Source organism: Streptomyces avidinii, assembly GCF_014650695.1.
Lineage (GTDB): Bacteria > Actinomycetota > Actinomycetes > Streptomycetales > Streptomycetaceae > Streptomyces > Streptomyces avidinii.
Map to the genome: position 1 here is coordinate 755,648 of NZ_BMVL01000002.1, position 56,153 is coordinate 811,800.

Genomic DNA, 56,153 nt, shown 5'->3' on the forward strand with positions numbered 1-56,153 from the left:
AGAAGGAAGTGATGCAGCTCCGCTCGGTGGCGGAGACCGCCCAGGAAGTGGTCCTGCGGCCGCTGCCCGACCGGATCGGGCCGCTGAGCGTCGCCTCCGTGTACCTGGCCGCCGCGGCCGAGGCCCAGATCGGCGGCGACCTGTACGCCGCCGCCCGTACGGCGACGGGCAAGGGCACGAGGCTGATCATCGGCGATGTCCGGGGCAAGGGGCTGGAGGCGGTCGGGGACGCGGCGCTCGTACTGGGCGCGTTCCGGGCCTCCGCGCACCAGGAGGCCGGACTGCCGGACCTGGTGAACTACCTGGAGGCGGCGGTCACCACGGACCTGGACGGTGCCGGGAACCGGGGCGAGAGCTTCGTGACCGCGGCCGTCCTGGAGATCCCCGATGCCGAACCGGTGCTGCACCTCGTCAGCTGCGGCCATCCACCGCCGCTGCTCGTGCTGCGCGCGGGCGGCGCCGTCCAGCTGGAGGTGTCCCGGCCGGCGCCGCCGCTGGGGCTCGCCGCGCTCGTGGCCTCGGCCGTCACCGCGCAGACCTTCGCGTTCGCCGAGGGTGACCTCCTGCTGCTCTACACGGACGGCGTCCTGGAGGCACGCGACGGTGCGGGCACCTTCTACCCGCTGGCGGAGCGGGTGACCGCGTGGTCGGGCCTGCCTCCGCAGGGGCTGCTGGACCGGGTGTGCGCGGACCTGCTCGCGCACGCGGCCGGCAACACCCTGGACGACGACGCGGCGATGGTGGCGATCGGGCGACCCGTGACTTCGTAGGTGCGACGGGAACCGGGTTTGCCAGAATCGGATCATGTTGACCATTGGAACGATCGTCATGGGCGCCGCGGACGTACGGCGGGCCGCGGACTTCTGGAGCCGGGCGCTCGGCTACGTACCCCGCGACGGGGAGGTGGACGAGGGCTGGACGGTCCTGGTCCCGGCGGACGGGAGCGGCCCGGGGCTGGCGCTCGGCCGCAGTGTCACGCCCGTACAGGAGCGCCCGCGCGTCCACCTCGACCTGTACGCGGCGGACGCGGCCGAGCAGGAGGCGGAGGTGACGCGGCTGGTGTCACTGGGGGCGCGGCACGTCGATTGGGACTCCTACCCGGAGGACCCCGACTTCGTGGTGCTGGCCGACCCCGAGGGCAACCGCTTCTGCGTCATCGACGCCACGCACGGCTGAAACGCCCGACGCCGGGTTCGGCGGGGTCGCGGTACCCAGCAGGCAGACGCTGCGCGCCGGCCACCGGCGCAGGCCCACGGAAGGCCGAACGGCGCCCTGAGCGAAGCAAGTTGATGCGTAGTCAGGCATGATCGGATTCGAGCTGGAGTGGGCATTTCAAGCCAACACATTTCCCTGGGGGATCCTTGCGCCTCAAGAGCAGCCTCGTCGCCACCGCCGCGGCTCTGGCCACCGTCGTCACTCCGCTCATCGCCAGCCCCGCGGCCGCGGCGTCCGGCACCGAGGCAACGGTCTCGACCAACTCGTACTACGGGCGGATGGCCATCGGCTGGCGGCTCAACCCCTACCGTCTCGACCCGATCCAGATCACCGCCCAGGACCGCGCGACCGACGGCTACGTCGTCGGCATCCGCCTCATCACCAACGGCGAGAACGGCCACAAGGTCTGGTCGATGCGGACCGTGCCCAGCGGCCGGACGAGCGCCTCGTGGAGCACACACTTGCAGGCCGGCTGGATCGACAACGCCTACTTCGAGGTCTGCAAGATCGGCGCCGGCAGCGGCGTGATCGCGAGCTGCGAGTCCTCGGCCGTGACGCACAACCCGTTCGACGACTCCTCCATGTAGGACGCACGACGGGGGGGGTGTCACCCGCATGCGGGTGACACCCCCTTTCGCCTGTCTCCGACCGTCGGGACGTGGACCAGGCCGCTGCCGACCTCGATGTCCGGGTAGCAGAACGTGCTCCGCGTCAGCATCTGGGCCGTCAGCCGGAGGTGGGCCGAGCCGAACCGCGGTGCCCCGCGGACCGGCTTGCGGCGGCCGCGCTTGCTCTGGATGCCCTCCGGAGTGGTGCCACCTACAGCGTGGGAGACGCAGCGCATCCCGCAGGGCAGCATGCCGGGGTCTTCGGGCACCGGCTTCGGCGCATGCGGATGTACGGAGTCGAACCCGGGACGCAGGGGCTGCGCGACGCCGCTTCCTGATCCCCCGCTTTCCCCTGCCTTAAGTGGAACCTAAGAGTCATGGGGGCCGCACCGAAACGAACGAATGTCCGTTTCGGTGCGGCTAGCGTGCTGCTGGATCCCCAACTCCCCAGTAACACAGAGGCAGGCACGCGATGGGCAGCACAGTCGGGCACCGGCGCAGGACGAGTCGTACGGCGAAGGTCACGGGCGCGATCGTCGCCGCGGCGGTGATCGGTGGGGCGGCCTTCGCCTTCACCGGGATCGCTCAGGCGACCTCCGTCGGCGCCGTCTATACGAAGTCCAGCTCCTGGAGCGGCGGTTACACCGGCCAGTACGTGATCACCAACAGCACGGGGCAGACGCAGTCGGACTGGACCCTCCAGTTCGACCTACCGGCCGGCACGAAGATCGACTCGCTCTGGAACGGCACGCACACCGTTTCCGGTCGCCGCGTCACCGTGAAGCCCGCAGCCTGGAACGCGCAGTTGGCCGCCGGTGCCTCCGTCACCGTCGGTTTCGTCGCGAGTGGTACCGGCACCCTCGGCGACCCCACGGCGTGCCTGATCAACGGGGTGAAGTGCTCGGTCGACCAGGGTGCCACCGCGCAGCCCAGCGGGCGCCCCACTGCTCGGCCCACCGTCACCGCGAGCCCGGCACCCACCGCGCCCGTCACGTCCGCCGCACCGACCGGGACCAAGTCGCCCTCCCCCACGGCGACCGTTCCCACCCCCACCGCCACCCCCGCGCCCGGGGGTGGCGGCGCGCGCTTCGCGCCGTACGTGGACACCTCGCTGTACCCCGCGTACGACCTGCTCGACACCGCGACGAAGACCGGCGTGAAGGAGTTCCACCTCGCCTTCATCACCTCCGGCGGCAGCTGCGCGCCGCTGTGGGGCGGCGTGACGGACCTCGCGAGCGACAAGGTCGCCGCCCAGATCGGTGCGCTGCGTGCCAAGGGCGGCGATGTCCGGGTGTCGTTCGGCGGGGCCGCCGGACACGAACTGGCCCTGAACTGCTCCACCGTGGACGAGCTGACCGCCGCGTACGGGAAGGTCGTCGACCAGTACCGGCTCACCAAGGTCGACTTCGACATCGAGGGCGCCGCCCTGCCGGACACGGCGGCCAACGCCCGCCGCGCGCAGGCCATCGCCCGGCTGCAGAAGTCCCACCCGGGCCTGGACGTCGCCTTCACCCTGCCCGTGATGCCGGAGGGCCTGACCCAGCCGGGCGTGGCACTGCTGGCCGACGCCAAGAAGAACGGTGTACGGGTCGACGCCGTCAACATCATGGCGATGGACTACGGCCCGGCGTACAGCGGGGACATGGGCCAGTACGCCATCCAGGCCGCGACGGCCACGCAGGCACAGATCAAGGGCGTGCTCGGGCTCTCCGACGCGGCGGCGTGGAAGGCCGTGGCCGTCACGCCGATGATCGGCGTGAACGATGTCACGAGCGAGATCTTCACGGTGGCGGACGCGAACCAGCTCGTGGAGTTCGCGGCATCGAAGGGAATCGGCCGACTGGCCATGTGGTCCTCCACGCGCGACAAGCAGTGCGCGGCCGGGGCCGTCAACCACGCCGACGCGACGTGCAGTTCGATCCTCCAGCAGCCGCTGGCCTTCACCAAGGCCTTCTCGGCGCTCAAGTAGCCGCGCGACCGGCCGGTACGGGACGGGGCGGGGCGGGGCGGGGCAGGAGCGGGGGCGGGGGCGGGGGGGGCGGCGAGGGCGTCGTCCCCGCCGTTCCGCGTCCCACAGCCGACGCCGAACGTACAGGTGGGGCCGGACGCAATTGCGGTGGTGCAACGAGAGGTACTGGGGCAGGCTGAGCTGCATGGTTTCGGTAGTGCAGAACGTGGCGATCGACTGTTCGGATGCCTATGAGCTGGCCCGGTTCTGGAGCGAAGTGACCGGTGGTGCGATGCATCCCCAGGACGGACCGGGCGACCGGGAGACTCAGGTGACACTTCCGGACGGCCCGCTGCTGTATTTCAACCAGGTGCCCGAACCGAAGACAGTCAAGAACCGGATCCACTTGTGCCTGCGTCCGACGACCTCGCGCGAGGAGGAGGTCGAGCGGCTGCTGAGTCTCGGAGCCACCCTGGTCGCCGATCGGCGGGAGCCCGGCGGCGCGGGCTGGGCCGTCCTCGCCGATCCTGAAGGCAATGAGTTCTGCGTCCTGCGTAGCGAATCCGATCGCGCTGAGATGTCTCCCCAGGGCTCGGAATCCTAGGGCGTCTATCGAAAGTGCCTGGTGGAGAGCCCATTTGTGATCCAGAATGATTGGATGGTCACGCTTGAGACTCCCCGTTTGATCCTTCGGCGCTGGCGCGAGGAAGACGTCGCGCCCATGGCTGCCATCAATGCCGACCCCGAGGTCATGCGGTGGATCCGTGACGGCAGCGTCCGTGACGAACAGCAGACTCGCGGCGGGGTCCAGGCATGGGAGAGCGAGTGGGAGTCACAGGGCTTCGGCCTGTTCGCCGTGGAGATCCGGTCCACTGGCGAGCTGGCCGGGTTCACCGGGCTTTCGGTGCCCGAATTCTTGCCGGAGATACTGCCGGCGGTTGAGGTCGGCTGGCGGCTCGGACGTTCCCACTGGAGGCAGGGCTTGGCCACCGAGGCCGCCGCGGCCGCTGTACGGTTCGGGTTCGAAGAGCGAGGGCTGGAGCGGATCGTCAGCATCACTCAAGTGGGCAACGACGCCTCCGAACGGATCATGACCAAACTGGGGATGCATCCGGTGCGTGAGACCGTCAATCCCACCGGCGGTCGGCGAGTAAGGGTGTTCGAGTTGTCGTCGGACCAGTACGTCACAACCATTCGTTGATGGCGGCAACGCGGACGGTGGCCTCGTAGCGGACCGCGAGTTTGTCGTACCGGGTGGCCACGGCTCGATGTCTCTTGAGGCGATTGATGCTTCGATACACGACCTGGAGCGCCGACCGGCCTCTCCCGCAGCCATCGCACGTGACCGCACGCCCCCTCCGCGCAACCACTGCTGCCCCGCCCGCACTTGTCCGACGGACCGGGCGGGAGCAGAGTGAGGGCGGCGCGAACGGGGGCGGGCGGCGCTGCTCGGCCCCTGTGCGTCGTGCACGACGCACCGCATCCGAGGAAAAGGAGCGTAGGGGCATGCCCATCCAGCAGACGATCGACCACCCCACCAACTGGATCATCCAGGTGGACATCGAGGACGTGAGCGCGCTCGCCCTGCACGGCGCACCCGCCGGTGAGCGGCTCGTGGTGTTCGTGACGGAGACCCACCACAACACGCGCTACGACAGCGACCGGCGCGATGAGATCATCCGGCGGCTGTCCTCGCACCCCAAGGTCACGCTCGTCCTCGAACGGGACATCAGCCCCATCCCGCCGGCGCCCAACATGGTGGTGGAATCCACCCCGGGCCTCGCCTCCGGCGACTCCAAGCGCGACGACACGGTGATCGCGCAGCTCGTCGAGCACCTGAACCGGCTGCCTGCCGGTCAGAAAGGGCGGGCGATCGTGTTCCTCTTCGGGGGCGACCATTTCGACAAGCTCCGCACCCGTCTCGATGCTGCTCTGCCGGAACCGGTGACGCTCCGCCACTTCCGCTCGATCCGGGACCAGCTGGACGCCCTGCGGGTCGCGGCCCCGCAGCCCGGTCCGGCGGACCGGCCCATCGGCTGGGTCCGCACGAGCCAGTTCGCGGCGAACGAAGGCCAGGAAGCCCTCAACTGCGACCTCCTCCGCCGCGGCCTCGCGCCCGTCCCGTACCAGGTGCACGTCCACTCGGCGGCCGTCTTCGCGTGGGGGAAGCTGGGCTTCCATCTCCACACCTCGAACCAGTCGATCATCGATCGCGCCACCTCCCTCGCCGACGACGGCACCCTCCCCCTCATGATCCGCGACCCGCAGGAGATCACGGGCCGTGAAGGCCGGGTGGGCTGACACCGGCCTGGTTCGGGGGTTCGGGAGGGTCACCGGGGCCGTCGCCGTCCGGCCCCGCCCGCGAGCACTCCGAACGGCGCCTCGTCACCCTGCGCGGCGGCCCGCACATCCAGGAGCGGGCGGACGAGTTCTTCGGTCCGCTCGCCGGGCGCCTCGATGCCGCGATGTCCCCCTACCCGCCACAGCTCCTGGAGCAGTTCGAGCAGTTCATGGCCGATCTGAACGCCACCACGGACGCCCACCTCGTCGAGCGGAGCCCGGTGACATCGGGCCCCGGCGGCGTCCTCCGGGACCGCCGGCGCTAGAGGTCGCCCCGGTTGGGGTGGGGCAGTGCCGGGTTGTGGAGGCGGAGCAATGCCGGGCATGGCGTGGTGGACACCGGTTCCGCGCAGGCGGCAGTCGCGGAGGATCTTCCAGTTCTTCACGCGGGAGAAGGCGTGCTCGACGCGGACTCGTGCCCGTCGGTGGACGGCGTTGCCGGCTTCCTGTTGAGGCGTCGGGCGTTCCCGGCCCGGGCGTCGGCGGTGCGGCATGAGAGCCCCTGCGCCTTGGTAGCTGCCGTCGGCCGGTACCGGAGCGTCGCGGCAGGCCCGGTCGACGCCGGACTCGGTCAAGGCCCGGTAGTCGTTACGGTTGCCGGGCAGAGGCAGGCCGACGGCGACGAGCCTGCTCTTGGCGTCGATCACCACCCATGACGGGGTCCCCGCAAGGGGAATGGTTGGATACAGGCATGGACAACGGCAGCCACCAGGAGTCAGGTCTTTCCAAGAGCGTGTGGAGCGACGCCGACTTCACGGAGATGGGCTGGCACGACGCCACCATCCACGGCCTGTCCGTACAGCCGACCGAGGACATCCTGCCGCGCCTTCTCCTCGATCTCGACTACATCGTCCGTTGGGTCCACCCGGTCCCGCCGGCAACACACTTTTCCTTCTGGATGGCCCCGGCGACACTCGTCTTCGAAGACGTCTGGGACCTTGAAGGTGACCTCGGCTTCAAGGGCACGATCCCAGACCTGGAGATCGACGGCCTGCACCGACTGGTGCCGGACGACGGGCGGCGAGACCTCCCGCTCTGGCACATCGAAGGCCATGCGTTCGACTTGAAGTTCCGTGCCTCCGGCTACCGCCAGTACTTCCGGCAGGCTCCGACGCTCGTATCTCGGCAGGCGTTGACTCACGCAGAGCGGGGCGGGTGCGCATTCACCGAGGTCGGCTTCCACTGACACACGAGCTCCTCGACCGTTTCGGTGAGCTGTAGTCCCGGCAACACGGCATTGATCGGCTCTCCAACGCGGTGTCCGAGGCCGAGCGCGATGAGCTGGAAGAGGCGCGTCAGGCTTTGCGCTTCTGCCATCGGGGGTACCCGATCCGACCCGAACCTGCTCGACCGAGCCGCAAGCCGCAGCTCCGGGCGCAACGCCCCGGCGGGCAGTGGGCCCTGATCATTGGGCTTTGCGTGCGAGCAGGTGAACCTCCTGGAACTGCCGTCGGTCGGTGGGCTGCGGCTCGCGAACCATCCGGGCCACCTCCGCCAGTCCGGACCCGCGCAGCAACGCGGCGAAGTGATCGGGCGACCACCGATAGGCCGGCGCGACCGTGTGATCGAATGCCTGCGTCGGGTGGGACGGGCCATCGCTCGCCGAGAAGCCGACCAGAAGGTGTCCGCCAGGTGCCAGCACACGATGGAACTCCGCCAGGATGTCGGGGAGTTCCTGCGGCGGAGTGTGGATGACGGACCACCGTGAGAGGATGCCGCCCAGCTCGGCGTCCGCGATGTCCAGCGTGGCCATGGAGCCCACGTCGAAGCGCAGGCCCGGATAGGCCTGCCGGGCCAACTCGATCATCGTGGGCGAGACGTCGACACCGTACGGCGTCAGCCCCAACTCATCGAGATGGGCGGTGACATGGCCGGGCCCGCACCCCAGATCCGCGACCCGGCCGTTGCCACTCGAACGAACGGCTTCGCCGAAGACGCCCAACATCGCACGGTCCAGGGGACTGTCGCGCAGGGTGTCGCGGAAGAGCTGCGCATAGGTGGGCGCAGCGGCGTCGTAGGCCTCGCGGGTGGCACTGAGGGCATCGTGTTCGAGCATGTCCGCGAGAATAGTTCCCGGAGCCGCGGTACAGGAGCCGCTCGACCGAATGGCCGACCTCCGCGATGCACGACGGACCGTGACGTGCTCTCAGATTCTCAGAACTCCGGGCGGAGAACGCGTTTACGGGAGGGCATCCGGGTCACACGCGTGGATACGGAAGCGAACACCTCGCGGTGGAGTGCTTCCGGAGCGGGTCCCGCCGCATGCCGCCCTTCCCCCAGGCGTCATGCGGCAGGCTCGCCCGCACGACGGGCTGCCGCCCGGATCCGTACGGCACCCCGGCACCCCGCGTCCCGGCCCCCTCCCCGGCCGGGGACCGGGGGACGCCGGGCAGGCCCTCGGCGCCGGCGCTCGTACCGCCGTCCCCGGGCAACGGGTCCCGACGGCAGCAGCCCGGCGTGGTCCCTACGCGAGGATGCCCGCGCGCGTGGCGAAGTCGATGGCCGCGTCGAGGCGCGGGGCCGGCCGGCCTTCGGTGTGGGCCGCCGCCAGCAGGGCCGCCACGGCGGCCGCGTCGGCCTTGCGTTCCCGCGCGAGCGCCCCGAACCGGGCGATGGCCTCGGTCAGGCCGCGTTCCATCGCGCTCGGAACGTCGAACGAGGACACGGTCAGTCCGAGGTACTCCGCCTCGTCGGCGCCGACCCAGGCCGCGGCGCCCTCCAGTCCGTCCTCCCGCACCTGGTCCGGGTAGGGGATCCGGTGCCAGGCGCCGTCCTCCCACCAGTAGACGAAGCCGAAGAGGTTGCCGGCGGCATCGTCCCGCAGGAGTTCCCAGGGCAGCCAGTCGGGGCCGCCCGCGAGGAAGTCGATCTGCTCGCCGCCGACGTGGGTGTGGCTGCCGTCGGGGTCCTGCCCGCAGAACACCGCGCGTCCCCCGTCGAGTACGGTCAGGCGCCACCAGCCGCCGGCGCCGGTGGTGTGGCACCACACGCCGTCGCCGTCGAGGGCGAACTCGGTATTGGTCGAACACGCGGTGTCCACCATGGCCATGGTCACCGCCCTGGCCCACAGCAGTTCGGGGTGTTCGAGGTCTTCGGGCCGGCTCGGCGTGTGCATCGTGTGGTCTCCTCCCGGGTACGGGGTCAGCCTCGCACGCGGGTCGGGTTCAGCCGAAATGCCGATGGCCGTACGGGTCCGGCAGCGGGGAGGCTGTTGTACGGCCCTTCGACTGCTCGTGATGTGCCGCCCGCCACACGGAGGGCGCCTGACTGTTGCGGATGTCCTGCCGACAGGAGGGCCTCGTGGTGGAGGTCGGCGTGGCTCCGCGAGAGATGACGCGTACGGCCTTCTACGTACTGACTGCGCTGGCCGACGGCCCGCGGCACGGCTACGGCATCGTCCGGGAGACCGCGGCCCTGTCGGAGGGGCAGGTGCAGCTGCGCATCGGGACGCTCTACGGGGTGCTGGAGCGGCTGGCGGCCGAGGGAATCATCGAGCGGGACCGCGAGGAGGCCCACCAGGGCCGGCTCCGCCGCTACTACCGCCTGACCGACGACGGCGAGGCGGCGCTCGGCGCGGAGGCCGCGCGCATGGCATCGGGCGCACGGGTCGCGACCCGAAGGCTCGCCGCCCGGCAGCCGGCCCACAGCACCGCACCAGCGGCCGAGCAGGACCCGGACGTGTTCGCCGCCGACCACGAACTGCACGGCACCCCGCCCTGAGGGCGGTGACGCGTGCGGGCTCGTCCCGGTCGAGCTTCCGGCCGGGACGAGCCGCTGTTCACGAGTCTCAGACGTTGATGCAGGTGTTGCCGGCGGCCGGGTTGAGCGCGCCGATCACGTTGATGCTGTTGCCACACACGTTGATCGGAACGTGAATCGGGATCTGGATCAGGTTGCCCGAAAGCACACCGGGCGAGCCGGCCGCGATGCCCTCCGCGGTGGCGTCCGCCGACGCCGACGACGCACCGCCGATGACCGCCAGGCCCAGCACCAGAGCGAGACCCGCACTCTTCAGAACACGCGACACGTGACTTCTCCTTGTAACCGCACAGCGATGCCGGAGCACCGCACGGCCCCGAGCGGGGCCGTCGCCCTTTCCTTCGGCAGCTGACGGCCTCTCGGCCTGGGTCGGACCGCCCGGTTCCCTCGAAGAGGTGGCCCCGCGCCCTCCGTTTGGACGTATCGGCCGCCGGCGTGCAACGCGTGGCGAGCCCCGATCGCTTCCCCGGTCCGCGGCGTTCCCCCGCCCCGGATTCCCCGGTCGACGGGGCGCGTTCCCGCATCGATCGGGAACGGCGGAGATCCAGCCTCGCTCCTGCCCGTCCGTGAGTCGGATCTCTGCGTTCAGGCGGTCCGGTCGAGGTCCTCGCGGTGCACCGGATGGGCGAACGGCAGGCCCGCGGCGTAGCGGGCGATCTCCTGGATCGCGGAGTCGGCCAAGCGGTGGAGTTCGTTGCCGAGGGAGCCCGCGACGTGCGGGGTGAGCAGTACGTTCGGCAGGTCGTACAGCGGGGACTCGGCGGGCAGGACCTCCGGCTCGGTGACGTCGATGACGGCGTGCAGCCGGCCGGAGGCCAACTCGTCGGTGAGCGCCTCCGTATCCACGAGGGAGCCGCGGGCCGTGTTGATCAGCGTCGCACCCTCGCGCATCAGGCCCAGCCGCCTGCGGTCGATCATCGCCCGGGTCCGGGGCAGTTCCGGCGCGTGCAGGCTGACGATGTCGGACACCCGGCAGAGCTCGTCGAGCCCGACGGGGCGGACTCCGAGGCGCGCCGCCTCCTCCGCGCTCGTGTACGGGTCGTACAGGACGAGTTCGAGGTCGTACGGGCGCAGGAGCTCGATCACCCGGCGGCCGATCCGGGAGGCGCCGACGACACCCACGGTGCGGCGGTAGTTCCCTGCGTGGGCGTAGCGCTGGTGCCAGTCGTGCCGACGGCCGCGCACGCTGCGGTACTCCTCGCGCAACTGCATCACGCGCTTGTTGGAGAGCAGGACCATGGCCACGGTGTACTCGGCCACCGGCGCGGAGTTGGCCGCCGCGGCGCAGGAGACGGCGATGCCGCGGTCCCAACAGGCGGCGGTGACGAGCTGCTTGACGGAGCCTGCCGCGTGTACGACGGCCCGCAGTCGGGGCGCGGCGGCGAGCACCCGGGCGTCGACGGCCGGTGCGCCCCAGCAGGTGAGCAGGATCTCCGCCTCCGCCAGGGCGGCTGCCGCCGCGCCCGGCCGTCCGAAGTCGTCGACCACCGAATCCGTTTCGATCAGCGCTACTTCGCGCAGCCGGCGGTCGGCGGCCGCGTCCAGCAGACGGGGCCGCAGCTCGGGGGACATCGCGAGCAGGGTCCGCGGGCGGCGAAGGGACATCCGGGTGCTCCTCATTGCGGCGGCGGCGGTGGCGGTGGCGGCGGCGGCGGCGGCGGGTGACGACGGCGGGCAGCTGCGTGAGGTCGCGCCGACCCTACGAAGCCGCATCCCGGCCGTCAAGGTCGCGAAAGGTGCGCTCATTTGGGCATGCATACCCGTGATGTACCCATACGCAGGACGCGACGAGGGGGAGCCTGCCCATGTCCACCACTTCCGCCGAACCGAACGGCACGGCCGCACTGCTGGTCAACCCGCGCGGCCAGTACCTGCTGCACCTGCGCGACGCCAACAAGCCGGAGATCTGCGACCCCGGGACGTGGAGCATCCCGGGCGGCGGGCGCGAGGGGGGCGAGACGGCGCACGAGGCGATCGTGCGGGAACTGAAGGAGGAGACGGGCCTGACGGTGCCGCTGGAGCCGTTCACCGTGGTCGACTGCACCAGCCCCGACGGCCTCGACAAGGGGCAGATCCAGGTCTACCTGGGCGCCTGGGACGGCGACGCCGACGGCCTCCCGCTCGGCGAAGGGATCATGCTCCGCTGGTTCGACGCGGCGACGACCGCGTACCTGACGATGTGTCCGTGGACACAGCAGGTCATCGACCTGCACCGGGCCGGGACGGCGGCGCCCGCCGCGGTCGCCGGCGGCCGGGCCTGCCCCAACGTCATCGGGGTCCACCTCTACCTGGAACGCGAGGGCCGGGTCCTGCTCGGGCTGCGGCATCCCGACTCGCCCTTCGGCGCCTCGCACCACCACTTCCTCGCCGGCCACTGCGAGCGTGAGTCCGCGATCGACTGCCTGATCCGCGAAGCCAGGGAGGAGGCCGGCCTGCGGATCGGGGCGGCGGACCTCGAACTCGTGCACACCGTGCACGTGGTGGACCCGCCGGGCTCCCGGCCGCGCATGCAACTGGTCTTCCGCGCACACCGATGGGAGGGAACGGAGGAGGTCCGCGAGCCGGACAAGTGCATCGGCTGGGACTGGTGGCCGACGGACGCACTGCCGCGGCCGATCGTGCCGTACGCCAAGGTGGCGATCGAGGGCATCCGAGCCGGCCGCCGCTACACGGAGCTGGGTTGGTCCTGACCCCGGGACCGGGGTCACCTGACGTCGGTAGCCTGAACGGGTGACCCCCTCGAACGCCCTGTCCCGGGCCCTGCGCGCTCCCGGCGATCCACCCCTGCGGCCGCTCCCGCCCCCGGTGGCGGATCTCCTCGGTTCCCTCGATGCACCGCCGCGACTGGCCGCCCACCTGCGGGCCGTCCACGACGTGGCGGTGCAACTGGTCGAGTGGATGGAGCAGCGGCACCCGGCGATCGCGGTCGACCGTGCGGCCGTGCTCTTCGGTGCGGCGACCCACGACATCGGCAAGACCGTGCACAAGGCCGAACTGTCCGGGCCCGGTTCCCTGCACGAGGAAGCGGGCCGGGAGCTGCTGCTGGCCCACGGGTTCGAGCCGGACCTGGCCCGCTTCGCCGGGACCCACGGCTCGTGGACGGGGCCCGGTGCGACGCTCGAAGACCTGCTGGTGAGCACGGCCGACAAGGTCTGGAAGAACAAACGCGTCCCGGAGCTGGAGGACCTGGTGGTCTCGCGCCTGGCGCGGGCCACGGGCGCAGAGCGCTGGGAGGCGTACCTCGCGCTCGACGACCTGCTCACGCGGATCGGCGGCGGGGCCGACGGCCGGCTCGCCTACCAGGCGTCCTTCCCGGTGCACGGGTAGGGCCGGGGCGCGGCGGGGGTACGGCAGGGGTGTGGCAGGATGCCCAGGTGATCATTTCCGCACCCATACCGCCCGTCGTTCCCGCCGGCCGCATGGCCGAGGCGGAACAGCCCGTACTCACGCTGCCCGGCGGGTGGGAGCTGCGCCCCTGGCAGCCCGGTGACGCCGGCGCCCTGCTGGCCGCGAGCCAGGACCCGGCGATCCGCCTGTGGAACCGTCTGGTGGTGAACTCCGCGGCCGAAGCGGTCGAGCGGATCGAGCGCATGCACCAGCGGTGGCAGGCCGAGCTCAGCGCGATATGGGCGATCGCCCGGCCGGGCGGCGAGGCGGCGGGCCTGATCGGCTGGGGCGACATCGATCTGGCGGGAGGCAGCGCCGAGCTCTTCTACTGGCTGCTGCCGGCGGCCCGCGGCGCAGGCGTTGCCGTCGAGGCGACCGAGCGGGTCAGCCGCTGGGCCCTCGACGAACTCGGCCTGCACCGGCTGCGGTTGTGCCACTCGGTGACCAACACGGCCTCCTGCCGCGTCGCGGACCGGGCCGGATACACCCTGGAAGGCACGATGCGCAGTGCCCTGCTGCACGCCGACGGATGGCACGACCAGCACCTGCACGCCCTGATCCAGACCCGGGCCGTCCCGTCCGGATCCTGCCGGGTGGCGGAGGGCTTGCCCGGGTGCTGATCGTGGTGTTGGCTGCTGGAGCCGTTCCCCGGCGCCGACCAGGAGTCGCCCGGTGAACTCCCGTTCGCCCAGGCGGCCTTGCGGGGTCCGCCGTGACCTTGAAGCCGAGGCCGCGCATGACCGTGCCGACGTCGCCCTCCCCTGCCGCGAACGCGCTGGCCACCCGCCACCGCCTGGGCAACCTGGAGCACACCTTCCGGCCCGAGAGCGAGGTCGGGGTCCAGGAGAAGTACCGGATCTGGTTCATCGTCGGCTCCCTGGTCGGCATAGCCGCACTGCTGGTCAGTGGCGTCCTGTTATGGGTGAAGGTGCACTGGGGGGTCGCGATATTCCCCCTGTGGATCGGCGTGCTGGCCGCCTGGGCGGTGAGCCAGAGCCCGCTGTTCCGCAGCCGCCTGGCGGCCAGGCGGCTGCACCTGTACGAACACGGGCTGGTCGTGAACACGAGCGGCAGCGGACTGTTCGCGGCGCGCTGGGAGCGGGTGGTGCTCTACCAGGAGACCGTCCAGGAGGTGATCGACTACAAGGGCACGCGGACGCCGGTCAGGAGCGCGCACGTCTCCCGGCTCGTCGCACCGGGCGGGTCGAAGGCCCGGATCACGGACGTCTACGCGGGCTCGCACACCTGGGGTCCGCTGATCGCGGAGGCCGTCGCCCGCGCCCAGGTGGAGAAGGTGTGGAAGCTGGTCCGGGAGGGCGGGACGGTCGGCTTCGGCCCGTACAAGCTGTCCGGCCCCGGCGTCACGAACGCCTCCGGTGAGGTGCTGCCGTGGCGGGACGTGAGCGAAGTGGCCGTGCGCGGAGGCATGGTCTGTGTCTGGCGGTCCGGCCGGACGAAGGCCTGGGCGGCGCCCAAGGCCGAGCAGGTGCCGAACGTGCTCGTGTTCCTGACCATCGCGGACAACCTCCGCCGCCGGTAGGCCGGGCCGGTTCCGCCATCCGGTCGCCGTCCGAGCGCATCCGACGGCCACTCACCGTGATGCCCGCCCGCACGGCACATGCCGCGGCACCCGACCCGTTGCCGGATCGGGTGCCGCGGCTGCCCTCTCGTCATTCGGTGGAGTGCGTCCAGCTCGTGCACAGCGCCCAGATGATGAAGACGTCGATCGCGATGATGATGATCGACCACCAGGGCTGGTACGGCAGCCACATGAAGTTGAGGATCACGCTGATCCCGGCGAGTGCGATACCCGCGCCCCGCGCCAGGTTCGATCCGGCGAACAGGCCCACTCCGGTGAGGACGACGATGATTCCGACGATGAGATGGATCCATCCCCACGCCGTCAGGTCGAACTCGAAGACGTAGCTTCCGATCCGGGCGTAGACGTCGTCCTTGGCGATGGCCGCGATGCCCTGGAAGATCGAGAGGCAACCGACCACCAGGAGGAGGACCGCGGCGAACATCGTGCCCACGTTCCCCGTGCCCTGGCTGTCGTCACCCGAGAACGTCGGAGTGTTGCCCGGCGCAGGGCCGGTGTTCCAGTTTCCCCCGGTCGGTGTCGGCTGGCCCATGGAATTCACCTCACAGTTGGCGATACAGCGCAGGACCGTCCTGCTCCGGCTCGTCGGTCACAGGCTTCGGCGCCCACATCGCAGTGTCGTCGGGCGGCCCGGTCCCTGTGATCACCCGAAGCGGGTGGTCTTCACCGGTCTCCCGGTCCGGGTCCGGCTCCGGCTCCGGCTCCGGCTCCAGCCCCGGCTCCCGCTCCCGCTCCCGCTCCCGCGCCGGCCTCATGCGGGCAGCCGGCGCATTTCGAGCACCCGCAGGCCGAGGGACTGGAAGCGGGTGAGGAGCCCGTACAGGTGCGCCTCGTCGGCCACGCTGCCGAACAGGAGCGTCTGCTCCGGTACCGGGATCCGGTCGAGCTCGGGAAAGCCGGCGGCGAGTGTGTCCGGCACGACCCCCGAGATGCGGAATTCGTAGCGCATGAGAGCCCTCACTCCTCTCGGAACGAAGGCGTCGGGTGCTGGGGCTGCGGAGGGGACCCGGCCCGCTCCCGGCCTTCACCCGCCATCGTCGGTGCGCGCCGGACGCCCGGCATCGCCCGGTACGGGCGAAAGAGCGGTCACCCCGCCCGCCCTTGCACCCGGCTCAGAGCATCCCGAGGTCCTGCGCCCGGTGGACGGCGTCGCTGCGCCGAGTGACGCAGAGCTTGCGGTAGATGCTCTTCAGGTGGGTCTTGACCGTGTTGGCCGACAGGAACAGCTCGGCCGCGATCTCCTCGGTGGACAGCATTTCCGCGGCCTTGCACAGCACCTCGACCTCGCGCGCGGTCAACGGCTCCACCACCGGTGGCTGCCCGTCGGCCCGCGGGGCACTCGCCGTACGGTCCGGGGCGGCAGGGGTCAGCCACGCGTTCAGGCGGGCCGACTGCGGATCCCGGTCCAGGATCCGGCGCACCCAGGGACCGCTCTCGACGAACATCCGGCGCAGCTCCTCGGGGCGGGCGAGCGCCAGCGCCTCGGCCAGCCGCCGCCGCGCCTGCGCGAGGTCGCCGTCCGCCTCGGCGAGCTGCGCCCGGAGCAGACTCGCGTGGGCCCGTACCGGCGCGGCGACGCCGTCCTCCCCCGCCTCCGGTACGCCCGCCAGCGCCTGCGCCGCGGCCGGTCCCCGGCCCAGTGCCAGCAGGGCGCGGGCGCGGGCCACCGCGAGCTCCGGCCCGTCGGCGGCCGGAGCGTCCAGGAGCCGGAGGGCCGCCTCGGCATCGCCGCGTGCCAGGTGCACGGCCGACTCGGCCACGGCCAGCTCGGCCACCGCCCGGTCGGACAGTCGCTCCGGGGCCACCGCGCGCAGCGCGGCGAGCGCCGCGTCCCCGTCGCCCTCCGCCAACGCGGTCCGGGCGCCGATGACGGCGGCCCGGGCGGTGGTCGCGGGATCCGGGCGCAGTCCCGTCGCCGCGGCCGCCAGGTCGAGGTGACAGCGCGCGGCCGCCAGGTCGTCCTGCTCGACGGCCACGCCCGCCAGGACGAGGTGGTCGACACCGGCCCTCCGACCGGGCGGAAGGGCGGACCGCTCGGCCACGGCGAGGCTGGCGCGGGCGTGGTCGGTCGCCCGCCGCAACCGGCCCTGCAGCAGTGCGACCAGGGCCAGCGAGCCGAGTGCGTCGCAGAGCGGGTATTCCGTTCCGTCGTGCTGCGTTCCGGCGTCCTGCGTTCCGGGGTGTTCCGCGCCCGGCGGCCCGCAGGCGGCCACGGCCACCGTCAGCGTGGTCTCGGCCCGGTCCAGGTGTCCGGCACCGAGCTCGGCGGCGCCGAGATGCGCCGCCAGCAGTGCCCGGAGCTCGGGGCGCTCGGCGAGCAGGGGCGGCGGCAGCTCCCCCAGCAGCCGGTCGGCGTCGCCGGCCGCCCGTTCGGTGGCCGTCAGGTCGCCGGCCGCGCGCCCGGCGAGTACGCCGAGGAAGGCGCGGCCGAGGTGCGCCGCCGGACCGCAGGAGTCCGTCAGGGCGGCGTCCGCCCGCCGCAGCGCGGCCTCGCACCCGGAAAGGTCCTGTGCGGCCAGTCGGCAGGCCCCCGCGACCAGGGCGGGCGCCGCCCCTGCCGTCCCCGGCGGCATCCCGGCGAACGCCCGGCCCAGCTGGTCCGCCTCCAGGCCGGTGAGGAGGCGGCCGAGGGCCAGGTTGTCGACCAGTTGCGCGGCCGCGAACGGCCAGTCCCCGGCGGCCGCGCCCTGCAGCACGGCCTCCGTCAGCCGCCCGGTGCGGGCGAGCCAGCGCGCCGCCCGCCCGTGCAGCCGGGGTTCGAGACCGGGGCAGCGCTGCCGCAGGTGCGCGCGCAGGACCTCGGCGAACAGCGGGTGCAGCCGGTACCAGGCCGAGGCGTCGATCTGTTCGAGGAACGCGTTGTCGCGCGCCAGCCCGGCCAGGGTCCGTGCGCCGTCCTCCCGGCCGGTCAGCGCGTCCGCGAGGTCGGGGTGGACGCGGTCGGTCACGCAGACCCTCAGCAGCAGGTCCTGGGTGGGCGGCGGCTGGGCGTCGAGCACCTCGGTCAGGAGATATCCGGCGATCGTGGTGCGGTCGGCCGCGAACTGGCGGAGGAACGTTTCCGGGTCGGCGCTGCGCTGCATCGCCAGCGCGCACAGGCGCACCCCTGCCGCCCATCCCTCGGTCCGCTCCATCAGTCGTCGGATTCCGGCCTGTGAGATGTCGAGTCGGTGCTCGCCCAGCAGGGCCTCGGCGTCCTCGTGGGTGAATCTGAGGTCGGCGTGCCGGATCTCCACGATCTCGCCCGCAGCGCGGTAGCGGTGCAGGGGCAGCAGGGGGTCCGATCTGCTGGTGAGCACGATGCGCAGGCCCCCGGCCGCGTGCCGGAGGACAAAGTCCAGCGCCTCGGCCGTCGCGGGTGGCTGGGCGGTGTCGAACTGGTCGAGCACGAGAACCGCGGGCTGCGGGGAGCCGGCCAGCCCGTCCGCCAGGCGCACCAGGAACGACCGGGTGACCCCTTCGGCCCGGGTGGGCCTGCCCACCTCGGAGGGCAGCGTCACCCCGCCGCGGTGCAGGGCCTCCAGGACGTACGCCCAGAAGGCTCCGGGGGCGTCGTCGGGCTCGACGGTGAGCCACATCGGGGGACGCTGCGCGCGGCGGTCGGCCGCCCAGTGGGCGGTGAGGACCGTCTTGCCCGATCCGGCCGGTCCGTTGATGAGGGTGAGCGGTCCGCCCGCCCCGGCCGCCAGGCGCCCCAGCAGCTCGGACCGGTGGACCAGCAGCTCGGGCACGGCGGGGGGCGTGAACCTGGCCGTGAGCAGGGGGTCACCGGTGGGGGCCCGGTGGTCCATGGAGGTCACCGGGGTTCACGCGGGAGTACGGACTGCGATGATCGGTCCACGCTCCCCACTGAACCGGTGATCGGTGGTGATCACCACTCGTGTCACCCGGTCCGGGGGAGGTGCGGGGGCCCGGCGGATGCTCGGCCGTCCAGCGCGAGGCCGATGCGGCGGCGCCGGAGGCCCATGTCGAGGAGGGTGGCGCGTGCCTCGACCCACCCGCTCCCGATCCCGGTCGACGTCGAGCACCTCGGCGCGGATCCGCCGGCCGATCGGGGCCACCTCGTCCAGGTCCTCGAAGTACTCCCAGGACGTCTCGGGGACGCGCAGGAAGCCCAGGGACCCCCCGCGCCCCTGGTCGGGATCCAGGTCCAGGTCCACGCAGACGCCGACGTCGTGCAGCCCGCTCGCGACCGTGCCGGTCACCACGTCCCCGATCCGCGGCGAGCCGAGCAGGGTCCGCCGCTCGTCGGCCGGGGTGCGGTCGGTGCGCCGGCGCGCCCGTACGATGCCGTCGGCGTCCGGCAGTACGCCTGCGAGCAGGGGGCGACGATCGGCCGGTGCCGGCGGGACCAGTCCGGCTCGGCGGCCCGCCCCGGCCCTGATCATCGGGTAGGCGTGATCGGTGCGGCCCATCCACGGCTCGGCGATGCGCGCCCCGGGGATGCTCCCGTCGGGCTGCTGCTGGACCAGCAGCGCGAGCCGTTCCGCGCGCAGGACGGCGGCGCGGACCGCCTCGATGTCCTCGGTCGGGTCCGGCCACACCGCCGGTACGGAACGGCCCCGGCCGGGGTGAGCCGGTAGGTGAAGGGTGCCATGTCAGCGGCCCCGGCGGCTCGAAGTCGCCCTGGGGGCGGGTCGTGTGCGGACGGGGGTAGGGGTCATGCGGCCCGGCGTAGGGTACCGGGATGATCGGGACACCAGAGGCTTTCACTCGGAGCACCGTCGAGCGCGAGGGAGCGGCCGGAGCCGCGTGGATCGCCGAACTGCCGCGGATCGTCGAGGAGTTGCTGACGCGCTGGGAGTGCGTACCGGACGGCGAGGTCATGCACGGCGGGGTCGGGATCATCGTTCCGGTGATGCGGCCGGCCAAAGGCTCCGCGGTGCTGAAGGTGTCCTTCCCGCATCCTGGCAACGTCCACGAACCGGACGCCTTCGAGGCGTGGGGCGGGCGCGGGGCCGTCCTGCTGCACGAGCGCGACGACGAGCGCTTCGCGATGCTGCTGGAGCGGGTCCGTACGTCGACGCTGGCGGAGGTCGAGGACGGTGACGAGGTGGTGCGGGTGGCGGGGCGGCTCAGCCGGCGGCTGGCGGTACCCGCGCCCGCGGGTCTGCCCCGGCTGCAGGAGCAGGCCGACGCCTGGGAGGCGCACCTGGAGCGCGACGCCGCGGAGTTGACGCACGCGCTGCCCCGGTACGTGGTGGACGCGGCGGTGGCGACCGTACGCGAGCTGGGCCGCACCCAACCGGACGTCCTGATCCATGGTGACCTCCACGCCCGGAACATCCTGCGGGCGGACCGCGAACCGTGGCTCGCGGTCGACCCCAAGGGCCACGTGGGCGACCCCGCCTACGACGGCGGCACCCTGCTCAAGTCGCGTGCGCTGTCCCTCCTTGCGGCCGAGGACCTGGGCAGGGCGGTCGACCGCACGTTGGACGTCTTCGTCGAGGCTGCGGAACTCGATCGCGAACGCGTCCGGCGCTGGGCCCAACTGCACGCCGTGCAGGCCGCGTTCTGGGGCCGTCGGCATGGATTCCGCGTCGCCCGCAGCGGCCCGCTGCTCGATGCGGTCACGCAGTTCGCCGACCGTCTCGCGCAGGTTCTGACGCGGCCGGCCTGAGCGCGGCCCGCGGCGGGAGTGCACAGGGCCCGGCAGCGCCCGCGGGCCGGCCGGTGGACGAGGTACGGCGGGCCGATGACCGCCGCCATGAGGTGATCGAACGCGGGAGCGGGAACCGGTCGAGGTCGCACTTCGGGCACATCCCTGTGGCCCGGCACGCCGTCGGCGCATTGTTCGGGTCGTGTACGGATGGCGGCGCGCCCGCCGGAAGGGCCGCGCGGCGCGGTTAGCATCGGTGCTGCCAACCGCGCGTGAGAGGCAGTGATGACGCAGTCCAAGGGCCTCGTGCTGATCGTCGAGGACGAGCGCCACATCTCCGACGTGCAGCGGCTCTATCTGTCGCGGGACGGCTTCGGTGTCCACGTCGAGGCCGACGGGAGCGCGGGGCTCGCAGCTGCGCGGCGCATGCACCCGGTGGCGATCGTCCTGGACATCGGCCTGCCCGGCCTGGACGGCATCGCCTTCTGCCGGGCCCTGCGGGACGCCGGCGACTGGACACCCGTCCTGCTGGTCACCGCGCGGGGCGAGGAGGCCGACCGGATCCTCGGCCTCGAACTCGGCGCGGACGACTACCTGACCAAGCCCTTCTCGCCGCGCGAGCTGGTCGCCCGGGTCAAGACCGTACTGCGCCGGGCGGCCGGCCCGCCCGGTCCGCCGCCGCCCGGGTCCGCCGGCCGGCTCAGCGTGGACCCCGTCAGCCGCACCGTGCGCCGCGACGGCGAGCCGGTCGAGCTCACCGCCACCGAGTTCAACCTGCTCGCCCACCTCCTGCGGCACGCGGGGCAGGTCTTCACCCGCGAGCGGCTGCTCGCCCAGGTGTGGGGGTACGCCGGCTACCGCGACACCCGCATGGTCGACGTCTTCGTCTCGCAGGTGCGCGCCAAGCTCGGCGACGCGAGCCCGATCCGTACGGTCCGCGGCGTCGGGTACAGCGCGACGGCCCCCGGCCCGTGAACGCACTGCGGCCCGTGAACGGCGCCCGGCGCGGCTCCCTCGCGCGCAAGATCGTGGTGCTGACCACGGTGGTCGCGGCGCTCGCGGTGGCGCTCACCGGGCTGATCGCCTGGCAGACCGCCGCGCACGGCGCGGAGCAGCGCGAGCGCGACCGACTGACGCGGCAGGCAACCGTCCTCAGCCGCCTGCCGGTCCTGTCCGAGGCGCTCTTCAACGGCGCCCAGGTCCTGGGGGGTCCGGACGGGGTGCAGCTCGCGGTCATCGCCGCCGACGGCACGGTGAGCGGAACCGCGAGCCCCGCCGTCGACCGGACGTCCACATCCGCCCTGCTGGCGGGGAGGCCGGTCTCCACCACCGGCATCCTGGGCGGCCGGGACGTCCTGCTGGTCGGGCAGCCCGGTGTACGGGGCGGCGCGGTCGTCCTGACCGAGCCGAAAACGGTGGTCACCGAGAACACGAACCAGATCCGCCTCAACGTGATCGCGCCACTGGTCTTCGGCATGCTCGGCGCTGCCCTGGCCGGCGCGCTCCTCGCCCGCCGCATCGCCCGTCCGCTCGTGACGGCCGCGCAGATCGCACACCGGCTCGCCGACGGCGAACGCGGCGTACCGGCCCCGGTCGACGGCCCCCGGGAGACCGCGGACATCGGGCGCGCCCTCAATGTGCTGGACGAGGCGCTGGCCCGCAGCGAGAACCGGCAGAGGGAGTTCCTGCTGTCCGTCTCCCACGACCTGCGCACCCCGCTGACCGCGCTCCAGGGTTACGCAGAGGCACTCGCGGACGGGCTGATCGAGCCGGACAGGGTAGCCGAGGTCGGCGGCATCCTGGCCGACGAGTCCCGTCGACTGGACCGCTTCCTGGGGGATCTGCTGGACCTCGCGCGGCTGGAGGCCGACGACTTCCGCCTCGACGTGGCCCCGGCCGACCTGTGCGCGGTGCTCTCCGAGGCCGCGGCGTTCTGGACCGGTCTGTGCGCCCGCCACGGCGTCGATCTCCGGCTGGAGCGGCCCGCCGGGCCGGTGGTCGTCGCCACCGATGCCTTCCGGGTCCGGCAGCTGATCGACGGCCTGGTGCAGAACGCGCTACGGGTCACGCCCGAGGGCGCGCCCCTGGTCCTCGCCGTCCGCGCGGCCGCCACGGGCGGCGGGGCCGAGCTGCAGGTCCGCGACGGTGGGCCCGGCCTCACCGACGACGACGTACGGATCGCCTTCGACCACGGCGCCCTGCACGAGCGCTACCGGGGCAGCCGCCCGGTCGGCAGCGGCCTGGGGCTGGCCATCGCGCACCGGCTGGCCCTTCGGCTCGGCGCCGCCATCGGCGTCGAGGGGCACGGCCCCGAGGGCGGCGCGAGCTTCACCGTCGCCCTCCCGTCGGCGGCCGCTGCCCGGGCCCGGTGAGCGCGCCGATTCCGGTGCGGCCGCTCCCGTACATTCCCCGAACCATGCGCCCACGGCCCCCTTACACACACCGGCCACAGTGGCCCCATGAACACTGAATCGGCCGAGGGGCCGGGGCTCCTCCACCGGAGCGGGCGCCGGTGCGCCCGGCACGCCTGGCGGGTCGTCGCGCTGTGGGTGCTGGCACTGGTCGGCCTGGGGCTGGCCAACCACACCTGGGGCGGCACCTTCGCGGACAGCTTCTCCCTGCCCGGTACCAGTACCCAGACCGGTGCCGACCTGCTGGCGGCCCACACCACCGGCTCGGGCGGCACGGCCTCCGCCATCGTGATCAGGTCCGGCGAGGGCGCGGTCACCGATCACCGGGCGGCCGTCGACGCGACCGTCGCCGGCCTGGGCGGGCTGACCGATGTCCTGTCGGTCGCCGACCCGTTCACCACACCCGGGGCGCTCTCCGCGGACGGACGGACCGCCCAGGTGACCGTCCGCTTCGACGGCAATCCGGCGAGCTTCGACCCCTCCTACCTCACCGGGGTCGACACCGCCGTCGAGCCGCTGCGCGCCGACGACCTCACCGTCGAGTACGGGGCCCCGCTCGGGCAGCTGGCCACGCCCAAGTCCGCCGACCGCGCCTCGGAGGCCATCGGGCTCGCCGTCGCCGTACTCGTGCTGCTGATCGGCTTCGGCAGCGTCGCCGCCACCGGTCTGCCGCTGCTGACCGCGGTGATCGGCCTGTCCGTCAGCCTCGCCGGACTCGGGCTGCTCGCCGGGCACTTCGACTTCGCGCAGGCCGCCCCCACCCTGGCCACCATGATGGGCCTCGGTGTCGGCATCGACTACGCCCTCTTCCTGGCCACGCGCTACCGGGCCCTGCTGCACGCAGGATCCGAACCCGCCGAGGCGGTCGGGCGTACCGTCGCCACCAGCGGCCGCTCCGTGCTGGTCGCCGCCGCCACCGTGGCCATGGCCCTGGGCGGGCTCTGCGCCTCCGGCGTGGGCTTCATCGGTGCCCTCGGGGTCGCCGCCGGGATCGGTGTCCTGGTGGCCGCCGCCGCGTCCGTGACGCTGACGCCCGCCCTGCTGGGTCTGCTCGGCCACCGGATCGACCGCCTCCACGTACGCCGGCCGGTCGCCGAGCCCACCGGCGAGGCGGACGTCTGGCACCGCTGGGCCGTCCGGGTCAGCCGGCGCCCATGGCTCTTCCTGGTCAGCGGTCTTCTGGTGCTCGGAGTCCTCGCCGTCCCGGTCGCGTCGATGCAGCTCGGCCACGTCGATGCCGGAGCCCAGTCCACCGGCAGGACCGACCGCCGCGCGTACGACCTGGTCACCGAAGGTTTCGGCCCCGGCGCCAACGGCCCGCTCACCGTCGTCACCCATCTCGACAGCAGCCGGGTCGCGAGCGAGAGCCTGCGCCAGGACCTCGCCGGCTCGCTCCGGCAGGAACTGGCCGCCGTACCGGGCGTCGCCTCCGTCACTCCCCCGGTCTCCAGCCCGGACCACGCCCTGCTCGTGACCACGGTCATACCCGCCACCGGCCCGCAGGAGCGGGCCACCGCCGACCTGATCCACACCCTGCAGGACAAGACGCTGCCGCAGGCTCTGTCGGGTACCGGAGCCACCGGCTACCTCACCGGAACGACCGCCGCCGCGCAGACCTTCACCGACACCCTGGCGGCCGAACTGCCCCTGATCATCGCCGTGGTGGTGGCCGCCGCCTTCCTGCTGCTGCTCACCGTCTTCCGCAGCCTGCTGGTGGCGCTCAAGGCCGCCGTGCTCAACCTCTTCTCCATCGCCGCCGCCTACGGCGTGGTCGTCGCCGTCTTCCAATGGGGCTGGGGCGGCGCGCTGTTCGGCGTCACCGAGAAGGTGCCCGTCGAGTCCTACGTACCGATGATGATGTTCGCGATCGTCTTCGGACTCTCCATGGACTACGAGGTCTTCCTGCTCTCCCGGATCCGCGAGACCTGGCTGCAGTACGAGGACAACCACCTGGCCGTCGCCACCGGCCTCGCCGCCACCGCCCGCGTCATCACCTGCGCGGCGCTGATCATGACCAGCGTCTTCCTGGCCTTCCTGCTGTCCACGAACGTCGCCGTGAAAATGCTCGCGCTGGGCCTCGGCGTCAGCGTCGTCATCGACGCCACCGTGGTCCGCCTGCTGCTCGTACCGGCTTCCATGTACCTCTTCGGGCGCGCCAATTGGTGGCTCCCCGGCCGGCTCGACCGACTGCTTCCGCACCTCGACGCGGAAGGACCCGCCGCCGGGCCGGACGCCCCTGCCGCACCGGCCCCCGCATCGGATCTCGCCCCCGCACAGGCCCGAGGAGAACGTCGATGAAGGGCAACCCGCCGAAGAGCCGGGTGGCCGCCCTGCGCCGGCATCCGGTCCTCACGGTCGCGGCCGCCGTGCTCCTGCCGGCCCTCTCCGCCACCGGCGTGGCCGAATACACGGTCCGCGGCATCATCCGCAACCGCGTCGAGCAAGCGGCTCCGGGCCTCGGCGACGACGTGGCGGTCGGTGTCGCCGGCGGCTCGGCCCTGTGGGACCTCGCGCACGAGAACATCCACCGACTGGACATCAGCAGCGACGAGGCACGGGTCGGCCGGCTCTCCCATGTCCGCGTCCGGGCCCGGCTGGACGACGTCCGTCTCGGCGACACGACGACCGTCGGCGGCTCCGAGGTCCGGGTGACCGTCCCGGCGCAGTCCCTCTCCGCCGCGATCCGCGACGCCGTGCCGTCCGTGGCGGTGGGCCCGGTCACCACCGACCCGGCGAAGGGCACGGTCCTCGCGGAGGTCGGCCCCGGCGGCGTCGGCCGCCTCGCGCTGCGCCCCGTACTCGCCGACGGCAGGGTCACCCTCGCCGTCGACGGACTCACCCTGTTCGGCCGCTCCGTCCCCACCGACCGTCTCGGAATCGGCGAGGGCGGCCTCGGACCGCGCTCGGGCGCACCGGAGGAGTACCCGCTCGGGCTGGCCGCCACCTCTGCGGAGGTCCGGCCGGACGGGCTGCACATCGCCCTGGCGGGCGGTCCCAGCACGCTGTCCGACACCTGACGCCGCCCGGTCGACCGCATTCGCCCGGAACGTTCCGTACCCGCCCGGTGGCCGGATCCCTGCGCATGGCCAGGGGGTTCCGGCGTCCGCACACACGGCCCCGGTTGCCGGCGGGTACGGTTCCCGCATGGACGTTTCCGCAATCAGTTCGAACGACGACGAGGACATCACGCCCGCGGTGGTGATCAAGGACATCGCGCGTCACCAGCTGGTGAAGCTGGGCGCCTCGGGGCTCTCCCTGGAGGCCGTGTCCCGTGACAGCGGTATCCCCGTCGCCGATGTCGAAGCCGTCTTCCCCCACCGCGACGATCTGCTGACCGCCCTGGTCATCGACGCCTACGACGCGTCGGCCGAGGCGATGGAGCAGGCCGACGCGGCCGCCGTCGGGGCGGGCGCGTCCGGCGGTGCCCGGCTCCTCGCGGTCACCCGCGCACTGCGGCAGTGGTCCTTCGACAACACCGCCGAGTTCACCCTGATCTACGGTTCGCCCGTGCCGGACTACCACGCCCCCCAGGACACGGTGCCGTCCGCCTCGCGCACCCCCGCGGTCCTCGCCGGCATCGTGCGCGCGGCGCTGGAGGCCGGCGAACTCGCCCCGCCGCGGCGGGCGGTGCCCGGTCCGCCGCTGCTCCTGCCGGAAGCCACGCTCCTGTTCGGCGGCGTGCCCGAGGCTCCGTTCTCGGACATCATCGAGCGCGGCATCGTGCTGTGGAGCAACCTGATCGGCCTGCTGGTCTTCCAGGTCTTCAGCCGTACCCACGACAGCGTCCGCGACGAGGTCGCGTTCTTCGACTACGCCATCGCCGTGGCGGCCGAGAGCATCGGGCTCGAGGTCCCCCTCGCCGAGAAGACCGACTGAACCGTCCGCCCCCACGCGGCACCGGCAGGAATCCAGGACGTGAACACCACCAGAACCCTCTGCTTCGTCATCGCGGCGCTCTCCTCGTACGCGGCGCTCGTCTACCGGCTGTGCCAGGCGCGGCGCAGCTGGAAGGACGGCGCGTACCGCACGCTGATAGCCACCCTGTTGCTCCAGTGCCTCACCTTCACCATGGGTGCCCTGGCCATGGGCGGCGGGCCCCTGCTGGGAGTCGGCAACCTCGCCGTCCTCCTCATGCACCTGTCGGCGGTCGCCTTCTGCGTCAGCGCGCAGATCATCCTGCTGCGATGGGCCGCGGCGGACGAGGTGGCCGTACGCAAGACGCGCTACTGGCTGATCACCGGCATCGCCCTCGACGTGCTGCTGGCGGCCCTCTTCTTCCTCGCCGACGGCACCGCCCGGCCGGCCTCGGACTTCGACGGCACCAGCGAGCCGCTGCTCCTCACCTATCTCCTGGCCTTCATCGTCTCCCAGGCGATTCCGTGCGTCACCATCTACCTCCAGTGCGGGCCGTACGCGCGGATGACCGACAACGCCTCGCTGCGCCAGGCCCTGCGGCTGCTCTCGGTGACCGCGGTGGTCCTCTTCCTCTACTGCCTGGCCAGGACGGTCAACATCCTCACGGCGGCGGGCGGGGTGGACATCGGAGCCTGGAAGGTCGCCGCCTCGGTCTTCAGCGCCGCGGGGATCGTCATGCTCTCGCTGAGCCTGACCAACTCCTCGTGGGGCCCCGGGGCGACCCGGCTCCTGGAGTGGGCGCGCACGTACCGGTCGTACCGGGCGCTCTACCCGCTCTGGCGGGACCTGTACGAATCCTCCCCGGACATCGCCCTGGAGCCGCCCGGCGCGTCGGTCTCCGACCTCGACTACCGGCTGCACCGCCGGGTCGTCGAAATACGGGACGGATGGCGGGACTTGCGTCCGTACATCGACCGCACCACCAACGGGGGGTGCGATCCGGACAAGGAGGCGAGCGCGGAACTGCGGCAGGCGTTCACCGAAGCGGCACAGATCAAGCAGGCCTTGCAGGCAAAACTGACCGACACCGTCCCCCAGGACAACAAGGACGCCGGCGATTTCGACGACCGCGACACGAACAACTTCGCGGCAGAGCTCGCATGGCTCACCAAAGTGGCAGCCGCCTACAGTAAGCTCGGCAAGGCGAGTTGAGAACTCCCGCCCGGTTTGCATCCCCCGTCAAACCGGGCGGGTATCCCCGTTTCCCCCGTTGTTGCTTGCGGCCGGACGGGTGGCTCCCGCCCGGACTGGCCCGGCCCATCCCCCGAGGGCCGGGCCAGTCCGATGTCACCGGCAACCAACTTGGCGTCCCCCGTGAGCCAAGTTAGCTGCCAGCTATCGGCCGGACCCCACGGTGGCCGAGTCCTGGTCAATTGTCAACTGGCCGCTAATCTGTGAAACTGGCGTATAGCTGAGAGCTAAACCGAGGAGGGGACGGGAGGAAGGTTCACCATGACCGGGACCGACAAGGGCACCGAGAGCGGGAGTGACGAACGTCCCCTGCTCGCGAAGCGCCTCGACGACCTGTTCAAGACGGTCCGCCCCAAGGGCAAGCACTGGACCAACGCCGAGGTCGCCGACGAGCTGAAGCGCGCCAACCCCGAGCTCAAGGTCGGGGGCGTGTACCTGTCGCAGTTGCGCACGGGGAAGCGCGCCAACCCGTCACCGGACCTGCTCTCCGCCCTGGCCCGCTTCTTCGGCGTCTCGGTCGCCTACTTCTTCGACGACAAGGTCGCCGAGTCCGTGCTCGGGGAGCTCGCCGCCATCGAGGCGTTGCGGCAGTCCGGGGTCCGCGCCGTCGCGATGCGGGCGGCCGGGATGAAGAAGGAGAACCTCCAGGCCATCACGGCCATCATGGACCAGTACCGGCAGATGCAGGGCCTGCCGCCCGTCGCCGACCCCTCCGAGTCGGGATGAGGGGCGCCCGGAAGGAACGGTCGGCCGACCACGACCGCCGCAGCCGGCTCAAGAAGCTCCGCAAGGCCGGCGCGCAGCGGATCGCCGAGCTCGGCCTGCCGCAGGTGACCGACGTGGCCGAGCTGTGCCGCCACCTCGGTGAGGCGCGCGACCGTCCGATCACGCTGGTCCCGATGCAGATGCCCTCGTCCCATCCGTGCGGCATGTGGGTCGCCGCACGCGACGAGGACCTCATCTTCTACGACGCCAACACCACCGGCGCGCATCAGGAGCACATCATCTTGCACGAGCTGGGCCACATCATCTGCTGCCACCGCGGCGCAGGCGGGCTGGACGAGGCGGCCGCGCGCCTGCTCTTCCCCAACCTCGACCCCGAACTCGTACGCGACATGCTCCTGCGCGCGACCTACGACGACGTCCAGGAGCAGGAGGCGGAGATCATCGCCTATCTCCTGTCCCAGCGGATGGGAGACGCCGAGCAGCGGCACCCCGCGGAGACGGCCGCGGAGCCCGGCGAGGACGGCAATCCCGCCCGGAGCGCCACGCTGAGCCGCATCGAACGGACCCTGATCTGACGTGGACGTGGACCTCTTAGGAGGCGGACACCTCCTCGGCCAGGATCGACACGGCCCGTCGGAGGTCGTCCTCGCAGTGCTCGCTGGTGACGAAGAAGCGCAGCCGTGTCAGCCCCTCCGCCACCGCGGGGTGGAAGATGGGGTCGGCAATCACTCCCCGCGCGAACAGCGCGTCCGCGACCCGCAGGGTCCTCGCCGAGTCGCCGAGGATGCAGGGCACGATCGGGGTGTCGGCGCTGGCGCCCGTCGCGAGACCGGCTTCGGCGGCGAGGCCGAGGAAGAGCTCGGAGTTGCGCCTGAGCGCGCGCACCCGCTGCGGCTCCGCGGTGAGCAGCTCGGTGGCGGCCAGCGCCGCGGCCGCGTTGGCCGGGGTCAGACCGACGCTGTAGACGAAGCCGGGCAGGGTGTGCCGCAGCCAGCGCACCATCCGCGCCGAGCCACCGAGGTAGCCGCCGCAGCTGGCGAAGGCCTTGGAGAGGGTGCCCATCCACAGGTCCACGTCGGACCGCTCGACGCCGAAGAACTCACCGACGCCCCGCCCGCGTTCGCCCACGGTGCCGATGCTGTGCGCCTCGTCGACCAGCAGCAGGGCGCCGTAGCGCTTCTTCAGCTCGATCACGGCGGGCAGCTCGACGAGGTCGCCGTCCATGCTGTAGGCGCCCTCGACGGCGATCAGTACCCGCCGGAACCGGGACCTGTTGATCCGCAGCATGTGCTCAAGCTGCCCCATGTCGTTGTGGGCGAAGGGGCGTCGGGCCGCACCGGACAGGGCGCAGCCCTGGAGGATGCTGTCGTGGGCCAGGGAGTCGTGCAGGACGAGGTCGCCCGCGCCGACGAGGTGTCCGATCGCGGTGACGTTGGTGGCATGGCCGCTCACCAGGGTCAGGCAGTCCCCCACGCCGAGGAACTGCGCCAGTGCCCGCTCAAGTTCGACGGTGAGCTCCCGTTCGCCGGAGAGGACCCGGCTCGCCGAGACCGAGGTTCCGTATCGGTCCACCGCTCTGTGGACGGCTTCGTTGACCGCCGGATGGCCCGAGAGCCCGAGGTAGTTGTAGCTGCCGAAGGACAGGCAGGCGCGGCCGCCGATGACGGTCGTGTCGCGGATGTTGCCCTCGTGGACCCGGAAGTACGGGTTCTGCGCGCCGCTGTCGGTGATCCAGCCCAGGCGCTGCTCCAGCTCGCCCACCTCGGGAAACGCGTCGACACTGGCCGTCCCCGCGTCCCATTCGGCGATCGGCGGGCGGACGGCCGGTTCGGTGGGGGCCACTGTCCGCGGCCGGTCCGGATCGAGCGCTTCGATCAGCCGGCCGACGGTGAGTTCGCGGGAGAACAGTTCCCCGGCCCGGGCGCCGGGTATCCGCTTGCCGATGTTGACCTCGAGCTCCTGGAGCATCAGGGAGTCGAAGCCGAGGTCGTCCACCAGGAGCATCTGCTCGCTCAGCTCGGAGAGCGGGAAGACACCGGTCCGGGAGACCTCTTCGAGCACGACGGGGGCTACGGATACGGCGGGTGCGGACGCGCCGTCGGGCCGCGGCACGGCGGGTGCCGCAACGGCCTCGTGGGCGGGGAGGTCGCGCGCCGAGTCGTCGACGACCCAGTGGCGGCGCGGTGCGAGCGGACTCGGCGGCAGGGTGCACGGGGGCGTCCGCAGCGTCGCGGGCCGGGGCACCGGGCCGGTGCCGGGATGCGCCGCGAGCCCTTCGGTACGGCCCGCCGCGGTCAGCCGGGCGATGGCGTCGGCCGTGTCCCGCGCCACGACGCGGAGGTGTTCCGTGAGGGGCGCGCGGCGGGCGAGCGTATCGGCCACCGCGGCCAGCCGGGGCCGGTCCGCGGCGAGGGTCTCCGCCAACTCCCGTGCGTAGCGGGCCAGTCCGGTCCGGTCGCGCGCGCTGAGGAGGAGTACCTGCGGCCCGTCCTCGGGTGCGGCGGGGGCCGCCGGGGCCGTGGTGCACTCCTCGACCACCAGGTGGACACCGGTGCCACCGAAGCCGAAGGCGCTCACGCCGGCGCGGCGGGGCCCTCCGCGCTCCGGCCACGGGGTCGGCGCCGTCGGGACGGTCAGGCGGGCGGCGTCGAGCGCGGAGCGGTCGGACAGACCGCCCTCGCTCTGCGGCTGCGGGGGTATCACGCCCCGTTGCACGGCCAGGACCGATTTGATGAGCCCGGCGATCCCCGCGGAGTTCAGCGAGTGCCCGACCACCGCCTTCACGGCGCCGAGGTAGGCGGGTTCGGCCGCCTCACCGCGCAGTTCGCGCAGGACCCCGAGCTCGACGGGGTCGCCGACCGTGGTCCCGGTGCCGTGCGCCTCCAGGTAGCCCACCGCGTCCGGGGCCAGGCCCGCGTCGCGGTAGGCCCGGCGCAGCGTACGGAGCTGGCCGGCCGCCTGGGGGTGCATCCCGCCCTGCACGGTCCCGTCGTTGGCCGTTCCGACGCCCCGGATCACCGCGTAGACCCGGTCGCCGGCCGCCAGCGCGTCGGCCAGGGGCCGCAGCACCAGGACCCCGGCGCCCTCGCCGAGGACGAAGCCGTCGGCCTCCGCACCGAAGGGCAGGCAGCGGCCGCTGCGCGAGATGGCGCCGATCCGGCAGAGCCCCACCAGCAGGTCGGGGGTGAGGACCAGTTGGGCACCGCCGGCGAGGGCGATGCGGGAGCGGCCCGCACGCAGTGCGTGCACGGCGTTCGCCACGGCCATGAGTCCGCCCGAGCAGGCGGAGTCCAGCGCGTAGCTCTCGCCGTGCAGGTCGAAGACCGAGCTGATCGTGTTCGGCCCCATGTTGAGCAGCAGCCCGGCCACCGAGGTGCCGTTGAGCCCGTCGACCCCCCGGACCGTCTCCAGCAGGCGGGGGTGGGCGGCCCGCGCCCCGAACTCGCCCCCGGCCAGCTGGCGCATCCGGATCTGCATGGTGCTGAGTTCGCGGTAGCCGCCCTCGGTGAGCGCCGTGATCACCGAGGTCTCCTCGCGGTCGAAGCCGTCGGCTTCCCACCCCGCGTCCTGGATCGCCTCACGGGCGAGGTCGATCAGCAGCCGGGCCTGCGGGTCCATCGCCCGGGCCCGGCGCGGCGGGATGCCGTAGTGCGCCGCGTCGAAGTGGCCCACGTCCGGCAGCAGCGCCATGGTGTCCGTGTACGCCGAGGAAGTGTCACGGAAGTCGTCGCTGAGGAAGGACGCGGTGCGCCACCGCGAGTCCGGGATCCTCGAGAACTGCGCCTGCGGGGCCGTCAGGAGCCGCCAGTACTGATTCACATCGCGCGCCCCCGGGAACCGGCACGCCATCCCCACGACGGCGATGTCCGCGCGCCGCGTTCCCGTCGGGTCCTCTATGTGGTCCATCCCTGTCCTGTCGCCCAAGGTCATGCGTCGGTCGTCAGTCGCTCGCGCCACCAGTCCACGGTCGCCTCGACCTGTTCGTCGACGGGGGTGGGCCGCGCCGCGAAGGCAGTCTCGTAGGCACTCGAATCGACGACGAACGGTCGGTCGAACTGGTAGCGGACTTCCTTCAGTTCGCGGATCAGCGGAGAGAAGAGGGCGGCCACGCCGACCACGCCCGACGGGAGCCTGCGCACGGCGACCGGTCCCGTTCCCGCCTCGGCGGCCAGCCGGTCGACCATCTCCCTGACGGACAGCGCTCCTTGCGTCGGTACGTGCCAGGCCCGCCCCCAGGCCCGCTCGTCGCCCGCGGCCTCGGCCAGCGTCCGGGCCACATCGGGAAGGTACGTCCAGCTGTGCGGCGCGTCCGGATCCCCCAGCGTGGTGACCTGCTTGCCGCGCAGCAGCGGCGGCAGGACCCGGCCGGCCAGGTGGCCGCCGTCGGTGACGCCGGGTCCGAAGAAGTCCGAGGCGCGCACCTCGACGGCTCGGATCCGGCCCTGCGCGTGCAGGCTCCGGGCCTGCTCCCAGACCGCGGCGCGCACCTGGCCCTTGGGACCGGTCGCGGCGAGCGGCAGCTCCTCGGTCAGCGGGCCGTCCACCGGGCCGTAGCCGTAGAGGTTGCCGAGCATGACCAGTACTGCCCCGGTCGCCTCCGCCGCGGCGCAGAGCGATGCTGCCAGCGGCGGCCATTCGCTCGTCCAGCGGTGGTAGGGCGGTGCGGCGCAGCCGTGCAGGGCGGCCGCGCCCTGGACGACCGCCGTCAGCCGCTCCGCGTCCGTCGCGTCCAGCGCGACGTGTTCGATTCCGGGTTCCGGGCTTCGGCCCGATCTGGTGATGACCTTTACGGTATGGCCCTGTTCGGCGAGGAGCCGGGCAGTGGCGGCGCCCGCGGGTCCAAATCCTATGACGACTTGAAAGCTCACGGACGCACACTAGCGCGAGCGTCCGGCGCTCCAGGTCCGGGTGATCGCCTACCGGCCAGCGCGGAGACGCGATCGGCCGGACACTGGCCCCATGGGCATCCACGCCACCGGCGCTCCCGGCAACGGGCCCGCCGTCTCCCGCCGGGAGTTCGACGCGCTGTTCGAGTCGGTCCGTACGTGGGGCCGGTGGGCCGCGGCCGACCGGGGCGCCTGGAACCGGGTGACGGCGGACCATGTCCGCAGGGCCACCGCCACGGTGCGCTCGGGGACGACCGTACCGATGGCGCGGCCCTGGGACACCCGCCCCGGCCCGGACAACGCCAGACCGGCGCTGCATTTCATGTCCGACCTCGGCGACGTGGAGGCTGCGGAACCGTCCGTGCACAAGGACTTCCTCGGCGCGGACTACCACGGCAAGGCAGTGACCCATCTCGACGCGCTGTCACACGTGGCCTACGGAGGGCAACTGTACGACGGTCGGGCGGCGCGTGAGACGGTCGGTGCGGCAGGGGCCCGGTTCGGCTCCGTGTCGGCGCTCGGCCCCCTGGTCACCCGGGGCGTACTGATCGACCTGCCCGCCGTCCTCGGCGTCGAATGGCTCGAACCGGGCCGTGCGGTGCACGCATGGGACCTGCTCGCCGCAGAGGAGGCGCTCGGTGTGACGGTGGGGGACGGGGACGCGGTGCTGCTGCGTTCCGGGGCCTTGCGCCGGCGCCGGGAACGGGGACCCTGGAGCCCCGACGAGGCGAGTGCGGGCTGGCACGTGGACGCCCTGCCGCTGCTGGCCGAGCGCGCCGTCGCGCTGCTCGGCGGCGACGGGGACAGCGACGTGCGGCCTTCGCCGGTCGAGGGGGTGCACTCCCCCGTCCACACCCTCGCGGTGACGGCGATGGGAGTGCCGCTGCTGGACAACCTCGACCTCGAACCGCTGTCCGCGGTCTGCGCCGAAGCGGGCCGGTACGCGTTCCTGCTCGTCGTGGCACCGCTGAACGTTCCCGGCGGCACGGGCTCGCCCGTCAATCCCGTCGCGGTCCTGTGACGGCCGGGCCCGCCGGCCGGGTTCCCTCCTGCTCACCCGCTCATCGCCGAAATGTGAGGAATATACTCAATCTGGCGACCGAGGGTGCTCCGGCGAGGGGAAGTGATGCACATGGGGGTCGTCGGAGACCGCATCGGCCCCGTGCGTTCCCGTGACCGATTCCTGCAGGGTGAATCAGTCGAGGGGAGCGTGCGGAGTCCGATCCTGAGCTCCTGGCAGCGCAGCCGCCTGCTGGGACTGTCGCCGGACCAGTCCGAGCTCCCCTTCAAGGAGGACGTCGACCCGGACGCCGCACTGCTGCGCGCCGCCGGGCCGGTGCTCGACCGCCTTCAGGTCATCTTCGCGGGCAGCCGGACCAACATCTCCCTCGCCGACGGTCACGGCGTGGTGCTCGCGCGCCGCTTCGGCGAGAAGTCCATGGTCGGACAGCTCCCTCCGATCCAGATCGTCCCCGGGTTCGTCTTCGCCGAGCAGTTCGCCGGGACGAACGGCATCGGCCTCACCCTCGCGGAGCGACGCCTGTGCCAGGTCTACGGCGCCGAGCACTTCGCCGAGCGGTCCCAGGCGAGCGCCTGCACCGCGATCCCCCTGCGCGACCAGCTCAGCGGGCACATCGAGGGCGTCCTGTGCCTCGGGTATCCGTACACCGAGGCGGACCCGGCACTGATCCCCGTGGTGCGCAAGGCGGCCGAAGCCATCGAACGGCGGCTGATGGACCAGAGTTCGGCGCGCGAGCGCGGTCTACTGCAGGCCTACCTCGACGCCGCGAGCCTGGCCCGGACCAGCGGGTACGGCTTCGACGGGCACCCCGTCGGCATGGCCGAGTTCCTCCAGAGCGAGCTGGAGCAGAGCGATCAGACGACCCTCAAGGAGAGGGCCACCGAACTGATGTCCGCGGACCGCCGGGCCGTCGCCGAGGTGCCCCTGTCCCGCGGCAGGTGGGTCACGCTCGTCAGCCGCCCCGTGACGAGCGCCTCCGGGGTGGAGGGCGTCGTGGTCGAGGCGCTGCTCCCCGAGGACGCGGAACGGCACGCCCCCGCGCCGACCCACCACCCGGCCGCCGCGCCGCCCGCCACGCCGCCCGGACTCCGTACCCGCGCCGCCCCCGCGCCGGCCGGTGATCAGGGCGCCCGCGGCGGGGTCAGGGGGCTGGTGCTGGTGGGCGAGCCCGAAGTGGGCAAGTACGCGGTCGCGGCGCGGCGCCGACTGGAGCTGCTGGCCGAGGCCAGCAACTGTATCGGCACCACCCTGGACGTGAGCCGTACCGCATGGGAGCTCGCCGAGACGGCCGTCCCGAGACTGGCCGATTTCGTCACCATCGACCTGCCCGAGGCCGTGCTGCGGGGCGAGGAGTCCCCCCACCCCACCACCGAGATGCACCGAACGGTGGTCCACGGCATCCGCGAGGACTGCCCCTTCTATCCGGTGGGCGAGCAGGTCAGCCTGCGGCCCACCACGCCCCACATGCGCTGCATCGCCACCCGGCAGCCGGTGCTGGAACCGGATCTCAAGGCCGCCTTCGGCTGGCTCGCTCAGGATCCCGACCACGCCGAGCTGCTGCTCGCGCACAACATCCACTCCCTCATCACCGTCCCCCTGCTCGCCCGCGGCGCCATCCTGGGCGTGGCGAGCTTCTACCGATCGCAGGACCCCGCCCCGTACGGCGACGACGACCGCTCGCTGGCCCAGGAGCTCGCCGCCCGCGCCTCCCTCTGCATCGACAACGCCCGCCGCTACACCCGCGAACACACCCTCGCCCTGTCCCTGCAGCGCAGCCTGCTCCCGCGCGGCCTCCCCGAGCAGAGCGCCGTCGAAGTGGCCCACCGCTATCTGCCCGCCGAGTCGGGAGTGGGCGGCGACTGGTTCGACGTCATCCCGCTGTCCGGCACCCGGGTCGCCCTCCTCGTCGGCGACGTCGTCGGCCATGGGCTGCACGCCGCCGCAACCATGGGCCGACTGCGCACCGCCGCCCGCAACTTCGCCGAGCTCGAACTCGCCCCCGACGAGCTCCTGACCCATCTCGACAACCTGATGGTGCGCCTCGACCGGGAGGAGGGCGGCGACGGCCCCGACTCCGCCAGCACCGGCATCGTCGGCGCCACCTGCCTGTACGCCGTCTACGACCCCACCTCCCAGCAGTGCACCATGGCGCGCGCCGGCCACCCTCCGCCCGCACTGGTCCGGCCCGACGGCAGCGTGTCCCTGCTGGACCTGCCCGCCGGTCCCCCGCTCGGCCTCGGCGGTCTGCCCTTCGAGTCGGTCGAGATCCGGCTGCCCGAGCACAGCCAGCTCGTCCTCTACACCGACGGGCTGATCGAGGACCGCCATCGCGACATCGACGTGGCCCTCGATGCCCTGAACCGGGCCCTGGCCCACCCGGACCGCGCCCCCGAGGAGACCTGCCGGGCGGTTATCGACGCCGTGGCGCCGGAGCACCCCGCCGACGACATCGCACTCCTCGTCGCCCGCACCAACGCCCTGCCCGCGGACCGGATCGCCACCTGGGACATGGCCGCGGATCCGGCCCTCGTCTCCGAGATCCGCGGGGCCTGCGTCAGCCAGTTGAGCCGGTGGGGGCTGGAGGAGTCCGCCTTCGCCACGGAACTGCTGCTCAGCGAGCTGGTCACGAACGCGGTCCGGTACGGGACGGCGCCCATCCGGGTCCGCCTCATCCACGACCGCAATCTGATCTGCGAGGTGCACGACGCCAGCAGCAGCGCCCCGCGCATGCGGCAGTCGGCCACCACCGACGAGGGCGGGCGCGGCCTGTTCCTCGTCGCGCAGCTCGCCCAGGCGTGGGGCACCCGCTACACCGCCGACGGCAAGGTCATCTGGGCCGAGTGCTCCCTGGCGGCGGCATGATCCCCGGCCGCTGCGCCATTGGGGTCACAGGGTGCGGCGCCATGCCGGGGACGGACCGTCAGGTCCCCGTAGAGTGCCCCGTACCGTCGGGAAGAACTCGGAGGCCGACCCCCGGAGAAGTCTGTGCATGACGCTCCCGACACCTGGGCGGGCCCACCCCCGCGCTCCGGTGCCGCACCACTCGTCCGGATGCGCGGCCTGAGCAAGCGGTTCGGCGGCACGCTCGCGCTGGCCTCGGTCGACCTCGACATCCACCGCGGCAGTGTCCTCGCCCTGCTCGGCCCCAACGGGGCCGGGAAGTCCACCCTCATCAAAGTGCTCGCCGGGGTCCACCACGCCGACGAGGGCCAGGTCACGGTGGCCGGGCACCCGCTCGGCAGCCACGCCGCGACCCGGAGCATGTCCTTCATCCACCAGGACCTCGGTCTCGTCCCGTGGATGACGGTGGCCGAGAACATCGCCCTGGGCACCGGCTACCCCCGCCGCAGCGGACTGATCTCCTGGCGGCGGACCCGGCAGCGCTGCGACGAGGCCCTTCGCATCGTCGCCGGCCATCTGGACCCCGACGCCCGGATCTCCGGCCTCGGACCCGCCGAACGCTCGCTCGTCGCCATCGCCCGCGCCCTCGCCACCCGGGCCGGGCTCATCGTGCTCGACGAGCCGACCGCCACCCTCCCCGCCGCCGACTGCGCGCGGCTCTTCGACGTCCTGCACGCCCTGCGCGACCGCGGGCACGGCATCCTCTACGTCAGCCACCGGCTCGACGAGGTGTACGAGGTCGCCGACACCTTTGCCGTGCTGCGCGACGGCCGGCTGGTCGACCGGGGTCCGCTCGCCGGTCACAGCCCGGAACGTCTGGTGCGGGCGATCGTGGGCCACGTACCCGCCGGGCCCGCACCGGTCGGCCGGGTGCCCGGCGCACCACCCGTCGCCGGCACGCCCCTGCTGCGCCTCGACGGGGTGCGGACCGCGTCCACCGGGCGGGTCGGCCTGGACCTGCGGGCCGGTGAGATCCTCGGCATGGTGGGCCTGACCGGCGCCGGGCACATGGAGCTGGGCCGCGCCCTGGCCGGCGCCCGGCCGATCCTGGAAGGGCGGGTGCTGTTGGACGGGCGCCCGTATCACCCGCGTTCGGTCCACGCCGCTCTCGACGCCGGTGTCGGCTTCGTGGCGGCCAACCGTCAGGAGGAGGGCTGCGCCGCCGAACTGACCGTGCGGGAGAACTTCCTGGCGAACCCCCGGGCGTCCGGCACGCCGACCGCGCACTGGATCAACCCCCGTCGTGAGCGCGCCGAGGCCCTCGCCCTCATCGACCGGTTCTCGGTCCACCCCCGCAGGAGCGAGGTGCCGATCGCCACCCTGTCCGGCGGGAACCAGCAGAAGGTGATGGTGGGCCGGTGGCTCCGGGGGCACCTGCGCCTGATCGTCCTCGAGGAGCCGACCGCCGGGGTGGACGTCGGTGCCAAGGCCACCATCCACCGGCTGCTCGACGACGCGCTCGGCTCCGGCCTGGGCGTCCTGCTCATCTCCACCGACTTCGAGGAGGTCGCGGACGTGTGCCATCGCGCGCTGGTGTTCGTCCGCGGGAGCGTGAGCGCCGAGCTGAGCGGTGCGTCCCTCACCGTTGCCGAACTCACCCGCACCGCCTCGGCGATGCCCGCGATCACCGGGACCACGACGGACCGATGACGACCTCGCCCCCGCCTCCGCCCTCGCCCTCGTCTTCACCGCGGTCCCTACTGGACCACCTGCGTGGCCACCACATCGGCACCTACGGCCTGCTGATCCTCGCCGTCCTGCTGTTCCTGGTCTTCTCCGTCGTCCTTCCGGACACGTTCCCCACCCGGGACAACGTCTCCTCGATCCTCTCCAACCAGTCCATCCCCGCCATCCTCGCGCTCGGCGCGACGATCCCCATCGCCACCGGCAAGTTCGACCTGTCCATGGGCTACGGCCTGGGCCTGGCCCACGTGATGGTGCTCCAGCTGATCGTCAACACGGGCTGGCCCTGGCCGGCGGCCTGCCTCACCGTCGTACTCGGCGGGGCACTGGTCGGCGTCCTCAACGGCGTCATCGTCGAGTACGTGCGGATCGACTCCTTCATCGCCACGCTCGGCACCGGCAGCATGATGTACGCCGCCACCGGCTGGATCACCGACGGTTCCCGGATCGTCCCCGGCCCGGACGGCCTGCCCGCCTCCTTCACCGGCCTCTACGACTCCCGGTTCCTCGGCCTGCCCCTCCCCGCCTACTACGTCATCGCCCTGGCGGCCGGGCTCTGGGTGGTCCTGGAGCGGCTGCCGCTCGGCCGCTACCTGTACGTCATCGGCTCCAGCCGGCGCACCGCCGACATCATCGGCATCCCCAGCCACCGGTACTCCGTCTACGCCTTCGCCGGATCGGGCCTGGTCACCGGCCTCGCCGGGGTCCTCCTCGCCGCCCAGCAGCAGACCGGCAACCCGAGCGTGGGGCTGGACTACCTGCTGCCCGCCTTCGTCGGCGCCCTCCTCGGGTCCACCACGATCAAACCCGGCCGCGTCAACGCCCTCGGCACCGTCGTGGCCGTCGCCGTCCTCGCCATCGGTCTGGCCGGCATCGGCCAGCTCGGCGCCGACTTCTGGGCCACACCACTGTTCAACGGCGCCACCCTGCTCATCGCCGTCGGCCTGGCCGGCTACTCCGCCCGCCGCCGGCTGCGCACCCCCTAGAAAAGTCCGTACGCGCACCGCGTCAGGAGCACCGTGTACCCCAAGGACCCGCACCGCAGGACCATCCTCCGGACCGCCGCCCTGCTGACCGCGGCCGCCGCCCTCGTCGCCGGCTGCGGGGGCGGCGGCCCGTCCACCGGCGCCGCGCCCCCGAAGGCGGGCTGCCCCGGCGTCCTCGCCGCCGCCGGCGCGGCCGTGGCGCAGGCCGAGAAGGCCGACACCTCCTGGCACGGCCCGACCACCGGCCCCGCGGCGGTGCCCGGCAAGTCGATCGTCTACGTCGCGCAGACCATGACCAACCCCGGCGTCGCGGGCGTCGCGAAGGGCATCCAGGAGGCCGCAAAGGCCATCGGCTGGCGGGTCCGGGTGATCGACGGGGACGGCACCCCCGCCGGGATCCAGGCGGCGCTCAGCCAGGCCATCACCCTGGCGCCCTCGGGCATCGTCATCGGCGGCTTCGATCCCCAGCTGACCTCGCAGCAGATGGCCCGGGCCGAGGCGGCGCGGATTCCGGTCATCGGCTGGCACGCGGTGGGCTCCCCCGGCCCGAGCGAGCACCCCAGGCTGTTCACCAACGTCACCACGAAGGTGGAGGACGTGGCGAGGATCAGCGCGGACTGGATCATCGCCCGGTCGAAGGGCGGAGCCGGTGTCGTCCTCTTCACCGACGACTCGATCCCGTTCGCCCGGAACAAGTCGGAGCTCATTCGCAAGGAGCTCGCCACCTGCCCCGGCGTACGGCTGCTCTCGTACGAGAACATCCCCATCCCGGACGCCGCGAGCCGCACCCCGCAGGCGGTCTCCTCGCTGCTCTCGCGCTTCCAGGACGAGTGGACGTACTCGGTCGCCATCAACGACCTCTACTTCGCCGACGCGGCCCCGGCCCTGCGGGCGGCCGGCGAACCGGGTGCGGGGCCGCCCTTCAACATCGGCGCGGGGGACGGCGACCCCTCCGCCTTCCAGCGGATCAACAGCAAGCAGTTCCAGGCCGCCACCGTTCCCGAGCCGCTCAACCAGCAGGGCTGGCAGATCATCGACGAGTTCAACCGCGCCTTCGCCGGGCAGCCCGCCAGCGGTTACGTGGCCCCCGTGCACATCGCCACCTCCGAGAACAGCGACGGCGCCACGTCCTGGGACCCGTCCGGTTACCGCGAGGCGTACCGCAGGATCTGGGCCGGCTGACGGCACGGCAGACCGGGCCCCGGCCCCGCGCGGTGCGGGGCCGGGGCCGGGTCGTGGCTGCTGTTACAGGTAGGGGTCGAAGGGGATGCCCGCCGGCTTGGCCTCCGCCAGGTGGGAGGCGAAGGAGCCGTCCTTCAGGCCGAAGTGCGCGCTGCCGAAATCGGCCTGGGTCAGCTTGTCCCGCAGGGTCGCCGGATAGCCCGACCACCCGACGAGCGTGGGGAACTGCCAGGTGCCGCGGTGGTTCTCGGGCGGCTCGTCATTCGTGTTCGCCGCGCGGAAGCAGTGCGTGCCGATGCCGTCCTTGTGGTAGACGATCTTGGGGTGGTTGCCGTCCCAGCGGATCTGGTCGCGCGAGTGGATGTTGAAGTCCCCGTGGGCGGAGGTCGCCACGTACTTGGCCTCGTTGCCCTGGATCCACACGACCACGTGCTCCCAGTCGTGGCGGTGGCCGCCGAGCTCGATGCCGGGCAGGGCCTGGTCCTTCTCGAAGTACAGCGCGTAGACGACGGCGCACCAGCCGTTGTTGCAGGTCCAGCGGGAGTAGCCGTTGGTGTTGGCGAGGTCCGAGGCGTCCCGGCAGTTGCCGTTGAGGGCACCGGTGGGCTTGAGTCCGCCGTTCAGCACTCCGGTCGGCCCTATGGCGGGTGTCGGATAGCAGCCGTCGGTGTCGTAGTCGTAGGCCGGCTGGTAGGTCAGCTCGATGGCTTCGGCCTTGCCGGGGAGCGCCGGGGGCGGCGCCGCGAAGGCCACCTGGGGGACGGCGACGACCACCGTGAGGGCGGCGCCGAGAACCACTAATGATCTCCGTATGTGACGGTTCGTCCGCAAAACGGGCCTCCTGGCCGACCGGGTGCGAGGGGTGGCGGACGCATCGCGACGGAACGCCGTCGACCGACACGCCGGGAGCATCATTCGCGAACCGGTGTGGCGCGGCAAGAGGCCGGGCAGACTTGGTCCCTTGCGCGACCGAAGGCCGGAAATACCTTGTACGCAAGGGAAATTGACAGAATGTCAGATATGAGCGAGCAGCTCGGGCAGGCGTACGGGCGAACGCCGCCGCCGCCCCGGGCGCAACCGGGAGCGGCGGCGGGGCGTCACACGGTCATCACCAGAGGACGTTCATCAGGATGATGGCCATGAGGTCGAGGAGGATGACGGCGACGACGGCGCCGATCATGGTCCAGGCCTTGCGCGATTCGTCCATGCGTACGAGTCACCTCCCGGCTCGGGCGGACCCGGGCCCGCCGTGCGGTCCCGGTCCGGGGCCGCACGGGGAACTCGTCCGCCTCCGGCCATGATGACCCGGTTCCGCACGCGGCACAGGTCGGCGGGGCGGCCCCCTCAGGCGACCCAGGTCGCGGTCATGCCCACGACCGCCGAGCCGTCCTGGTCGACCAGCTTGTTCCCGGTGAAATCACGGGCCCACTCGGAGGTCTGGATGCGGAACGCGGGCCGCTCGGCCGTCAGCGCCTCCATGACGGACTCGGCCGCGCCGGCCGGGGTCTGCGCACCGTTCAGGAACTGGCCGACCGTGCGCTCGACGTAGTGGCGCAGCGCGTCGGAGTAGGGACCGGCCGCGGCGATGCGGGCTTCGAGGTCGAGGTCGATGTTGTTCACGAACTCGGTCGCCACGGCGCCCGGCTCGATCACGGTGACGCCCACCCCGACGGCACCCGCGACGGGGGCCAGGCTCTCCATGTACCCCTCGACGGCGAACTTGGCGGCGCAGTAGGCCTCATTGAAGGGCTGGCCCACGACGCCGCCGACGCTGGTGACCGTGATCAGACGGCCGCCGGTGGCCCGCAGGTGCGGCAGGGCGGCCTTGGAGACGTTCAGCACGCCGAAGAAGTTGACCTCCATGACCTCACGGACGTCGGCGACGGTTTCGAGCTCCAGGGTGCCCACGTGCCCGGCGCCGGCGTTGTTCACGACGGCGTCCAGTCGGCCGTAGTCGGCGATCACGCCTTCCACGGCGGCGGCGACGGAGGCCTCGTCGACGACGTCGAGCTGCCGGATGTCGAGTGCGACGCCCGCGTCGACGGCGGCCTTGCGCAGGGCGTCGGCGCGGCCGGTGTCACGCAGGGTGGCGACCGTCCTCCAGCCGGCCCGGGCGGCGGCGATCGCGGCGGCCAGGCCGATGCCGGAGGAGGTGCCGGTGATCAGGACGGTGCGGGTGGAGGTGCCGGGGGTGGCGGGGAGGGTCGACATGACGGGGCCTTTCACTACGGGTGATTTATGTGCGTGCACACACACCATAAAATTATGTGCGTGCGCACGCAAGCTCTAGACTGCCGACATGCCGAAGAAGCTCACCGAAGCCGAGATGCCGACGGCCGACTACGCCTTCTACGGGCTGGTGTGGGCCGGCACCGTGATGACCGATCGCGTCGACCGGGCCCTGGTGAAGGCCCACGACCTTCCCGTGTCCTGGTTCGAGGTCATGCTGTGGCTGGCCTCCAGCCCCGAGCCGGTGCCCGCTTCCGTCCTCGGCAACAGCACCCTGCTCAGCCGCAGCCAGGTCTCCCGCGTCGTGGACGCCCTGCAGACCCGCGGCCTGGTCACCCGCACACCCTCGGCGCGCGACGCACGATCGGTGGAGGTCTCGCTCACGGAGGCGGGACGTACGGTGTTCGCCGAGGCCGACACCACTCGGCGGGAGGCCCTCGCCCCGGTCTTCACCGAGCTCCTCGACGAGCAGGACCTGGAGGCGCTGGGCACCGTGTGGCGCAAGCTCAAGGCCGCGAAGGCCGCCCAGGCCGAGCAGGAGCGCACCCGGTAGACCCCGTCCGCCCGCCACGGGCCCCCGTCAGGCGGATCGACCCTCGGGGGTGAGGGTGGCGGCTGCCGCGAAGAGACGGGCGCAGCGCTGCGTCATGGCCTCCGGCGTCTGCTCCGGGTGCTTGACCCACCAGCGGACGAGGGTGGCGACCAGGTCCCGCCAGACGTACTTGAGCGCGTCCGCGTCCAGCGGATCGGTGGAGCCGGCCGCGCTCAGCAGTTCCGCCGTGCCGCCCGCGGCCAGCCGGTCGATGGCTGCCCAGTACTCCGAGGCCCTGCGGGCCGCCTCACCACCGGGCGGCAGGGTGGTGTCGTAGAGCACGAACCACGCCTCCCGCCGGCCCTCCAGCGCGGTGAAGATGCCGTGGAGGACGCGCAGCGGCGTGTGCGGCGCGGTCCCGCCCTCACCCATCGCCTCGCGGACGGCGCCCAGCAGCCGGTCCCCCACCGGGACCAGGCAGGCGACGTACAGGTCCTCCTTGCTGCCGAGGTACTGGTGCAGCAGCGTTTTGGTGACGCCCACGCGTGCGGCGATCGCGGGGAGCGAGGCGGCGGCGTAGCCATGCCTGCCGAACTCCTCCGTGGCCGCCTCCAGCATCTGCCGGCGACGGCGCTCCCGCGGGACTCCCTTGGTGCCGGCTTTCGAGGAAGGGGTTGCCATGGGCCAATATTATCAGTAGGTAATTTACCGCTAGGTAAATTACCTCGACCCCTGGAGCGCCGCCATGGCCGGCACCACCTCGCAGCCCACGTCCCGCACCCGCTCCTGGTGGGGCTGGGGCTGGACGGACGCCCATCCCGACGACGCGGAATGCACCGCGATGGGCGCCCTGCTCCCCGGCACCCTCGGCCGCCCGCTCCCCGTGCCCCGCGTGAGCGACCTGGAGATCGCCGGTCCCGCCGTCGAACCCCCGCCCAGCCTCGCCCACCTGGTGAGCACCGATCGCGAGGACCGCGCCGCCCACTCCATGGGCAAGGCGTACCGGGACGTGGCGCGCGCCCTGCGCGGCCGCCCCGGCCGTGTCCCCGACCTCGTCGCCCGCCCCACGGACGACCGGGACGTGGCCGATCTGCTGGACTGGGCCGGTGAACGGCAGGTCGCCGTCGTCCCGTACGGCGGCGGGTCCTCGGTCACCGGGGGCGTCGAGTACCGCGGCGACGCCCACCGGGCCGTGATGTCCCTCGACCTGACGGCCATGGGCCGCGTCCTGGAGGTCGACACCGAGGGCCGGGCGGCCCGCATCCAGGCCGGCACCCTCGGGCCGAGCCTGGAGGACCAGCTGCGACCGCACGGCCTCACCCTGCGGCACTTCCCGCAGAGCTTCGAGTTCTCCACCCTCGGCGGCTGGCTCGCCACCCGGGCCGGCGGTCACTACGCCACCGGCCGGACCCACATCGACGACTTCGTACAGTCGCTGCGCGTCGTCACCCCGGCCGGCACCAGCAGCTCGTGGCGGCTGCCCGCCTCCGGGGCCGGCCCCTCCCCCGACCGCCTGTTCCTGGGCTCCGAAGGAGCCCTCGGCGTCATCACCGAAGCCTGGGTCCGGCTGCAGGAACGCCCGCGCCACAAGGCCTCCGCCGCGGTCGCCTTCGCGGACTTCCAGGGCGCGCTCCGGGCGGTGCGCGCCCTTGCGCAGTCCGACCTCTCCCCCGCCAACTGCCGTCTGCTGGACTCCGGTGAAGCCGCGCTCTCGGGTGCGGCGCACGACGGCAGCTCCGTACTGGTGCTCGGGTTCGAGTCGGCCGACGAACCGGTGGCCGCCCGGCTCGAACGGGCCGTCGCGCTGGCCCGCTCGCACGGCGGCCGGTACGGCGGAGCGGACGGAGCCGTCGGCGACCGGGACGGGGCCCCGGACGGCGAGGGGGCCGTGAGCGCGTGGCGCTCGGCCTTCCTGCGGATGCCCTACCTCCGCGACGGTCTGGCCAGGATGGGCGCGGTGGTGGAGACCTTCGAGACGGCGGCCACCTGGGACCGGATCCCCGGGCTGATCGACGAGGTACGCAGGGAGGTCGGTGCGGCGGCGGTCAAGGCAACCGGACATCCCGCGACCGTCAACTGCCGTCTGACGCACGTGTATCCGGATGGTGCGGCGCCCTACTTCACCGTCCTCGCGGCCGGCCGGGCCGGTGACGAGGTGGCCGTCTGGGACGAACTCAAAGCCGTCGCGAGTGAGGTGCTGCACCGCCACCGGGCCACCATCACCCACCACCACGCGGTCGGCCGGGACCACCGCCCGGGCTACGACCGCCAGCGCCCCGAGCCCTTCGCACTCGCCCTGCGGGCCGCGAAGGGGGCGCTCGATCCGCGGGGCATCCTCAACCCCGGGGTGCTCGTGGACTGATCGGGGCCGGGCGCCCGGACACCCCGAAGGGGCCGGGACCGTCGGGCGACGGCCCCGGCCCCTTCGGCCGGAGTTCGGTGGGCGTCCGCTCAGACGCGGTCGGCCGCGATCAGGACGTACTGGAAGGAGCCGTCCTTGTAGGACTCGATGAACGCCTCCTCGATGCCGGTCACCAGGGAGGACGTGGCCCGCAGCTCCCAGTACGGCAGGGTCTCGGGGGTCAGGTCGATGACGGCCTGCGGTACGAGACGGTTGTCGGCCATCGCGCGCAGGTACTCGCGGCGGGAGTGGATGTTGCACTCGAAGTGCGCGTTGATCTGGGAGACCCACTTCGAGGGCTGGCCGTACCGCGGGTTCCAGCAGCCGGTGATGGTCACGTAACGGCCGCCGACCGCGAGGACTCGGGAGTGCTCGGCGAACAGGTCCTGCAGGTCGACGTACATGCTCGACTCGTTGTTCCAGGAGCCCGCGGCCTGCCCGGTCTCGAAGGGCGTGCTGAGCATGTTGCAGACGCGGGCCCGGACGTGGTCCCCGATGCCGAGTTCCTCGGCGCGCCGGTTGGCGAAGTCGGCCTGCTTGGCCGACAGGGTCACACCCTCCACCTTGCACCCGAAGCGCTGGTGGGCCATGACCATCGAACCGCCGCGGCCGCAGCCGGCGTCGACGAGGGTGTCGTCGCGCTCGATGTGGCCGAGGTGCTGAAGGAGCAGTTCGGCCTGCGCCGACTCCAGGCGGTGGAGCTCGGCGATCAGCTTCTTCTCATAGGCGCTGTCGGCGGTGTCGCCGAGAGCGGCGTGGTCGATGTCGCCGATGCCGTAGTGGTGGTGGTAAAGGCCGTCGACGTCGCCGAGGCGGAGGTTCACGGGCCTGGCTTCGTGGTCCCAGTAACGGGCGATATCCCCCTGGTAGGGGGTCGCCGGGCCGGGGATGAACACGGAGGAGGTACCGGCAGCGGTGGTGAGATCGGTGCTAGTCATGGACAATTCCCATCTTTACCAGAAATCGGGCAGGCTGTAGCGATAGGTGTTGGTCTGGTGCCAGTAGTGGTTGCCGTCGACCCATACGGCCACCCCCCGCAGGAAGCGCTGCACGCTCGGGACGGGGCAGGCGAGGGCCAGCTCGGCGGCCGCGGCCTCGAAGTCGCGCATGAGGTCGTTGTGGACCTCCACCGCCTTCAGGTAGGCGTCCTGGTCGGAGCACTTCTCGCGCTCGGCGATCACCACGGGAAGGTTCAAATGCCTTCCGGGGCCGGCCAGTTCCTTGGTGTACGAATACAGGTCGTTGACGATGGTGGTGGCGTTGCCGGCGAGCGCGATGACCCGCTGCATGGCGGGCTGCGCGTGGAGGTCCGCCGGCAGTTCGTAGCCGCCGACCGTGTCGGTGATGGTGGGACAGGGGCGGAAGTTGTTGAACTGCCGCATCGCCAGGTACTCCCACACCTCCGGGACGTACTCCGTCTGCGCCCAGGCCCCTTCGGCCAGGTAGCCCATGTGCAGTCGGGCCATGTCGTGCCGGTACCGGTCGGCCTGGGAGGGGGTGCTCGCCTGGACGAAGTACTCCATGGCGGAGCGGTAGGCACGCCTGGGGGCGTCCGAGAGCAGCGACGCCTCCCACTGCGGCGCGTACTCCTTCGTCGTGTGCAGCGGGTCGAGGGCTGTGTGGGCCAGCAGCAGGCGCCCGCCGAGGCCGATGGGCGACCCGCCGTGGTCCTCGCAGTAGCAGTCGTCGACCGCGTTCTCGGCGACCATCAGCCGGGTGGCGAGCATCAGGTGGTCGATGCTGGGGGCGTCCGGGTGGCAGGCGACCATGTAGCGCCCGACGGAGAAGCCGTCGAACTGGTCCTCCCAGTCCTCCGGGTACAAGGAGACCTCGTCCAGCGCCCAGGCCTTGATCCTGCGGCTGAGCTCCTCCACCCGTACCGGATCGGGGTCCGGCACCGGGTGGTGGTAGAGGCCGGGGATCGGACGGCCCGCGGCCGGGCCCGACGCGTCGGGCCCGGCCGGCGCGGAGCCCGCGGCGGCCGCGGCCTCGCTACGGGCCCAGTGCAGGCTCTCCGTCCCCAGTCCGCTGGGCCCGCGCAGGATCCGTTCCAGGGCGGCGGCGCTCGGCTGCGGTGCGTCCACAGCGGCCGCACTCCCGTCGGGTACGGGTACGGGGACCGGTACGGGTGCGTGCGCGATTGCGGGCGTCAGTACGGGCGGCCCCGTGGGCAGGGCGGGCGGGGACGGTGGCGAGGGCTCGACGGGCCCGGCGCCGGCGGCGGGTTCGACACCGGCGGCCAGGGCGTTGGCGAGGATGTGGGCCCCGAAGGAGGCCGCCGCGGCAGGAAGACTCGACTGCAGGGGGGAAGGCCCAGGATCGGGCATCCGTAACTCCTAGGTGACGTAAGTGGGTTGTCCCGGATCCCGGGCATGCTCGGCGGGCCAGGACAGGCCGGGTCCTGGCTGTCGTGGCCGTCGGGCTGGTCCTCTTAGTCCCGCCTGCGGGCGATCTGCACGTTCTCCAGCACACCGAGCGCGTCGGGCACCAGGATGGCGGCGGAGAAGTAGGTGGTGACCAGGTAGGAGATGATCGCCTGTTCGCTGATCCCCATGAAACGGACCGACAGACCCGGCTCGTACTCCTCCGGGATTCCGGTCTGACGCAGACCGATGACGCCCTGGTTGTCCTCGCCCGTTCGCATGACGAGCACCGAGCTGGTGTTCTCCTTGCTGATCGGGATCTTGTTGCAGGGCAGGATCGGGACCCCGCGCCAGGCCGGGACCTGCTGCCCGCCGACGTCGACGTGGTCCGGGTAGAGCCCGCGGGCGTTGAACTCGCGCCCGATCGCGGCGATCGTCCTGGGGTGGGCGAGGAAGAACTTGGAGCCGCGGCGGCGGCAGAGGAGCTCGTCGAGGTCGTCCGGGGTGGGCGGGCCCGAGTGGGTCTGGATCCGCTGCTTGAAGGCGGCGTTGTGGAGCAGACCGAAGTCCCGGTTGTTGATCAGCTCGTGCTCCTGGCGCTCGCGCAGCGCCTCGATGGTCAGCCTGAGCTGCTCCTCGGTCTGGTTGTGCGGCCCGTTGTAGAGGTCGGCGACCCTCGTGTGAATGCGCAGCACGGTCTGTGCGATGGAGAGCTCGTACTCGCGCGGCTTGAGTTCGTAGTCGACGAAGGCGCCGGGCAGGTCCGCCTCACCGGTGTGGCCGGCGGACATCGCGATCTCGGCCTCGCCGTGCCGGTTCTGGCGCTGCTGCGGGAGCATGCTGAACCGGTCGATGTGGGCCTGGAGTTGCGGCGCCGCGGCGAGCACGGAGGCGAAGTCGCCGCGGGAGAGGGTGAGCAGGATGCCGGGGGTCTCGGCGGTGGCCGTGTAGTCCCAGGTGGCGTCGGCGTCCAGCAGGGCGTTCTCGCCGAACCGGTCGCCGTCCGCGAGCACGGCGACGGCGACGTCGTCACCGTACTTGCCGACGGAGGTCTGGCTGATCCGGCCGTGGGCGATCAGATGGATCTGGTCGGCGGGGGTACCGCGCTCGACGATCACTTCACCGGCGCGGAAGTCGCGCTGGACGCAACGGCCGGCGAGAGCGGTCAGCACCTCGTCGTCCTCGAAGCCGCGCAGCAGGGCCAGTTCTCCGAGTTCGCGCGGGATCACGCGGACGTTCGCGCCGTCCTGGACGAACTCGATGGTCCCGTCGCCCACGGTGTACGTCAGTCGGCGGTTGACCCGGTAGGTGCCGCCCTTGGTCTCCACCCAGGGGAGCATCCGCACCAGCCAGCGGGAGGTGATCTCCTGCATCTGCGGGGCGGACTTGGTCGTACTGGCAAGGTTGCGGGCGGCCGCCGTGCTCAGGCTGGACTGCCGCGGCGGCTCCAGCTGCGCTTCCGGGCTGGTGTCAACGGTCATCGGTCGAGCTCTCCTTCGTAAGGGTGGTGATCGGCGCGTGCGCGCGTCACCGGAGAACGAGGAAAAAGAGGGGCGAATATCCGGGAATCCGTCCAGATCCGTGGGAACAGTAACGGCCGGTACGCCCACTTGAGCCTGAAAACCGTTGGCGTTACCTCGATGCGGTGATCTTGTCCGGCAGGTGGTTTGCCGGGGTTATGGACGATATTCGGCCTTGCTCACGAACACGGCCGAAAAGCGGTGCGGCGAACGGCCCCTCGGGCCACTTGCACCTGCTCGCGAGGTAGGGAGTGTGCGCCTCGGGGTGCGCGGACGATTACTCTGCCGGGGAACCGAAATGATCACGTTTGCGTCTTCGGTCGCACATGGCCGGCCAGGAAGAGGAGAACCTGACGTGAAGACCCAGGGCGCATCACCGTCCCGCCGCGCACTGCTGACCGTGGGAGCGGGGGCGGCGCTGGCCGCCGCCCTGCCGGTGGGGGCGGCCCGTGCCGCGTCCCGGCACGGCGAGGGAGAGGTCGTGGCGCGACTGCGCGAACTGGAACGTGAGTACGGGGCGCGGCTGGGGGTGTACGCACGGGACACGGCCACCGGACGCACCGTGGTCCACCGGGCCGACGAACTGTTCCCCATGTGCTCCCTGTTCAAGACGGTCGCCGCGGCCGCCGTGCTCCGGGACCTCGACCACGACGGCGCCCACCTCGCGAAGCGCATCCACTACACGCTCCAGGACGTCACCGACGCGGGCGGCGGATCGATCACGGAACGGCCCGAGAACATCGCGGGCGGCCTGACCGTGGCGGAACTCTGCTCCGCCGCCATCGCCCAGAGCGACAACGCGGCCGGCAATCTGCTGCTGCGCGAGCTGGGCGGCCCCACCGCGGTCACCCGCTTCTGCCGCTCGCTGGGCGACCGCACCACCCGCCTCGACCGGTGGGAGCCCGAGCTGAACTCGGCGGAGCCGTCGCGGGTGACGGACACCAGCAGCCCTCGCGCGATCGGACGGACGTACGCACGGCTCGCGCTCGGCGACGCGCTGGACTCCGGGGACCGGGAACAGCTGAACCGGTGGCTGCTGTCCAACACCACCAGTGGCGACCGCCTGCGGGCCGGCCTGCCGAAGGACTGGGCCGTCGCGGACAAGACGGGCGCCGGGTCGTACGGGACGAACAACAACGTGGGCATCGCCTGGCCGCCGGAACGCCCTCCGGTGGTCCTGGCCATCATGTCGACCCGGCCCGAACCGACGGCGCCGCGCGACAACACGCTGATCGCCCGCACCGCGAAGCTGCTGGCGGACACGCTCGTCTGACGCCGGGCCTGATCCGCAGGCCGCTCGAACGCTTCAGGATCCTGCCGGGTCGGCGCGGTTGTCACATCCGGCAGGTCCGTTCGGTCTCTGCTACGGAAGGCGACGACCGAAGGGGATCGTCGTCGCCGTGGCGGTCCTCTTCTACCGCCGCACCACCGTCGATGAGCCGGGCGGGACGTCGTCCCGTGCCGCCCGTAGGTCGGGGCTTCTTCCGCAGTCCAGGCAGCACACCGGCCGGGCGGCGCCCGACCCCGAGCTGGAGCGGGCGGCTGCCGCAGCCGCCCGGGGCAGTTGGGAGCCGGCCGCCCGGTTGATGGCCGGGACCAGGGAACGCGCCGACTGGGCACGCCGCTCCTCCTACGCCGCCACCCTCGGCTCCCACCGAGCCGCGCGCCCCGACAGCTGGCTGCACGCGTGGGAGGCCGCGGCCGGGCCGGACGACGCCGACCTCGCGCTGGTGCGGGCGAAGGCGATGGTCAACCTGGCCTGGCACCGGCGTGGCGGCGGCTGGGCGAAGAACACCAGCGCCGAGCAGTTCGCCGGATTCCACGCCACCCTGGCCCGGGTGCCGCAGGAGAACGCACGCGCGGCCGAGTTGAACCCGGAGGACCCCACGCCCTACGTGAACGAGATATGGGCGGGGCTCGGCCTCGGCTACGACGAGGAGGGCATGCAACGGATCTGGAAGGAGATCACCACCCGCGACCCGCACCACTACGACGCGCACTACGCGGCGCTCCAGTACTGGTGCGCGAAGTGGCGCGGCTCGGAGGAGCGCGCCGTGTCCTTCGCCCAGCGGGCAGCGGCCGACGCACCGCTCGGCAGCCTGCTCACCGCGCTGCCCCTGATCGCCTGGTACGAACACCGTGACACGGACGCGCGTTCCGCCGCCTTCCGGTCACCCCACCTGGTGGCCCTGGTCGATGCCGCTCTGGCCGACGTCGCCGCGGCGCCCTCGAACCATCCGAACACGGCCGAAGTACGCCACCTGCTCGCCTACTTCCTGACCCGCCAGAAGCGGTACGACGCGGCCCTGGAGCAGTTCCGTCTGGTCGACGGCTACGTGAACGCGCTCCCGTGGAAGTACTGGACCGACCCGGCGGCGACGTTCTGCCACTGGCGCGACCGCGCGGCCCACCGCGCCGGCCGAGCCCGCCGGCGCTGAACCCGCCACCGGCCCGACGTCGGCCGACGCCGGTCGGCCTCGGAGGGCCCCGCCTACGGCCTCGGACAGGGGGTGGCCTGGTGGTAGTACATCTGCCACTCGGCTCCCGCACCCTGCCGGCGCCAGAGCGAACTCCGCCGTGCCCGATGTCCGTCGATCACGGTTTCGTAGGTGAGGTGCACCAGCCCGGGTGCCAGCAGGACACCGGTCATCTCCGAGGGCTCATAGCGCGGGCCGCCTTCCGCCGAACCGTCCATATCGGGCAGCACTGCGAGCATTTCCTCATACGTCCACCGCCGGCCCGAGGCGCCCACCTCTACGAAGTGCGGGTCGAGGAGTTGCCGGACCAGCGACTGCGACATGCGCACGCCGGGGTCCATCAGACGCAACTCACCCGCGATCGCTGCGCCCACCTCGTCGGTCTCTCTGCTCATACGGGCATCTTCGTCGAGGCGACCGGGGCAACCGCAACCGGGTTACTCCCGTCGGGCTCGGAGGCCGTCCAGGGTGAGGTCGAGGAGGCGTTCGGCCTGGGCGCGTTGTTCGGGGCCGGCCGAGGTGAGGGCGATGCCGGCGAGGGCGGCGAACATGTCGGTCGAGGTGATGTCGGACCTGATCGCGTTTGCGGCGGTACAGGCCTCCATCAGAGAGGTGAGGGCGTCCTGGATCAACCGGCGGCTGTCGGCATAGGGGTTGGTTCCCGCCACGAGAACGGCCCGCATCGCGTCGGCCATGCCCATCTTGGCCGTGGCGTAGTCGATGAAGCGGCGCGTCCAGGCGTGCAGGGCCCGGTCCGGCGGCATGGTCTCCAGGAGGGTGGGGACGGCGTCGCACAGGCGGGCGACCTCGTTGCGGTAGGCCGCCTCGATCAGGGCCTCCCGGGTGGGGAAGTTGCGGTAGAGGGTGCCCGTGCCCACACCGGCCTCCTTGGCGATGCGCTCGAAGTGCGCCTCCAGGCCCTGTTCGGTGAACACGCGCACCGCGGCAGCCAGGATCTTGTCCCGGTTGCGCTGCGCGTCGGCCCTCAGCGGGCGTTCTGCCTCTGCGGCCATCAACAGCTCTCCCCTCCTTCCGACTTGCCCCGCTTGTTAAGTGGAGGAGCCTCCGCTTAGTCTGAGTTGAAGTGGCGGCGCCTCCACTTTCACTCTAGGGCATGCATCGGCCTGCCCGTCCTCTTCCGAAGGGACTCCCGCCATGTCGGGAATCGAAGGCAAAATCGTGGCCGTCACCGGCGCGGGCAGCGGCATCGGCGAGGCCACCGCCCTCCTGCTCGCCGAGCGGGGCGCGAAGGTGGTCCTCGGCGCACGCCGCACGGAACGCCTGGAGGCTCTGGCCGCCCGGATCGAGCAGGCCGGCGGTCAGGCCGCCTGGATCCGTACGGACGTGACGCGGCGCACCGACCTGGCGGGCCTCGTCGACCTGGCACGGCAGCGCTACGGCAGGCTCGACGTGCTCGTCAGCAACGCCGGCGTCGGGCTGATCTCCCCGCTCGACGACCTGCGCGTCGACGACTGGGAGGAGATGATCGACGTCAACCTGAAGGGCGTCCTCTACGGGATCGCGGCGGCCCTCCCCGTCTTCCGGGAGCAGGGGGCCGGCCACTTCGTGAACACCGTGTCCACCGCCGGACTGCGCGTCGTACCGCTCCAGTCGGTGTACGCGGGCACCAAGAACGCCGTGCGCACGATCTCCGAGGGCCTGCGACAGGAGGCCGGGGACAGCCTGCGCGTGACCGTCGTATCGCCCGGCGCCGTCCGTACGGACTTCACGGAGCGCATGGACCCGGAGGCCCGGGAGCGGATCGACCGGATGATGGAGACCGCCCTGTCGCCGGACGCGGTGGCCCGCGCCATCGCCTTCGCCATCGAGCAGCCGGACGGTGTCGACGTGGGCGACATCGTCGTACGTCCCACCGCGCAGGCCTGACGGCAGGGGGACCGGCTCCGGCCGGCGCGAGCCCGCCGGCGCCGGTCCCCCGGAACCGCTTCCCTACGGGGCCATCTCGTACGTGCCGGACAGCGCCTCGACCCGTGCCCAGACGCGCGCCGCGCGCGCCTCGTCGACGACCGGACGCCGGACCGCGGCGAGCGCCCAGTCCTGCTGGGCCGCGGTGGCGGAGTCCTTGCCGTACAGCTCGACGGCGTGGCCGGAGAAGTCGCGGACGAGCACGGAGAACAGCTCGTCGAGCACGGACTCGTCCAGGTCCGTCAGGCGGGCCTGCTCCAGGACCAGCTGTCCGTAGACGACCAGCGCGAACAGCTGGCCCACGGAGAGCAGGAAGTCGAGGTCACGGCTCTGCTCCTCGTCCGGCGCGACGGTGGCCACGAACGCGCAGAGGGCGTCGGCCTGCTCGCGGAACCGGGCCACGTTCGGCACGGCGGCGTACGCGTCGTAGGCGGTCCGCCAGTCGTGGAAGCGTACGGAGCCCAGGCCGCGGGCCGGTCCCTGCTGGAACAGGAAGGCGTCGTCGGCCGCGTCGAGACGGGTCGGCACCTCGGGGTACTCGACCGGGTTGAGCAGGTGGTTGTGCATGAACTTCAGGATCAGGGCGAGGTTGACGTGGACCGTGCCCTCCAGCTTGGGCAGGCCCCGGATCTCGATGGCCGCCTGCGCGAAGTAGTTGTCCTTCTCGAAGCCCTTGGCGGCGATGACGTCCCACATCAGGTCGATGACCTTCTCGCCCTCCGTGGTCACCTTCATCTTCGTCATCGGGTTGAAGAGCAGGTACCGGCGGTCGTCCGGGCCGGCGGTACGGAAGTAGTCGACGGCGCGGTCGCTGAAGAGCTTCATCCCGACCAGGCGGACGTACGCGTCGGCCAGCTCCCGGCGGACGTGCGGGAAGGCGGTGACGGGGCGGCCGTAGAGGACGCGGTTGTGCGCGTGGGTGACGGCCTCGTACATCGCGTGCTCGCAGATGCCGATGGAGGCGGTGCAGAGGTTGAACTTGCCGACGTTGACGGTGTTCAGGGCGGCGTCGAAGGCGGCCCGGCCGGTGTGCAGGACGTCCTCGGCACGGACCGGGTAGTCGTCGAGGCGGAACTCGCTGACGTACTTGGAGGAGTCGACGACGTTCTTCACCAGGTGGTAGGCCGCGTGACGGCTGTCGGCGGCGAAGAAGACGTAGCCGTCGGGGCCCTCGATGTCGGTGCGGCGGCCGAAGACCGAGACGAGGCCGGCGGCGTTGCCGTTGCCGATGTAGTACTTGGAGCCGGTGGCGCGGAATCCGCCGGCACCGTCTTCGTCGACGTACGGCTGCAGCAGCATGTCGGTGGAGTAGATGTCGGCGCCGTGGGTCTTCTCGGACAGGCCGAA

The 56,153-nt window shown here is 72.1% G+C and carries 52 protein-coding genes and 3 pseudogenes (2 of these 55 running past the window's edge); 33 read left to right on the top strand and 22 right to left on the bottom strand.

The genetic code is table 11. The features are described 5' to 3' along the window. The 3 genes from IE257_RS07795 to IE257_RS07805 all read left to right on the top strand — a co-directional run. On the top strand, positions 1–770 hold the 3' portion of the coding sequence (locus IE257_RS07795) for a PP2C family protein-serine/threonine phosphatase (protein WP_189965985.1). 343 nt of this gene lie to the left of the window's left edge; only the last 770 of its 1,113 coding nucleotides appear in the window; its start codon lies beyond the left edge, outside the window; its stop codon occupies positions 768–770. A 34-nt stretch (positions 771–804) separates the two neighbouring features. After that, the gene (locus tag IE257_RS07800; RefSeq protein WP_189965987.1) at positions 805–1,176 is read left to right on the top strand and encodes a VOC family protein; all 372 of its coding nucleotides are present in this window, start codon (positions 805–807) and stop codon (positions 1,174–1,176) included. 185 nt (positions 1,177–1,361) lie between these two features. Beyond that, positions 1,362–1,802, top strand: coding sequence for a hypothetical protein (locus IE257_RS07805; RefSeq protein WP_189965990.1), 441 nt, complete (start codon positions 1,362–1,364; stop codon positions 1,800–1,802). Between the two features lie 98 nt (positions 1,803–1,900). Here IE257_RS07805 and IE257_RS38025 read toward each other — a convergent pair. Continuing rightward, positions 1,901–1,996, bottom strand: a pseudogene (locus tag IE257_RS38025) (DUF3626 domain-containing protein); the annotation flags it as partial. A 299-nt stretch (positions 1,997–2,295) separates the two neighbouring features. On the opposite strand from IE257_RS38025, the gene IE257_RS07815 reads away from it, so the two are divergent. The 3 genes from IE257_RS07815 to IE257_RS07825 all read left to right on the top strand — a co-directional run bounded on the left by IE257_RS07815 (position 2,296) and on the right by IE257_RS07825 (position 4,972). After that, entirely contained in the window at positions 2,296–3,792 is a 1,497-nt protein-coding gene (locus IE257_RS07815; RefSeq protein WP_189965992.1) for a cellulose binding domain-containing protein, read from the top strand. 184 nt (positions 3,793–3,976) lie between these two features. Then, on the top strand, positions 3,977–4,375 hold the full coding sequence (locus IE257_RS07820) for a VOC family protein (protein WP_189965994.1): 399 nt from the start codon (positions 3,977–3,979) through the stop codon (positions 4,373–4,375). Positions 4,376–4,429: 54 nt separating this feature from the next. After that, the gene (locus IE257_RS07825) at positions 4,430–4,972 is read left to right on the top strand and encodes a GNAT family N-acetyltransferase (RefSeq protein WP_189965996.1); all 543 of its coding nucleotides are present in this window, start codon (positions 4,430–4,432) and stop codon (positions 4,970–4,972) included. On the opposite strand, the pseudogene IE257_RS38030 reads toward IE257_RS07825, so the two are convergent. Beyond that, positions 4,956–5,072 (bottom strand): annotated as a pseudogene (locus IE257_RS38030) (IS5/IS1182 family transposase); the annotation flags it as partial. The gene IE257_RS07825 and the pseudogene IE257_RS38030 sit on opposite strands and share 17 nt — an antisense overlap. A gap of 205 nt (positions 5,073–5,277) precedes the next feature. Here IE257_RS38030 and IE257_RS07830 point away from each other — a divergent pair. Further along, a complete protein-coding gene (locus IE257_RS07830; RefSeq protein WP_189965998.1) occupies positions 5,278–6,072 on the top strand; it encodes a hypothetical protein in 795 nt (264 codons plus the stop codon). Positions 6,073–6,236: 164 nt separating this feature from the next. Then, a complete protein-coding gene (locus IE257_RS38035; protein WP_229920184.1) occupies positions 6,237–6,377 on the top strand; it encodes a hypothetical protein in 141 nt (46 codons plus the stop codon). On the opposite strand, the pseudogene IE257_RS07840 reads toward IE257_RS38035, so the two are convergent. Further along, positions 6,374–6,761: pseudogene (locus IE257_RS07840) on the bottom strand (transposase family protein); the annotation flags it as partial. The gene IE257_RS38035 and the pseudogene IE257_RS07840 sit on opposite strands and share 4 nt — an antisense overlap. A gap of 41 nt (positions 6,762–6,802) precedes the next feature. Here IE257_RS07840 and IE257_RS07845 point away from each other — a divergent pair. Beyond that, positions 6,803–7,297, top strand: a complete 495-nt coding sequence (locus IE257_RS07845; RefSeq protein WP_189966000.1) for a hypothetical protein — start codon at positions 6,803–6,805, stop codon at positions 7,295–7,297. A 219-nt stretch (positions 7,298–7,516) separates the two neighbouring features. Here IE257_RS07845 and IE257_RS07850 read toward each other — a convergent pair whose 3' ends face one another. Next, positions 7,517–8,167 carry a class I SAM-dependent methyltransferase gene (locus tag IE257_RS07850; RefSeq protein ID WP_189966002.1) on the bottom strand — a complete coding sequence of 217 codons (651 nt, stop codon included), beginning with the start codon at positions 8,165–8,167 and terminating at the stop codon, positions 7,517–7,519. Positions 8,168–8,575: 408 nt separating this feature from the next. Beyond that, complete coding sequence (locus IE257_RS07855) at positions 8,576–9,226, bottom strand: hypothetical protein (RefSeq protein ID WP_189966004.1); 651 nt, start codon at positions 9,224–9,226, stop codon at positions 8,576–8,578. 161 nt (positions 9,227–9,387) lie between these two features. Here IE257_RS07855 and IE257_RS07860 point away from each other — a divergent pair, with 161 nt between their 5' ends. Beyond that, complete coding sequence (locus IE257_RS07860; protein ID WP_372452957.1) at positions 9,388–9,831, top strand: PadR family transcriptional regulator; 444 nt, start codon at positions 9,388–9,390, stop codon at positions 9,829–9,831. A 67-nt stretch (positions 9,832–9,898) separates the two neighbouring features. On the opposite strand, the gene IE257_RS07865 is transcribed toward IE257_RS07860, so the two are convergent. Both IE257_RS07865 and IE257_RS07870 read right to left on the bottom strand, forming a co-directional pair. Next, positions 9,899–10,138, bottom strand: a complete 240-nt coding sequence (locus tag IE257_RS07865; RefSeq protein WP_189966006.1) for a chaplin — start codon at positions 10,136–10,138, stop codon at positions 9,899–9,901. 317 nt (positions 10,139–10,455) lie between these two features. Continuing rightward, positions 10,456–11,475, bottom strand: coding sequence for a hydroxyacid dehydrogenase (locus tag IE257_RS07870; RefSeq protein ID WP_229920185.1), 1,020 nt, complete (start codon positions 11,473–11,475; stop codon positions 10,456–10,458). Positions 11,476–11,675: 200 nt separating this feature from the next. Here IE257_RS07870 and IE257_RS07875 point away from each other — a divergent pair, with 200 nt between their 5' ends. The 4 genes from IE257_RS07875 to IE257_RS07890 all read left to right on the top strand — a co-directional run bounded on the left by IE257_RS07875 (position 11,676) and on the right by IE257_RS07890 (position 14,797). Beyond that, positions 11,676–12,560 carry an NUDIX hydrolase gene (locus tag IE257_RS07875; RefSeq protein ID WP_189966008.1) on the top strand — a complete coding sequence of 295 codons (885 nt, stop codon included), beginning with the start codon at positions 11,676–11,678 and terminating at the stop codon, positions 12,558–12,560. Between the two features lie 40 nt (positions 12,561–12,600). After that, positions 12,601–13,197, top strand: a complete 597-nt coding sequence (locus IE257_RS07880; RefSeq protein ID WP_229920186.1) for an HD domain-containing protein — start codon at positions 12,601–12,603, stop codon at positions 13,195–13,197. Between the two features lie 47 nt (positions 13,198–13,244). Beyond that, positions 13,245–13,877 carry a GNAT family N-acetyltransferase gene (locus IE257_RS07885; protein WP_372452958.1) on the top strand — a complete coding sequence of 211 codons (633 nt, stop codon included), beginning with the start codon at positions 13,245–13,247 and terminating at the stop codon, positions 13,875–13,877. Between the two features lie 116 nt (positions 13,878–13,993). Then, positions 13,994–14,797 (top strand): DUF6585 family protein, encoded by an 804-nt coding sequence (locus tag IE257_RS07890; RefSeq protein WP_189966009.1) that lies wholly within the window; start codon positions 13,994–13,996, stop codon positions 14,795–14,797. 130 nt (positions 14,798–14,927) lie between these two features. Here IE257_RS07890 and IE257_RS07895 read toward each other — a convergent pair whose 3' ends face one another. The 4 genes from IE257_RS07895 to IE257_RS07910 all read right to left on the bottom strand — a co-directional run bounded on the left by IE257_RS07895 (position 14,928) and on the right by IE257_RS07910 (position 19,401). Continuing rightward, positions 14,928–15,389: a DUF7144 family membrane protein gene (locus IE257_RS07895; RefSeq protein WP_189966011.1), complete on the bottom strand. Its 462-nt coding sequence runs from the start codon at positions 15,387–15,389 to the stop codon at positions 14,928–14,930. A gap of 219 nt (positions 15,390–15,608) precedes the next feature. Beyond that, a complete protein-coding gene (locus tag IE257_RS07900; RefSeq protein WP_189966012.1) occupies positions 15,609–15,806 on the bottom strand; it encodes a DUF8691 family protein in 198 nt (65 codons plus the stop codon). A gap of 163 nt (positions 15,807–15,969) precedes the next feature. Further along, positions 15,970–18,648, bottom strand: coding sequence for a winged helix-turn-helix domain-containing protein (locus tag IE257_RS07905; protein ID WP_189966014.1), 2,679 nt, complete (start codon positions 18,646–18,648; stop codon positions 15,970–15,972). Between the two features lie 15 nt (positions 18,649–18,663). Beyond that, a complete protein-coding gene (locus IE257_RS07910; RefSeq protein WP_189966016.1) occupies positions 18,664–19,401 on the bottom strand; it encodes a S1 RNA-binding domain-containing protein in 738 nt (245 codons plus the stop codon). A gap of 143 nt (positions 19,402–19,544) precedes the next feature. On the opposite strand from IE257_RS07910, the gene IE257_RS07915 reads away from it, so the two are divergent. From IE257_RS07915 to IE257_RS07955, 9 genes are all read left to right on the top strand, one after another. After that, complete coding sequence (locus IE257_RS07915) at positions 19,545–20,477, top strand: aminoglycoside phosphotransferase family protein (protein WP_189966018.1); 933 nt, start codon at positions 19,545–19,547, stop codon at positions 20,475–20,477. Positions 20,478–20,741: 264 nt separating this feature from the next. Further along, positions 20,742–21,431 (top strand): response regulator transcription factor, encoded by a 690-nt coding sequence (locus IE257_RS07920; protein WP_189966020.1) that lies wholly within the window; start codon positions 20,742–20,744, stop codon positions 21,429–21,431. Beyond that, positions 21,428–22,828 carry a HAMP domain-containing sensor histidine kinase gene (locus tag IE257_RS07925; protein ID WP_189966022.1) on the top strand — a complete coding sequence of 467 codons (1,401 nt, stop codon included), beginning with the start codon at positions 21,428–21,430 and terminating at the stop codon, positions 22,826–22,828. The genes IE257_RS07920 and IE257_RS07925 overlap by 4 nt, the downstream gene beginning before the upstream one ends. An 87-nt stretch (positions 22,829–22,915) precedes the next feature. Then, the gene (locus tag IE257_RS07930; protein ID WP_189966024.1) at positions 22,916–25,165 is read left to right on the top strand and encodes an MMPL family transporter; all 2,250 of its coding nucleotides are present in this window, start codon (positions 22,916–22,918) and stop codon (positions 25,163–25,165) included. Further along, the gene (locus IE257_RS07935; RefSeq protein WP_189966026.1) at positions 25,162–25,884 is read left to right on the top strand and encodes an LmeA family phospholipid-binding protein; all 723 of its coding nucleotides are present in this window, start codon (positions 25,162–25,164) and stop codon (positions 25,882–25,884) included. Before IE257_RS07930 ends, IE257_RS07935 begins: the two co-directional genes overlap by 4 nt. Positions 25,885–26,011: 127 nt before the next feature. Next, positions 26,012–26,743, top strand: a complete 732-nt coding sequence (locus IE257_RS07940; RefSeq protein ID WP_189966028.1) for a TetR-like C-terminal domain-containing protein — start codon at positions 26,012–26,014, stop codon at positions 26,741–26,743. A 39-nt stretch (positions 26,744–26,782) separates the two neighbouring features. Next, positions 26,783–27,934, top strand: coding sequence for an MAB_1171c family putative transporter (locus IE257_RS07945; RefSeq protein WP_189966030.1), 1,152 nt, complete (start codon positions 26,783–26,785; stop codon positions 27,932–27,934). Between the two features lie 300 nt (positions 27,935–28,234). After that, positions 28,235–28,699, top strand: a complete 465-nt coding sequence (locus IE257_RS07950; RefSeq protein ID WP_189966032.1) for a helix-turn-helix domain-containing protein — start codon at positions 28,235–28,237, stop codon at positions 28,697–28,699. Beyond that, on the top strand, positions 28,696–29,274 hold the full coding sequence (locus IE257_RS07955; RefSeq protein ID WP_189966034.1) for a toxin: 579 nt from the start codon (positions 28,696–28,698) through the stop codon (positions 29,272–29,274). The genes IE257_RS07950 and IE257_RS07955 overlap by 4 nt, the downstream gene beginning before the upstream one ends. 16 nt (positions 29,275–29,290) lie before the next feature. Here IE257_RS07955 and IE257_RS07960 read toward each other — a convergent pair whose 3' ends face one another. Together IE257_RS07960 and IE257_RS07965 are read right to left on the bottom strand one after the other, a co-directional pair. Then, positions 29,291–32,605, bottom strand: a complete 3,315-nt coding sequence (locus tag IE257_RS07960; RefSeq protein ID WP_189966036.1) for an aminotransferase class I/II-fold pyridoxal phosphate-dependent enzyme — start codon at positions 32,603–32,605, stop codon at positions 29,291–29,293. A gap of 20 nt (positions 32,606–32,625) precedes the next feature. Beyond that, positions 32,626–33,567 (bottom strand): NAD-dependent epimerase/dehydratase family protein, encoded by a 942-nt coding sequence (locus IE257_RS07965; RefSeq protein ID WP_189966038.1) that lies wholly within the window; start codon positions 33,565–33,567, stop codon positions 32,626–32,628. A gap of 91 nt (positions 33,568–33,658) precedes the next feature. Here IE257_RS07965 and IE257_RS07970 point away from each other — a divergent pair, with 91 nt between their 5' ends. The 5 genes from IE257_RS07970 (at position 33,659) to IE257_RS07990 (ending at position 41,358) form a co-directional block, all read left to right on the top strand. Next, positions 33,659–34,606: a cyclase family protein gene (locus IE257_RS07970; RefSeq protein ID WP_189966040.1), complete on the top strand. Its 948-nt coding sequence runs from the start codon at positions 33,659–33,661 to the stop codon at positions 34,604–34,606. A 111-nt stretch (positions 34,607–34,717) separates the two neighbouring features. After that, positions 34,718–37,468 (top strand): SpoIIE family protein phosphatase, encoded by a 2,751-nt coding sequence (locus IE257_RS07975; RefSeq protein WP_189966042.1) that lies wholly within the window; start codon positions 34,718–34,720, stop codon positions 37,466–37,468. 123 nt (positions 37,469–37,591) lie between these two features. Beyond that, complete coding sequence (locus tag IE257_RS07980; RefSeq protein WP_189966044.1) at positions 37,592–39,157, top strand: sugar ABC transporter ATP-binding protein; 1,566 nt, start codon at positions 37,592–37,594, stop codon at positions 39,155–39,157. Then, a complete protein-coding gene (locus tag IE257_RS07985; protein ID WP_189966047.1) occupies positions 39,154–40,176 on the top strand; it encodes an ABC transporter permease in 1,023 nt (340 codons plus the stop codon). The genes IE257_RS07980 and IE257_RS07985 overlap by 4 nt, the downstream gene beginning before the upstream one ends. Positions 40,177–40,209: 33 nt before the next feature. Then, positions 40,210–41,358 carry a substrate-binding domain-containing protein gene (locus IE257_RS07990; protein WP_189966049.1) on the top strand — a complete coding sequence of 383 codons (1,149 nt, stop codon included), beginning with the start codon at positions 40,210–40,212 and terminating at the stop codon, positions 41,356–41,358. A gap of 63 nt (positions 41,359–41,421) precedes the next feature. Here IE257_RS07990 and IE257_RS07995 read toward each other — a convergent pair whose 3' ends face one another. Beyond that, positions 41,422–42,189, bottom strand: a complete 768-nt coding sequence (locus tag IE257_RS07995) for an NPP1 family protein (protein WP_229920187.1) — start codon at positions 42,187–42,189, stop codon at positions 41,422–41,424. A 513-nt stretch (positions 42,190–42,702) separates the two neighbouring features. Beyond that, positions 42,703–43,569, bottom strand: a complete 867-nt coding sequence (locus IE257_RS08000; protein ID WP_189966051.1) for an SDR family oxidoreductase — start codon at positions 43,567–43,569, stop codon at positions 42,703–42,705. Positions 43,570–43,657: 88 nt separating this feature from the next. On the opposite strand from IE257_RS08000, the gene IE257_RS08005 reads away from it, so the two are divergent. Continuing rightward, positions 43,658–44,140 (top strand): MarR family winged helix-turn-helix transcriptional regulator, encoded by a 483-nt coding sequence (locus IE257_RS08005; protein ID WP_189966053.1) that lies wholly within the window; start codon positions 43,658–43,660, stop codon positions 44,138–44,140. 27 nt (positions 44,141–44,167) lie between these two features. On the opposite strand, the gene IE257_RS08010 is transcribed toward IE257_RS08005, so the two are convergent. Further along, positions 44,168–44,800, bottom strand: a complete 633-nt coding sequence (locus IE257_RS08010) for a TetR/AcrR family transcriptional regulator (protein WP_189966055.1) — start codon at positions 44,798–44,800, stop codon at positions 44,168–44,170. A gap of 64 nt (positions 44,801–44,864) precedes the next feature. Here IE257_RS08010 and IE257_RS08015 point away from each other — a divergent pair, with 64 nt between their 5' ends. Further along, on the top strand, positions 44,865–46,481 hold the full coding sequence (locus tag IE257_RS08015; RefSeq protein ID WP_189966057.1) for an FAD-binding oxidoreductase: 1,617 nt from the start codon (positions 44,865–44,867) through the stop codon (positions 46,479–46,481). A gap of 89 nt (positions 46,482–46,570) precedes the next feature. Here the strand turns inward: IE257_RS08015 and IE257_RS08020 are convergent, their stop codons facing one another. The 3 genes from IE257_RS08020 to IE257_RS08030 all read right to left on the bottom strand — a co-directional run bounded on the left by IE257_RS08020 (position 46,571) and on the right by IE257_RS08030 (position 50,364). After that, entirely contained in the window at positions 46,571–47,458 is an 888-nt protein-coding gene (locus tag IE257_RS08020; RefSeq protein WP_189966059.1) for a geranyl diphosphate 2-C-methyltransferase, read from the bottom strand. Positions 47,459–47,473: 15 nt separating this feature from the next. Then, positions 47,474–48,847: a family 2 encapsulin nanocompartment cargo protein terpene cyclase gene (locus IE257_RS08025; protein ID WP_189966061.1), complete on the bottom strand. Its 1,374-nt coding sequence runs from the start codon at positions 48,845–48,847 to the stop codon at positions 47,474–47,476. A gap of 104 nt (positions 48,848–48,951) precedes the next feature. Continuing rightward, a complete protein-coding gene (locus IE257_RS08030; RefSeq protein WP_189966063.1) occupies positions 48,952–50,364 on the bottom strand; it encodes a family 2B encapsulin nanocompartment shell protein in 1,413 nt (470 codons plus the stop codon). Positions 50,365–50,758: 394 nt separating this feature from the next. Here IE257_RS08030 and bla point away from each other — a divergent pair, with 394 nt between their 5' ends. Together bla and IE257_RS08040 are read left to right on the top strand one after the other, a co-directional pair. Next, entirely contained in the window at positions 50,759–51,676 is a 918-nt protein-coding gene (bla, locus tag IE257_RS08035) for a class A beta-lactamase (protein ID WP_229920188.1), read from the top strand. Between the two features lie 127 nt (positions 51,677–51,803). Next, a complete protein-coding gene (locus IE257_RS08040; RefSeq protein WP_189966067.1) occupies positions 51,804–52,841 on the top strand; it encodes a hypothetical protein in 1,038 nt (345 codons plus the stop codon). A 53-nt stretch (positions 52,842–52,894) separates the two neighbouring features. Here the strand turns inward: IE257_RS08040 and IE257_RS08045 are convergent, their stop codons facing one another. Continuing rightward, a complete protein-coding gene (locus IE257_RS08045) occupies positions 52,895–53,275 on the bottom strand; it encodes a nuclear transport factor 2 family protein (RefSeq protein ID WP_189966069.1) in 381 nt (126 codons plus the stop codon). 42 nt (positions 53,276–53,317) lie between these two features. Next, a complete protein-coding gene (locus tag IE257_RS08050; protein ID WP_189966071.1) occupies positions 53,318–53,893 on the bottom strand; it encodes a TetR/AcrR family transcriptional regulator in 576 nt (191 codons plus the stop codon). Between the two features lie 142 nt (positions 53,894–54,035). On the opposite strand from IE257_RS08050, the gene IE257_RS08055 reads away from it, so the two are divergent. Next, entirely contained in the window at positions 54,036–54,767 is a 732-nt protein-coding gene (locus IE257_RS08055) for an SDR family oxidoreductase (protein ID WP_189966073.1), read from the top strand. Between the two features lie 63 nt (positions 54,768–54,830). On the opposite strand, the gene IE257_RS08060 is transcribed toward IE257_RS08055, so the two are convergent. Continuing rightward, positions 54,831–56,153, bottom strand: partial view of an acyl-CoA dehydrogenase family protein gene (locus IE257_RS08060; protein ID WP_189966075.1) — the 3' portion only. It continues 414 nt past the right edge of the window; only the last 1,323 of its 1,737 coding nucleotides appear in the window; the start codon falls outside the window, past its right edge — the gene reads right to left on this strand; the stop codon is at positions 54,831–54,833.

Excerpts from the sequence above, each read along its gene's own strand:
- IE257_RS07935 (WP_189966026.1), top strand. The coding sequence starts at position 25,162 with ATGAAGGGCAACCCGCCGAAGAGCCGGGTGGCCGCCCTGCGCCGGCAT.
- IE257_RS07920 (WP_189966020.1), top strand. The coding sequence starts at position 20,742 with ATGACGCAGTCCAAGGGCCTCGTGCTGATCGTCGAGGACGAGCGCCAC.
- IE257_RS08050 (WP_189966071.1), bottom strand. The coding sequence starts at position 53,893 with ATGGCCGCAGAGGCAGAACGCCCGCTGAGGGCCGACGCGCAGCGCAAC.
- IE257_RS07870 (WP_229920185.1), bottom strand. The coding sequence starts at position 11,475 with ATGTCCCTTCGCCGCCCGCGGACCCTGCTCGCGATGTCCCCCGAGCTG.
- IE257_RS07940 (WP_189966028.1), top strand. The coding sequence starts at position 26,012 with ATGGACGTTTCCGCAATCAGTTCGAACGACGACGAGGACATCACGCCC.
- IE257_RS08055 (WP_189966073.1), top strand. The coding sequence starts at position 54,036 with ATGTCGGGAATCGAAGGCAAAATCGTGGCCGTCACCGGCGCGGGCAGC.
- IE257_RS07850 (WP_189966002.1), bottom strand. The coding sequence starts at position 8,167 with ATGCTCGAACACGATGCCCTCAGTGCCACCCGCGAGGCCTACGACGCC.
- IE257_RS07895 (WP_189966011.1), bottom strand. The coding sequence starts at position 15,389 with ATGGGCCAGCCGACACCGACCGGGGGAAACTGGAACACCGGCCCTGCG.
- IE257_RS07800 (WP_189965987.1), top strand. The coding sequence starts at position 805 with ATGTTGACCATTGGAACGATCGTCATGGGCGCCGCGGACGTACGGCGG.
- IE257_RS07830 (WP_189965998.1), top strand. The coding sequence starts at position 5,278 with ATGCCCATCCAGCAGACGATCGACCACCCCACCAACTGGATCATCCAG.
- IE257_RS07825 (WP_189965996.1), top strand. The coding sequence starts at position 4,430 with ATGGTCACGCTTGAGACTCCCCGTTTGATCCTTCGGCGCTGGCGCGAG.
- IE257_RS07930 (WP_189966024.1), top strand. The coding sequence starts at position 22,916 with ATGAACACTGAATCGGCCGAGGGGCCGGGGCTCCTCCACCGGAGCGGG.
- IE257_RS07985 (WP_189966047.1), top strand. The coding sequence starts at position 39,154 with ATGACGACCTCGCCCCCGCCTCCGCCCTCGCCCTCGTCTTCACCGCGG.
- IE257_RS08005 (WP_189966053.1), top strand. The coding sequence starts at position 43,658 with ATGCCGAAGAAGCTCACCGAAGCCGAGATGCCGACGGCCGACTACGCC.
- IE257_RS08020 (WP_189966059.1), bottom strand. The coding sequence starts at position 47,458 with ATGACTAGCACCGATCTCACCACCGCTGCCGGTACCTCCTCCGTGTTC.
- IE257_RS07970 (WP_189966040.1), top strand. The coding sequence starts at position 33,659 with ATGGGCATCCACGCCACCGGCGCTCCCGGCAACGGGCCCGCCGTCTCC.
- IE257_RS38035 (WP_229920184.1), top strand. The coding sequence starts at position 6,237 with ATGTCCCCCTACCCGCCACAGCTCCTGGAGCAGTTCGAGCAGTTCATG.
- IE257_RS07960 (WP_189966036.1), bottom strand. The coding sequence starts at position 32,605 with ATGGACCACATAGAGGACCCGACGGGAACGCGGCGCGCGGACATCGCC.
- IE257_RS08030 (WP_189966063.1), bottom strand. The coding sequence starts at position 50,364 with ATGACCGTTGACACCAGCCCGGAAGCGCAGCTGGAGCCGCCGCGGCAG.
- IE257_RS07955 (WP_189966034.1), top strand. The coding sequence starts at position 28,696 with ATGAGGGGCGCCCGGAAGGAACGGTCGGCCGACCACGACCGCCGCAGC.
- IE257_RS07915 (WP_189966018.1), top strand. The coding sequence starts at position 19,545 with ATGATCGGGACACCAGAGGCTTTCACTCGGAGCACCGTCGAGCGCGAG.
- IE257_RS07890 (WP_189966009.1), top strand. The coding sequence starts at position 13,994 with ATGACCGTGCCGACGTCGCCCTCCCCTGCCGCGAACGCGCTGGCCACC.
- IE257_RS08000 (WP_189966051.1), bottom strand. The coding sequence starts at position 43,569 with ATGTCGACCCTCCCCGCCACCCCCGGCACCTCCACCCGCACCGTCCTG.
- IE257_RS08015 (WP_189966057.1), top strand. The coding sequence starts at position 44,865 with ATGGCCGGCACCACCTCGCAGCCCACGTCCCGCACCCGCTCCTGGTGG.
- IE257_RS07820 (WP_189965994.1), top strand. The coding sequence starts at position 3,977 with ATGGTTTCGGTAGTGCAGAACGTGGCGATCGACTGTTCGGATGCCTAT.
- IE257_RS07860 (WP_372452957.1), top strand. The coding sequence starts at position 9,388 with ATGTCCTGCCGACAGGAGGGCCTCGTGGTGGAGGTCGGCGTGGCTCCG.
- IE257_RS07975 (WP_189966042.1), top strand. The coding sequence starts at position 34,718 with ATGGGGGTCGTCGGAGACCGCATCGGCCCCGTGCGTTCCCGTGACCGA.
- IE257_RS07845 (WP_189966000.1), top strand. The coding sequence starts at position 6,803 with ATGGACAACGGCAGCCACCAGGAGTCAGGTCTTTCCAAGAGCGTGTGG.
- IE257_RS07900 (WP_189966012.1), bottom strand. The coding sequence starts at position 15,806 with ATGCGCTACGAATTCCGCATCTCGGGGGTCGTGCCGGACACACTCGCC.
- IE257_RS07875 (WP_189966008.1), top strand. The coding sequence starts at position 11,676 with ATGTCCACCACTTCCGCCGAACCGAACGGCACGGCCGCACTGCTGGTC.
- IE257_RS08010 (WP_189966055.1), bottom strand. The coding sequence starts at position 44,800 with ATGGCAACCCCTTCCTCGAAAGCCGGCACCAAGGGAGTCCCGCGGGAG.
- IE257_RS07905 (WP_189966014.1), bottom strand. The coding sequence starts at position 18,648 with ATGGACCACCGGGCCCCCACCGGTGACCCCCTGCTCACGGCCAGGTTC.
- IE257_RS07855 (WP_189966004.1), bottom strand. The coding sequence starts at position 9,226 with ATGCACACGCCGAGCCGGCCCGAAGACCTCGAACACCCCGAACTGCTG.
- IE257_RS07950 (WP_189966032.1), top strand. The coding sequence starts at position 28,235 with ATGACCGGGACCGACAAGGGCACCGAGAGCGGGAGTGACGAACGTCCC.
- IE257_RS07815 (WP_189965992.1), top strand. The coding sequence starts at position 2,296 with ATGGGCAGCACAGTCGGGCACCGGCGCAGGACGAGTCGTACGGCGAAG.
- IE257_RS08025 (WP_189966061.1), bottom strand. The coding sequence starts at position 48,847 with ATGCCCGATCCTGGGCCTTCCCCCCTGCAGTCGAGTCTTCCTGCCGCG.
- IE257_RS08045 (WP_189966069.1), bottom strand. The coding sequence starts at position 53,275 with ATGAGCAGAGAGACCGACGAGGTGGGCGCAGCGATCGCGGGTGAGTTG.